The organism is Schaalia dentiphila ATCC 17982, from assembly GCF_000154225.1.
GTDB lineage: Bacteria > Actinomycetota > Actinomycetes > Actinomycetales > Actinomycetaceae > Pauljensenia > Pauljensenia dentiphila.
In genome coordinates, this window is the sequence record NZ_DS264586.1 from 434227 (window position 1) to 491897 (window position 57671).

The 57671-nt window shown below is 65.1% G+C and carries 49 protein-coding genes and 1 tRNA gene (2 of these 50 only partly in view); 20 read left to right on the top strand and 30 right to left on the bottom strand.

Going from position 1 to position 57671, the window contains the following annotated elements:
- Positions 1-287, top strand: the 3' portion of a protein-coding gene (locus ACTODO_RS01865) for a uracil-DNA glycosylase (RefSeq protein ID WP_003790746.1). 424 nt of this gene lie to the left of the window's left edge; 287 of the gene's 711 nt are visible here — the last part of the coding sequence; the start codon falls outside the window, past its left edge; the stop codon is at positions 285-287.
- Between the two features lie 70 nt (positions 288-357).
- Here ACTODO_RS01865 and ACTODO_RS01870 read toward each other — a convergent pair.
- From ACTODO_RS01870 to ACTODO_RS01880, 3 genes are all read right to left on the bottom strand, one after another.
- A tRNA-Thr gene (locus ACTODO_RS01870) sits at positions 358-433 on the bottom strand.
- 213 nt (positions 434-646) lie between these two features.
- Positions 647-1579: a thioredoxin domain-containing protein gene (locus ACTODO_RS01875; protein WP_003790748.1), complete on the bottom strand. Its 933-nt coding sequence runs from the start codon at positions 1577-1579 to the stop codon at positions 647-649.
- Between the two features lie 60 nt (positions 1580-1639).
- Positions 1640-3571 (bottom strand): serine/threonine-protein kinase, encoded by a 1932-nt coding sequence (locus tag ACTODO_RS01880; RefSeq protein ID WP_003790751.1) that lies wholly within the window; start codon positions 3569-3571, stop codon positions 1640-1642.
- Between the two features lie 261 nt (positions 3572-3832).
- On the opposite strand from ACTODO_RS01880, the gene ACTODO_RS01885 reads away from it, so the two are divergent.
- The 3 genes from ACTODO_RS01885 (at position 3833) to ACTODO_RS01895 (ending at position 7172) form a co-directional block, all read left to right on the top strand.
- Entirely contained in the window at positions 3833-4963 is a 1131-nt protein-coding gene (locus ACTODO_RS01885; protein ID WP_003790753.1) for an ABC transporter ATP-binding protein, read from the top strand.
- Positions 4964-5127: 164 nt separating this feature from the next.
- Positions 5128-6390 (top strand): DUF4032 domain-containing protein, encoded by a 1263-nt coding sequence (locus ACTODO_RS01890; protein WP_034512563.1) that lies wholly within the window; start codon positions 5128-5130, stop codon positions 6388-6390.
- A 38-nt stretch (positions 6391-6428) separates the two neighbouring features.
- On the top strand, positions 6429-7172 hold the full coding sequence (locus ACTODO_RS01895; RefSeq protein WP_003790757.1) for a glycerophosphoryl diester phosphodiesterase: 744 nt from the start codon (positions 6429-6431) through the stop codon (positions 7170-7172).
- A gap of 144 nt (positions 7173-7316) precedes the next feature.
- Here the strand turns inward: ACTODO_RS01895 and ACTODO_RS01900 are convergent, their stop codons facing one another.
- The 5 genes from ACTODO_RS01900 to ACTODO_RS01915 all read right to left on the bottom strand — a co-directional run bounded on the left by ACTODO_RS01900 (position 7317) and on the right by ACTODO_RS01915 (position 13288).
- Positions 7317-8522: a hypothetical protein gene (locus ACTODO_RS01900; protein ID WP_003790759.1), complete on the bottom strand. Its 1206-nt coding sequence runs from the start codon at positions 8520-8522 to the stop codon at positions 7317-7319.
- Between the two features lie 1013 nt (positions 8523-9535).
- Positions 9536-10561 carry a class II fructose-bisphosphate aldolase gene (fbaA, locus tag ACTODO_RS01905; RefSeq protein WP_034511832.1) on the bottom strand — a complete coding sequence of 342 codons (1026 nt, stop codon included), beginning with the start codon at positions 10559-10561 and terminating at the stop codon, positions 9536-9538.
- Positions 10562-10685: 124 nt separating this feature from the next.
- Positions 10686-10820, bottom strand: coding sequence for a hypothetical protein (locus ACTODO_RS11040; protein ID WP_003790765.1), 135 nt, complete (start codon positions 10818-10820; stop codon positions 10686-10688).
- Positions 10821-11054: 234 nt separating this feature from the next.
- On the bottom strand, positions 11055-12341 hold the full coding sequence (locus ACTODO_RS01910) for a glycoside hydrolase family 20 zincin-like fold domain-containing protein (RefSeq protein ID WP_003790767.1): 1287 nt from the start codon (positions 12339-12341) through the stop codon (positions 11055-11057).
- 215 nt (positions 12342-12556) lie between these two features.
- Positions 12557-13288 carry a TrmH family RNA methyltransferase gene (locus ACTODO_RS01915; RefSeq protein WP_003790769.1) on the bottom strand — a complete coding sequence of 244 codons (732 nt, stop codon included), beginning with the start codon at positions 13286-13288 and terminating at the stop codon, positions 12557-12559.
- On the opposite strand from ACTODO_RS01915, the gene ACTODO_RS01920 reads away from it, so the two are divergent.
- Together ACTODO_RS01920 and pyrE are read left to right on the top strand one after the other, a co-directional pair.
- Entirely contained in the window at positions 13287-14108 is an 822-nt protein-coding gene (locus ACTODO_RS01920) for an HAD-IIA family hydrolase (RefSeq protein WP_003790772.1), read from the top strand. The genes ACTODO_RS01915 and ACTODO_RS01920 overlap by 2 nt on opposite strands.
- A 26-nt stretch (positions 14109-14134) precedes the next feature.
- A complete protein-coding gene (gene pyrE, locus ACTODO_RS01925) occupies positions 14135-14704 on the top strand; it encodes an orotate phosphoribosyltransferase (RefSeq protein WP_003790773.1) in 570 nt (189 codons plus the stop codon).
- Between the two features lie 77 nt (positions 14705-14781).
- On the opposite strand, the gene ACTODO_RS01930 is transcribed toward pyrE, so the two are convergent.
- Positions 14782-15570 (bottom strand): SDR family NAD(P)-dependent oxidoreductase, encoded by a 789-nt coding sequence (locus ACTODO_RS01930; RefSeq protein ID WP_003790775.1) that lies wholly within the window; start codon positions 15568-15570, stop codon positions 14782-14784.
- Positions 15571-15651: 81 nt separating this feature from the next.
- A complete protein-coding gene (locus ACTODO_RS01935) occupies positions 15652-18621 on the bottom strand; it encodes a choice-of-anchor M domain-containing protein (RefSeq protein WP_003790777.1) in 2970 nt (989 codons plus the stop codon).
- A 139-nt stretch (positions 18622-18760) separates the two neighbouring features.
- On the opposite strand from ACTODO_RS01935, the gene ACTODO_RS01940 reads away from it, so the two are divergent.
- On the top strand, positions 18761-19576 hold the full coding sequence (locus tag ACTODO_RS01940) for an exodeoxyribonuclease III (RefSeq protein WP_003790779.1): 816 nt from the start codon (positions 18761-18763) through the stop codon (positions 19574-19576).
- Positions 19577-19654: 78 nt separating this feature from the next.
- Here the strand turns inward: ACTODO_RS01940 and ACTODO_RS01945 are convergent, their stop codons facing one another.
- From ACTODO_RS01945 to ACTODO_RS02010, 14 genes are all read right to left on the bottom strand, one after another.
- Positions 19655-20458, bottom strand: a complete 804-nt coding sequence (locus ACTODO_RS01945; RefSeq protein ID WP_003790781.1) for a serine hydrolase domain-containing protein — start codon at positions 20456-20458, stop codon at positions 19655-19657.
- On the bottom strand, positions 20455-21243 hold the full coding sequence (locus ACTODO_RS01950; RefSeq protein WP_003790783.1) for a TetR/AcrR family transcriptional regulator: 789 nt from the start codon (positions 21241-21243) through the stop codon (positions 20455-20457). The genes ACTODO_RS01945 and ACTODO_RS01950 overlap by 4 nt, the downstream gene beginning before the upstream one ends.
- Positions 21244-21318: 75 nt before the next feature.
- The gene (gene clpB / locus ACTODO_RS01955) at positions 21319-23931 is read right to left on the bottom strand and encodes an ATP-dependent chaperone ClpB (RefSeq protein ID WP_034511837.1); all 2613 of its coding nucleotides are present in this window, start codon (positions 23929-23931) and stop codon (positions 21319-21321) included.
- Between the two features lie 120 nt (positions 23932-24051).
- Positions 24052-24714 carry a type III secretion system chaperone family protein gene (locus ACTODO_RS01960; protein WP_050749174.1) on the bottom strand — a complete coding sequence of 221 codons (663 nt, stop codon included), beginning with the start codon at positions 24712-24714 and terminating at the stop codon, positions 24052-24054.
- A 359-nt stretch (positions 24715-25073) separates the two neighbouring features.
- Positions 25074-26486, bottom strand: a complete 1413-nt coding sequence (locus tag ACTODO_RS01965) for a DUF418 domain-containing protein (RefSeq protein ID WP_003790788.1) — start codon at positions 26484-26486, stop codon at positions 25074-25076.
- 88 nt (positions 26487-26574) lie between these two features.
- Complete coding sequence (locus ACTODO_RS01970) at positions 26575-27282, bottom strand: hypothetical protein (RefSeq protein ID WP_244262495.1); 708 nt, start codon at positions 27280-27282, stop codon at positions 26575-26577.
- A 202-nt stretch (positions 27283-27484) separates the two neighbouring features.
- Positions 27485-28141 (bottom strand): hypothetical protein, encoded by a 657-nt coding sequence (locus tag ACTODO_RS01975; RefSeq protein ID WP_244262496.1) that lies wholly within the window; start codon positions 28139-28141, stop codon positions 27485-27487.
- Between the two features lie 130 nt (positions 28142-28271).
- Positions 28272-29012, bottom strand: a complete 741-nt coding sequence (locus tag ACTODO_RS01980) for a type 1 glutamine amidotransferase (protein ID WP_003790793.1) — start codon at positions 29010-29012, stop codon at positions 28272-28274.
- Complete coding sequence (locus ACTODO_RS01985; protein WP_003790795.1) at positions 29009-30319, bottom strand: Mur ligase family protein; 1311 nt, start codon at positions 30317-30319, stop codon at positions 29009-29011. Before ACTODO_RS01985 ends, ACTODO_RS01980 begins: the two co-directional genes overlap by 4 nt.
- A gap of 565 nt (positions 30320-30884) precedes the next feature.
- Complete coding sequence (locus tag ACTODO_RS01990) at positions 30885-31439, bottom strand: heat shock protein transcriptional repressor HspR (RefSeq protein WP_003790796.1); 555 nt, start codon at positions 31437-31439, stop codon at positions 30885-30887.
- A gap of 3 nt (positions 31440-31442) precedes the next feature.
- On the bottom strand, positions 31443-32489 hold the full coding sequence (locus ACTODO_RS01995; RefSeq protein ID WP_003790798.1) for a DnaJ C-terminal domain-containing protein: 1047 nt from the start codon (positions 32487-32489) through the stop codon (positions 31443-31445).
- A 39-nt stretch (positions 32490-32528) separates the two neighbouring features.
- Entirely contained in the window at positions 32529-33185 is a 657-nt protein-coding gene (locus tag ACTODO_RS02000; RefSeq protein WP_003790801.1) for a nucleotide exchange factor GrpE, read from the bottom strand.
- Positions 33182-35017, bottom strand: coding sequence for a molecular chaperone DnaK (gene dnaK, locus ACTODO_RS02005; protein WP_003790803.1), 1836 nt, complete (start codon positions 35015-35017; stop codon positions 33182-33184). The genes ACTODO_RS02000 and dnaK overlap by 4 nt, the downstream gene beginning before the upstream one ends.
- A gap of 313 nt (positions 35018-35330) precedes the next feature.
- Positions 35331-38471 carry a DUF5979 domain-containing protein gene (locus ACTODO_RS02010; RefSeq protein WP_034511841.1) on the bottom strand — a complete coding sequence of 1047 codons (3141 nt, stop codon included), beginning with the start codon at positions 38469-38471 and terminating at the stop codon, positions 35331-35333.
- A 349-nt stretch (positions 38472-38820) separates the two neighbouring features.
- Here ACTODO_RS02010 and ACTODO_RS02015 point away from each other — a divergent pair, with 349 nt between their 5' ends.
- The 6 genes from ACTODO_RS02015 (at position 38821) to ACTODO_RS10715 (ending at position 44730) form a co-directional block, all read left to right on the top strand.
- Entirely contained in the window at positions 38821-41193 is a 2373-nt protein-coding gene (locus tag ACTODO_RS02015) for an alpha-L-fucosidase (RefSeq protein WP_003790808.1), read from the top strand.
- 79 nt (positions 41194-41272) lie between these two features.
- Positions 41273-42430, top strand: coding sequence for a class I SAM-dependent methyltransferase (locus tag ACTODO_RS02020; RefSeq protein WP_003790810.1), 1158 nt, complete (start codon positions 41273-41275; stop codon positions 42428-42430).
- 67 nt (positions 42431-42497) lie between these two features.
- Positions 42498-42953 (top strand): GNAT family N-acetyltransferase, encoded by a 456-nt coding sequence (locus ACTODO_RS02025; RefSeq protein WP_003790811.1) that lies wholly within the window; start codon positions 42498-42500, stop codon positions 42951-42953.
- A gap of 207 nt (positions 42954-43160) precedes the next feature.
- On the top strand, positions 43161-43550 hold the full coding sequence (locus ACTODO_RS10835) for a hypothetical protein (protein ID WP_165478139.1): 390 nt from the start codon (positions 43161-43163) through the stop codon (positions 43548-43550).
- A gap of 53 nt (positions 43551-43603) precedes the next feature.
- Positions 43604-43885, top strand: a complete 282-nt coding sequence (locus ACTODO_RS02030) for a transposase (RefSeq protein ID WP_016460308.1) — start codon at positions 43604-43606, stop codon at positions 43883-43885.
- Positions 43886-43917: 32 nt separating this feature from the next.
- A complete protein-coding gene (locus tag ACTODO_RS10715; RefSeq protein ID WP_131332746.1) occupies positions 43918-44730 on the top strand; it encodes an IS3 family transposase in 813 nt (270 codons plus the stop codon).
- Positions 44731-45811: 1081 nt separating this feature from the next.
- On the opposite strand, the gene ACTODO_RS02045 is transcribed toward ACTODO_RS10715, so the two are convergent.
- On the bottom strand, positions 45812-46651 hold the full coding sequence (locus ACTODO_RS02045; RefSeq protein ID WP_003790822.1) for an aldo/keto reductase: 840 nt from the start codon (positions 46649-46651) through the stop codon (positions 45812-45814).
- Between the two features lie 47 nt (positions 46652-46698).
- Here ACTODO_RS02045 and ACTODO_RS02050 point away from each other — a divergent pair, with 47 nt between their 5' ends.
- Positions 46699-48003, top strand: a complete 1305-nt coding sequence (locus ACTODO_RS02050; RefSeq protein ID WP_003790824.1) for a M18 family aminopeptidase — start codon at positions 46699-46701, stop codon at positions 48001-48003.
- A 158-nt stretch (positions 48004-48161) separates the two neighbouring features.
- Here ACTODO_RS02050 and ACTODO_RS02055 read toward each other — a convergent pair whose 3' ends face one another.
- From ACTODO_RS02055 to ACTODO_RS02065, 3 genes are all read right to left on the bottom strand, one after another.
- Positions 48162-48593, bottom strand: a complete 432-nt coding sequence (locus ACTODO_RS02055; RefSeq protein ID WP_003790826.1) for an Ohr family peroxiredoxin — start codon at positions 48591-48593, stop codon at positions 48162-48164.
- 110 nt (positions 48594-48703) lie between these two features.
- Positions 48704-49225: an NUDIX hydrolase gene (locus ACTODO_RS02060; protein ID WP_003790828.1), complete on the bottom strand. Its 522-nt coding sequence runs from the start codon at positions 49223-49225 to the stop codon at positions 48704-48706.
- Between the two features lie 18 nt (positions 49226-49243).
- Complete coding sequence (locus ACTODO_RS02065) at positions 49244-50818, bottom strand: aspartate:alanine exchanger family transporter (RefSeq protein WP_003790830.1); 1575 nt, start codon at positions 50816-50818, stop codon at positions 49244-49246.
- Positions 50819-50928: 110 nt separating this feature from the next.
- Here ACTODO_RS02065 and ACTODO_RS02070 point away from each other — a divergent pair, with 110 nt between their 5' ends.
- From ACTODO_RS02070 to ACTODO_RS02095, 6 genes are all read left to right on the top strand, one after another.
- Positions 50929-51417 (top strand): DUF2510 domain-containing protein, encoded by a 489-nt coding sequence (locus ACTODO_RS02070; RefSeq protein ID WP_081445756.1) that lies wholly within the window; start codon positions 50929-50931, stop codon positions 51415-51417.
- Positions 51414-52124, top strand: a complete 711-nt coding sequence (locus ACTODO_RS02075) for a hypothetical protein (protein WP_003790834.1) — start codon at positions 51414-51416, stop codon at positions 52122-52124. The genes ACTODO_RS02070 and ACTODO_RS02075 overlap by 4 nt, the downstream gene beginning before the upstream one ends.
- Before the next feature lie 45 nt (positions 52125-52169).
- Complete coding sequence (locus ACTODO_RS02080) at positions 52170-52733, top strand: DUF2510 domain-containing protein (RefSeq protein WP_003790836.1); 564 nt, start codon at positions 52170-52172, stop codon at positions 52731-52733.
- Positions 52730-53422, top strand: a complete 693-nt coding sequence (locus ACTODO_RS02085) for a hypothetical protein (RefSeq protein ID WP_003790838.1) — start codon at positions 52730-52732, stop codon at positions 53420-53422. Before ACTODO_RS02080 ends, ACTODO_RS02085 begins: the two co-directional genes overlap by 4 nt.
- A gap of 84 nt (positions 53423-53506) precedes the next feature.
- A complete protein-coding gene (locus ACTODO_RS02090) occupies positions 53507-53827 on the top strand; it encodes a small transmembrane and glycosylated protein (protein WP_244262497.1) in 321 nt (106 codons plus the stop codon).
- Positions 53824-54537, top strand: coding sequence for a hypothetical protein (locus tag ACTODO_RS02095; RefSeq protein WP_003790841.1), 714 nt, complete (start codon positions 53824-53826; stop codon positions 54535-54537). The genes ACTODO_RS02090 and ACTODO_RS02095 overlap by 4 nt, the downstream gene beginning before the upstream one ends.
- Positions 54538-54665: 128 nt before the next feature.
- On the opposite strand, the gene ACTODO_RS02100 is transcribed toward ACTODO_RS02095, so the two are convergent.
- Together ACTODO_RS02100 and ACTODO_RS02105 are read right to left on the bottom strand one after the other, a co-directional pair.
- Positions 54666-55088 carry an RNA-binding S4 domain-containing protein gene (locus tag ACTODO_RS02100; protein ID WP_003790844.1) on the bottom strand — a complete coding sequence of 141 codons (423 nt, stop codon included), beginning with the start codon at positions 55086-55088 and terminating at the stop codon, positions 54666-54668.
- Positions 55089-55097: 9 nt separating this feature from the next.
- Positions 55098-57671 carry the 3' portion of an ABC transporter permease family protein gene (locus ACTODO_RS02105; RefSeq protein ID WP_003790845.1) on the bottom strand. The gene runs 129 nt beyond the window's last position, so only the last 2574 of its 2703 coding nucleotides appear in the window; the start codon falls outside the window, past its right edge; it ends in the stop codon at positions 55098-55100.

Here is a 57671-nt window from a genome sequence, read left to right on the forward strand (position 1 = left end):
ATCGAGGCCGCGGCTGGGAGGAGGTGACGCAGTGCGCGATTGACGCCCTGGTGTCCCGGAAGCGTTCGGATGGCTCGCGCGCTCCCCTCGTGGCGATTTTGTGGGGCAAGGACGCGCAGTCGCTCACACCGCGTCTGGGTGACACGCCGACTATTGCGTCCGCCCACCCGTCGCCGCTCTCTGCGTATCGAGGGTTTTTCGGGTCGAAGCCGTTCTCGCGCGCAAATGAACTGTTGGAGGCACAGGGCGCGTCGGGCGTGGATTGGTCGCTGGGCGCTTCTCATTGACGAGGCCGGGGCACACCACCCGTTCGGGTGACGGTAGGGGGCGGCTGCGATGCCGCGGTGAGGGACTCCGTGGAGCCGGCTATCGGACTCGAACCGATGACCTGCTGTTTACAAGACAGCTGCTCTACCAACTGAGCTAAGCCGGCGGCGGACACTAGTGTGCCACAGGTAGGGGCTCGCGCGCGCGGGCGGGCCAGATCGGGGTCAATGAGCACGCAGCAACGCGATTCCCCATTGCGCAGTGTGGATAACTGGCGCGCGTCTCAAGGACCTCCAATGAGCCGCAGGGATGTGACGTTTGCGCCAAAGAAGTGAGGGGCGGGACCGCCGTGCGGTCCCGCCCCTCACTGATTGAAGGCTCAGTTGGAGCTGTTGGTCGTCTCGGCGCTCTGGGCCTCGTCGGCACCGCTCTGCGAGGGCTCGGTGGCCTCGGGAGCCGGGGTCTGTGAGGTGCCCTGGCTCGCGGAATCGGTGATGCCGTATTCCTGCGCGATGGTCTCGCGCAGCGCGGGCAGCTGGGTTCCGAGCGGGATGACAGTGGAGCGGTCCTTGATGAGCTCGGGAGTTCCGAGGCCGTCGCCACGACCGTTGTAGCCGGCGTTCTGCCAGGCGGTGGTCGATGCCTTGAGGTAGTCCTCGACGGCGTTGACAGGGAAGGTCTCGATAACGTCGGAGGGGACGCCGACCTCGGCTGCAATCACCTTGACCTGCTTCCAGGAGGCGTCGAGGTTCTGGACGACGGTGCCGTTGGAGGCCTGGTACTGGGTGCGGAAGTATGCGAGCAGTGCGTGGTGGAAGTCCACCCACTTATCGGGTGCCTTCTGCGCGACGACGAGCGATGCGCTGGCCGCGGGCTTCAGGTAGTCCATGTTAACGGTGATGACCGGCTGGAGCTCAACGTTGTAGTGACCTTCGGCGGCCCAGGTGGTGAGGTCCTTGCCCATGTATGCGTCGAGGTCAGCGCACGCGTGGCAGGAGTAGTCGAAGTACTCGGTGAGGGTGGGCATGTTCGGATCCGCCTCGGCGACGACGCCGTTTGCGTTGACGATGATCGGGCGTCCGTCGGCGTAGGCGCCGAGGACGTCCGAGGCGTCGACGTTGCGGGCGGCGTTGACCTGCGCCTGCTGCTTCCAGATCACGCCGCCGACGGCTGCGACGACCGCGAGGACGATGACAGCGACGGCGGAGATGACGATAATGCGGGTGCGGCGGTCAGCACGCTCCTGCGCCTGGCGCATCTGGGCGGCTTTCGCGCGCACGGGATCGACGGCCGGCTTCTTCTTCTGAGCCATGGACTCACCTTCCGAAAGTAGTTGAATGTTGCAAGAATATCGGGCGCAGCGCGGCTGCGCTTAGTGCGACAGCCCACCCGTAACGATCAGCCATGCACCTGCCAGGAACCCACCACAGCCTACCGTGAGGAGCGCACGTCCCCAGGCAGGACGCACGATCGCGCGCAGCGATGTCGCCGTTCCAACACGCAGATCTGCGGCGAACGGCATCAGCCAGGCCGCCCAGATGGTGGCCGCCGCAAGCGCCCACACGATGATCGTCCCATGGGGGTCACTGAGCCAGTAATCGCTGCGATCGAGGCCGCTTGACGTAGCTACGTCGACTGGCCAGGTCCACAGGACACGTCCCTCATAAGAATACGAAACGCCGGCCCACACGAGATAGGGGATAAGACCCCCCACAACGAGGCCGAGGGCGGTGGTCACGATCGAACGCGCGAGCAGGATCGGGGACATAGCGATAACGGCTGCCCCATCCGATGGCTTAGGGCCGCGCAGGATGCGCCGCCGCTCGACCCACCGACTCATCGCTCCAACCAACCCGAAGGCGGTCAGGGCGATGCCGACGATGAGGGTGCCGCTCATACCGAAGACGAAGGGCAGGGAGGCCAGGAGCGCGAGCACAGCGGCACCGGAGATCCAGGCATTTTTCTTTTCCGGAGACGAGGCCGTCTCGTCGTGCGCGCCGACGACACCTGCGGCAGGGCTCGGGTTCCACTGCGGAACCGCGCCCACCGGAGGTGTCACGAAGCCCGCTTGAGGGTACGGCTGCTGCGCGGGACCGGGGGCAACGCCAGGCCCGGGACCGTAGGCACCCTGCGGGTGCGCGTAGGGAGCTTGCGGATAGGGTGCCAACACCTCGGTGGGGTCCGCATCATCGACGGCCTGCCACGTGTCGGTCGCATCGTCATGCCAGGCGACCTCGGCGGATTCATCCTCCCAGTCACCGTAGCCTTCCGCCACTGAGGCGGTATTCACGACCTCCGTATGATCGTTTGCCGCGGTGAACTCCGAGGCGTCGCGGCGCGGGTGCTGCGGGTATGCGACGGCGCGTGCACCGGCGACACCCGGACGTTGCCCCGCATCCTCCCACTCGGGAGGCGCGGCGATCTCCTGGGGATCGGAATTGACCATCTGCGTACGCATGCCCGTATCGAGCAGCTGCGCCCAGTTCACGGTCACGTAGTCAAGCTCGCCGGGAGCCCACCCGACTGCGCTCATCAGGTCGGCGACGATCAGGGAGGGCGAGGGACGCTCATCGGGGTCGGGAGCAAGTCCACCCGCGAGCGCGTCGGCGACCATGGGGTGCAGTCCGGCGAGGTCGGGGTCTCCTCCGAGGACGCGCAGCATCGTGGCGGACACGTCGCCCTTGCCGAACGGCGGGCGCCCGGTGGCGCAGGACAGCAGGGTGGCACACCACGCCCACCAGTCCGACTCCTTCGTGGCACCGTGGCCCTGCAGGAGTTCAGGCGCGGTGTACCCGGCCGTCCCCGACACGAGGCCGGTGCTGGTCAGGTGCTGATCGGAGGTCGCCATCGCAATACCGAAGTCGATGAGGACCGGGCCGCGCGGCGAACAGATGATGTTAGACGGCTTGATGTCGCGGTGGATGATGTTGGCGTGATGAACGGCCGCGATCGTGGACGCCAAGTGGTAGGAGAGGGCGGCGACACCACGCAGCGGCACCGGCCCGGAGACGAGGATTTCCGCGAGCGTGGGACCCTCCACGTACTCCGAGACAACGAAAGGCTGGGAGGCCTCGGTTTCCGCATCGACGATGTGCGCGACGAACGGCGAGCGCACGGAGTTCACCGTGCGCGTCTCGCGCTCCAGCCGCTGGCGCGACTCCTCCGAGGCGGCCATCGCCGGATGCATAGCTTTGAGGGCGACACGCGTGCCGCCCCCGTCTTCGGCGAGCCAGACCGTCCCAGCCCCGCCCGTACCGAGCCGACGGATCAGCCTGTAGCCGCCCAGTTCCTCGCCTTCTTCCACGCCCTCAGCCTACCTGTCCCCTCCCCCATCTGCGGCCACCCGCGCGGGGTGGCCCCGGCCTCGTCCCTGAATCTGACGAGCAAACACACGCTGTCAATCCACCATGTGGCCCGAACTGTACAGCCGTGAGCAAGCATGCTAACTTCGCATTTAGTCGCGCGCGCGGAACGATCCGCGTTCGCACTCTGTGGGCGAAGACGCTCCACGGTCACCCCACTACGGATCGTCCGGCACGTACCTGCCGGTGGGAAGGAAAACTCCATGGCAACCGTTACCTTTGACAAGGCCACCCGCGTCTACCCGGGTTCCGACAAGCCCGCCGTCGACCAGCTCGACCTCGAGATCAAGGACGGCGAATTCCTCGTTCTCGTCGGCCCCTCCGGCTGCGGCAAGTCGACCTCGCTGCGTATGCTCGCCGGCCTGGAGGACGTGAACTCCGGCCGCATCCTCATCGGCGACAAGGACGTCACAGACGTTCCGCCGAAGAACCGCGACATCGCGATGGTCTTCCAGAACTACGCTCTCTACCCCCACATGTCGGTGCGCGAGAACATGGGCTTCGCCCTGAAGATCGCCGGCACCCCGAAGGAAGAGATCAACAAGCGCGTCGAAGAGGCCGCTAAGATCCTCGACCTGGAGCCCTACCTGGACCGCAAGCCCAAGGCTCTGTCCGGCGGCCAGCGTCAGCGTGTCGCCATGGGCCGCGCGATCGTCCGTAAGCCCCAGGTGTTCCTCATGGACGAACCCCTGTCGAACCTGGACGCGAAGCTGCGTGTCCAGACCCGTACGCAGATTGCCTCCCTGCAGCGTGAGCTCGGCGTCACCACCGTGTACGTCACCCACGACCAGACCGAGGCTCTGACGATGGGCGACCGCATCGCGGTTCTTGCCGGCGGCCTCCTCCAGCAGTGCGGCACCCCGCAGGAGATGTACGAGCGTCCCGCCAACGAGTTCGTCGCTGGCTTCATCGGCTCCCCCGCCATGAACCTGGGCACCTTCACGGTCGAGGGCGAGTGGGCCAAGCTCGGCCCCGCACGCGTGCGTGTCTCCGAGGCCGCCCGCGCCGCGATGACCGCTGAGGATGGCGGAAAGATCAAGATTGGCTTCCGTCCCGAGGGCCTGGATGTCGTTGCCGACGGCTCCGAGGGCTCCATCCCCGTCGAGGTTGACTTCGTCGAGGAACTCGGCTCGGACGCCTACGTGTACGGCCACCTGGCCGGCGCCGCCGAGGGCGAGACCCTGGGCTCCGGCTCTGAGGGCACCGGCAAGCAGCTGATCGTGCGCGTTCCCCCGCGTACCGCCCCCGCGCGCGGCGGTGTCCTGCACGTGCGCATCCGCGAGGGTCAGCAGCACAACTTCTCCGCTGCAACGGGCGTTCGCCTGCCCGAGTGACGCATAGCGCTCACGCACAGCGATAATCGGCCCCGGCCTCGTCCACTCGTACCTCCAGGACGAGGCCGGGGTTTCGCTATACCCGCATGTGTTCTTGGCCGCGACTAGCGCAGGTGCCGAGTCGGAACTATGCGCACGGCGCTCGAGATGAGATAATGGGAACCATGGCTCTGGACATTACGGCGGCCGCAATTGACCCCGCCCTTTTGGACCTCCCGTGGGACGTTCCCCTCGAGGAGTGGCCATCCAACTTACTCGCGGCACTTCCCCGCGGTATTTCCCGCCACATCGTGCGCTTCGTGAACCTGTCTGGCCGCGTGCTCGCGGTCAAGGAGATCGGTCCGACCGTCGCCCATCACGAATACGACTGCCTGCGTGACCTGACGCGCCTGGACGCCCCGTCCGTCCAACCGGTCGCCGTCATCACCGGACGCGAAAGCCCCGAGGGCGAAGAACTCAACGCCGTACTCATCACCGAGCACCTGCAGTTCTCCCTCCCCTACCGCGCACTCTTCTCCCTGTCGATGCGCGAGGACACCGCGACGCGCCTCATCGACGCGCTCGCCCTCCTCCTCGTTCGCCTCCACCTCTTGGGCTTCTACTGGGGCGACGTCTCCCTGTCGAACACGCTGTTCCGCCGCGACGCAGGCGAGTTCGCCGCCTACCTGGTCGACGCCGAAACCGGCGAACTGCACCCAAAGCTCACCCCCGGCCAGCGCGAGTACGACGTCGACCTGGCCCGCACGAACATCATCGGCGAACTCATGGATCTCCAGGCCGGCGGTTTCTTCCCCGAAGACGCCGACCCCATCGACGTCGGCGACCGCATCCGCACCCAGTACGACCTGCTGTGGAACGAAGTAACCGCCGAGGAGTCCATTCCCAACGAGCAGCGCCAGTACCTCGTCAGCGAGCGCATTCGCCGCCTCAACGACCTCGGGTTCGATGTCGCCGAGCTGCATATGGCATCGGATTCGTCGGGCGAGCATCTGGTCATCCAGCCCAAGGTGGTCGACGCCGGGCACCACAACCGTAAGTTCATGCGCCTGACCGGGATGGACGTCGGCGAACACCAGGCCGCCCGCCTCCTCGCAGACATTGACGTGTGGCGCGCGACAAGTGGGCTGCAGGACATTCCCCTTGAGCAGGCCGCCCACCAGTGGCTCACCGACGTGTTCGCCCCCGTCGTGCGCGCGATTCCGCGCGAGCTCGCCGGCAAGCTCGAGCCGGCTCAGCTGTATCACGAGTACCTCGAACACCGCTGGTACATGGCCCAGCAGGCCGGTCACGACATTCCCGGTGAGGAGGCCGTCGCCTCCTACATCGAGAACATCTTGCCGTCCAAGCGCGACGAGGCCGTCCTCATCGAACCCGGGCCTGGCCGCGCCTCTATGCTCAGCGCCGAGGCGAACCCCGACCTGTGGTGAGGGCACAACGCCCCGTCCCGTTCACGCTAGGAGCACCTATGTCTGAATTCCCCCGCATCTTTGCCCACAGAGGCGCTTCCTCGCTCGCGCCGGAGAACACGATTGCCGCGTTCTCCAAGGCGATGGAGGTCGGTGCCCGCTGGTTCGAGTTCGACGTGGATATCGCCGGCGACGGCTCTCTCATCGTCATCCACGACGACACGCTGGACCGTACGACGACGGGGTCCGGCTCCTACTACCAGCTCGGATTCGCGGATATCCGCCGACTCGACGCGGGCCGTTGGTTCTCGGACACGTACCGCTTCGAGCGCATTCCCGAGGCCGCGGATGCCCTCGCGTTCGCGCACGCCCAGCAGATGGGCGCGAACCTGGAGATCAAGCCCTGCGCGGGCGGGGATCGGCTGCGCGAACGCCTGATCGAAGCCCTGGCCGTCACGCTGGCAGGGGACAAGGTTCCCTCCCGACTCATCGTCTCCTCCTTCGACCACGACCTCCTCGCTTCCTTCCACGAGGCCTGCCCGACGGTTGCGCTCGGCTGGCTGATCGAGCGCGCCTCCGAGGAGTGGCGCGAGGGCGCGGCCGCCCTGGGTGCGACAGCGATTCATCCGGGCGTTGAGGGCCTCACCGAGTCTGACGTGCGCGCGATGCGCGACGCGGGCTTCGAGGTCAACGTGTGGACCGTCAACGACATCGAGCAGGCTCGCGAGCTGGCCTCGTGGGGCGTCACCGGCATCTTCACGGATCGTCCGCAGGACTTCCCCGCCGAGGCCCTGAAGGCCTGACGGGTGCGGGTGCTTCCGGGTCAGCACCCTGGATCCCTAACGAAACACGAGCGCGGCCTGCGCCCGCGCCAGCACCGACAGACAAGGCAGCCGGGGTCGCTCACGCGGCCCCGGCTGCCTCTTAGGTATGCGACGGAAGGCTCCTTACGCCTCGCCCGCGCGGCGCGTGAAGCGCTTGGAGACGTGCTTGGCCAGGGACAGCTCGGCGATCGAGTCGACAACCATCAGGCCGCCCACGATGCCCGCGAAGCGCATCCAACCCGAACGCGGCGAGGAGGCGCGCACCGCGGCCACAAGCATGCCGGTACCGACGATGGCCTCAGCGGCGACGGCGGCGTGGATGATCCACGGACGCTCAACGGCCACGGACTCGTAGGAGTTCCACAGGGGCTTCACGACCGACTGCGGCTGACCCATCATGATGTCGACGCTGCGACCAATCGCGTTGGAGATACCGCGAGCCAGGTGCACGGAGACGCCCTCAACGTCCTCGAGGTCAGTGGTGCCCAGGAGGAAGCCGGCGACGGAGCCGTGCAGGCCGAGGGCGCGCACGACCTTCCACACCGATTCCTCGCCGGTCGTGGCCACAGAGGCCCACAGGGCGTCGGCGTCGGAGCCCGGGACGGCCTCGGCGATCTCCAGGAGGTCGAGACGGTCGCCCACGAGATCGATGACCTCGCCAGGCAGTTCCGACGTGCGGTCGTGTCCACCGGGGACGATCGCAGCATCCATGCCCCAGTTGTGAGAGATGATGTGCTCGAGGTGATCGTCGGTGACCAGGAAGACCTGGAACTCACCGTCCGTCACGGAGAGAGTCACGAGCGGCAGATCACCGAAGTTCCAGCCCTCCTTCTCGGCGGGCAGCTCAGCGAGAAGTGCGCGGTTATCATCGGCGAGCTCGAGGTCTCCGAGATCCACACCCTCAAGGGCCGCGAGGAGCGGCACGGACGAGGCAGGGGTGCGGCCAATCTCGACGATGCGAGTCGGGGTAGGTTCGACGGCGGCGGCCTCCTCCTCATCGGAGGGCCAGACCTTGCCGAGCGGCGACTCACCCTCGGGCAGGTGATCGGCCGTCGCGTTACCGATGCGCACCTCTGCGTCGAACAGGATGGCGAGCTCGTTGGCCAGTTCCGCGGGAGTCGGGCCGGGAACAACCTCGGTCGAGCCGGCGGGGACAGTCGCAACGCGTTCGTTGTCGACGGCAACGTTCAGGCCAAACAGCTGGGGCGAGGAGGGGAACCACTCGAGCTGGGCGAGGATCGAACGCTCCTTCAGCTCGCCGGCGACCACGCTGGGATCCAGATCGTGGCCGATGATCATGCCTTCAATGCGAGTCCATTCCTGGGCCATGTCGCTACCTTCCTGTCCGTGGTGAGATGGTCTCACCACTCTATAGTTCCATTGTGTCGTGCGGATCGCATTTTCGCTCGGCCGCACGGTCAGTGACGAGAATTTGTATCACTGTGCCGGCACTTACCTGGTACGCAGCTCCTGCATGTTTTTGAGGTGTCTACTGCTAGCCTCTCGCGGTAAAGAATGAGACCACACCTGCGCGAAAACGAGTGAGCGGTAGGGGGCTCACTCCTCAATGCATCGGGCCTGTGTTCATTGCGCTTCCGCTTTCCCTGTCCTATGCCCGTCGTTGGGCGATGATCGCCGCGTATCCTTTCGCAGTTACCCCATCATACGGCCCCTCATCGCCATGTTTCAAGGGTCCACATTAGGCCAATGGGATGCGTGGTGGTCTACCAGCGGGCACCGGGGGGTGGCCGCCGGGCCTGGCCGACGCCCCGGTGGGCGGAAGAGGGCTCAGGACCGCGGTTTCGGTGGGCACAGTGTTGGTGGCGCGACACAACTCGCCCAGCACACCCCCTCCAACGCCATTTCCGCGAGATAATTCGCCCAGCACGCCATAAATAGCCGATTGTGCGCCATTTCGAGCGCACTGGGTGAGCTTTTTCGCGCTCGCGCCCACATCAGGCCGAGCAGGGCGGAAAGTATCGCGCACGGGGCGAAGCGACGTGGCGACTTTGAAAACGACAACACCAATGCTCACCACTGAACAGCAACCATTGAAACCAGCGACACCTTTGCACCCGATAACTGCACCAAAAACGCCCGTTTCTCGTCCGCAAAGGCGATCGCGGTTCCAATCCCACGCAGGCACGCACGAACAAAGGCAATGGCGGTATCAGACAACCATGCTGTCTGTCCTGCACGGCCAGTCTGCGGCACCCGTGGGCGGGCCGCCGCCCACCGGCACACACAGCGGCCCGGCCCAGCAAACACAACGAAGCCGCCCGACCCCACAGGGGGCCGGGCGGCTCACGCATCAGGCCGCTAGGCGGCTCTCAGCGATTGTTTCAGCGCATCTGCGTGCCGGCAGAACCCAGGCGCTCGCAGGCCTCGACGACGCGGGCGGCCATGCCGGCCTCGGCCGACTTGCCCCACGTGCGCGGGTCGTACTGCTTCTTCACGCCGACCTCGCCGTCGATCTTGAGGACACCGTCGTAGTTGCGCATCATGTGGTCGACGACCGGGCGGGTGAACGCGTACTGCGTGTCGGTGTCGACGTTCATCTTGATGACGCCGTTGGCGACAGCGGTGGCGATCTCCTCGGCGGTGGAGCCGGAGCCGCCGTGCATGACCAGGTCGAAGGGGCGGTGGTCGAGGCCGAAGTGCTCAGCGACCTCCTTCTGGATGGTGCCGAGCAGCTCGGGACGCAGCTTCACGTGGCCGGGCTTGTAGGCGCCGTGCACGTTGCCGAAGGTCAGGGCCGTGATGTAGCGGCCCTTCTCGCCCAGGCCCAGGGCCTCAACGGTCTTGATGCCGTCCGCGGTGGAAGTGTAGAGCTTCTCATTGATTTCACCAACGACGCCGTCTTCCTCGCCGCCGACCGCGCCGACCTCGATCTCGAGGATCGTGTTGGCCTTGACGGACAGGGCGAGCAGTTCCTTGGCGATCTCGAGGTTCTCGTCGAGCGGAATCGCGGAACCGTCCCACATGTGGGACTGGAAGGTGGGCAGCTTGCCTTCGGCGACCTGGCCGGCCTCGATCTCGAGGAGGGGGCGGACCCAGGAGTCGATGTTCTGCTTGGCGCAGTGGTCGGTGTGCAGAGCCACGGTGATGCCGTAGTTCTTGGCAACCTCGTAGGCGTAGGCGGCGAGGGCCAGCGAGCCGGTGACGCGGTTCTTGATGGTGGAGCCGGAGCCGTACTCGGCGCCGCCAACGGACACCTGGATGATGCCGTCAGACTCGGCCTCGGCGAAGCCCTGGAGGGCGGCGGTGATGGTCTGGGACGAGGTCACGTTGATCGCAGGGTAGGCGAACTTGCCATCCCGTGCGCGATTCAGCATCTCTGCGTAGACCTCAGGGGTTGCGATAGGCACTTGGAGCCTCCTAATCGAGTGACAGTTTTGTCGTGATAGATTCTCTCACATTTTGCACGAGCGGGGAGGGGAAGGAAGTCCCGTTTGGACGGTTTTCTTCCAACCCCTCCCCGACTGGTATGCGTCAGTTGGAGCGGCCGATGCGGACTCCGAGTTCGGCGACGGACATGACGTCCGTCAGGTCCTTAGCAACGTCGGCCTGGGTCGAAGTACCGCGGAATCGGAGGTAGGAGCCGTTGCCCGCAACCGGGATGTCCACGGTGCCGGGGACGTTCGCCAGGGAAGTCGCGAGGACGGGGTTGCCCTGTGCGCTCGGGTTGCCCTTGTTGTCGCCCTGTCCCTTGAGGCCGTCGGCGGAGCCGGCGAGGTAGATCTGGACGTCCTTGGCACGGCCCGAGGCCTTGGGGCCGTTGCCGGCACGCGGCGTGTAGGAGACGGCGCAGACGTCGTATCCAGTGGCGCCGTCGCCGATCGTCAGGTCGATCCAGTTGGGCTACTTGCGGGCGTTGTCGGCGCCGGGCAGCTTGGCCTTGTTGGCGTCGATGTACTGGGAGTGCCAGTAGGTCGCGGGGTCACCGTCGGTGGCCATGGATTCCTTGCCGCGCTCCCAGCGGGTTTCGACGGAGTCGGCTGCCGCGGCCTCGGCCTTGATGCGGGGGCCGCACACGCCGATCAGGCCTTCGCTGGCCACGGTCTTCTCACCACCGTTGGGGCGGCGCGACAGGTAGCCGGAGTCGATGACGCTCAGGTACTGGTTGGTCATGGCGTTGCGCAGGCGGAAGCCGTCGCCGGCGGTTTCCGCGACCCACTTCTGGGGGTTGCGCGTCGCGTAGTCGCCCTGGAACGTGGGGGTGAACTCCTGGCTCATGTCAGCGCACGCGTAGGCGGTTACCGGGTGTCCGGGGGTCGTCGACACGTGGGTCTCAGAGTTCGGTGTTTCCTCTGAGTAGACGGCGAGGCAACGGTTCGCGTTGACCGAGCAGATCTGGTAGTAGCCGTCGGGGGTGGCGGCCAGCTCCCAGTTATCGGAGGCGGTGCCCGCGGTCGGGGTGCCACCCGACACGCTGAGTGCTCGTCCGTCAGACAGCGCGATCGTGTACTGGCCGGGGGCGAGGGTCTCGCGCGTGGGGTCGACGTAGGTGGATGGTTCACCCAGGGCCTTGATGCGCGCCTTGAAAGCCTCAGCGTTTCCATCAGTCTTGGGGGTCTTGGTGTTCCAGAACATCTGGGCGCCGTAGTGACTGCGAATCTGTGCGAGGTACGTCTTGACGTCGCCGGGGCCCTGCTTGAAGATGAACTCGTCGGCGCCCATGTGCCATTCGGTGGACCCGAAGGCTTCCATGTACTCGTCGATGCGGTCGAAGGGGAACTGCTGGGCGACGGGGTACTTGTCGGACTTGATGCGCAGCTCGAGGGACAGGTAGTTCATCTTCAGGTCGGGCATGCGGTCGATCTGTCGGGTGATCCAGTCCGGGGTGATGTGGGTGCCGCAGGCGCACAGGGTGGCGCCACGGTCGGCGAAGCGCGGGATGTCGGTGATGCTACCGGCGGGCACGGTTCCCTGGCCGGTGCGCACCGCCTTTTCGATGGTGCGGGCACCCCACAGGAGGCCGGAGCGGTTGGCAGCCACGACCTGGGCTCCGTTTGCGTTGACGGTCAGCTGGTAGCCCTCATCACCGAGGTCGGTGCGGGACGCGTTGATCGTGAGGATGAGCGCGACTTTCGCTCGGGTGCGCGCAAGCCGCGGCGCCCGCGCATGGCTTGGCGATGACTGAGGCATTAGTTCTCCTGCTCAACGTTTTGCTTCCACGCAAACTGTCCAAAGCCCGAATGAAAAAGGATGCTCATTGTCCATTCCGACTACTTTTTGGCTTGCAAATAGCATCAAAGATCGGAGGATGAAAACAATAGAAACGGTAAAAGATCGGTGGGTCAGCGAGAATATCGGCCAACCGGGTTAATTAAGGGATTTCAGTTTGATACTTCGCCTACAAGTCAGGAGGTTTCCGCGCCCTCCAGACGCGACGCGTGCGCCCACATAACGATCGCGGCAGCATGACCAACATTCATGGACCGAGTCGAACCGCGCTGAGTAATGGCGACGACACTATCGCACGCCCGGATCATCTCCTCGCTTAATCCGGAAGCCTCGGATCCAAAAACGAGGCACGCGCGCTCCGGCAGCACCGCGCCTTCGAGCGCGACGGACCCCTCAACATTGTCGACGCCGACGAGTGTCAAGCCTTCCTTCGAGCAATGCTCCACGAGTTCACGCACTTCGGGACGGTGATCCACCGGCAGGTAGCGGTCGGTGACCATCGCGCCGCGTCGGTTCCACCGCTTGCGCCCCACGACGTGCACGCGGCGCGCACCCATGGCATTCGCCGTTCGCACAATCGACCCGATGTTGAAGTCGTGATCGAGATTCTCCACTGCCACCTCGAAGGGCAGCGAGCGGGCAGCAATGTCCGCTCGAATCGCGTCCATCGTCCAGTAGCGGTAGCGGTCTTCGACGTTGCGCCGATCCCCCGCCTTCAGGAGCTCCCGATCGTAGTACTCGCCGACCGGCCAGGCGGCCTCCCCACCCGGCCACGGACCGACCCCGACCTGCCCGGACTGCGCAGCCCAGGCCTCGTCGTTCCCGCACGCGCCATCACGCGCGATGTCACACCCGTTTTCGAACTCGTTCACGGATCCCACCCTAGCGGCACCGTAGAATGGAGGCATGACTGCCCTGACGCACGAACCGACACCCCTAACCGATCTGCCTCCCGTCACCGCGTGGCTCTCCGACATGGACGGCGTCCTGGTCAAGGAGAATCGGGCGCTTCCGGGCGCGAACGAGTTCCTCGCCGCTCTGCGCGGGAAGAATATCCCCTTCCTGGTCCTCACCAACAATTCGGTGTTCACGAACCGCGACCTGTCCGCACGCCTGGCGAACTCCGGCCTGGACATCCCCGAAGAGAACATCTGGACCTCCGCGAACGCGACGGCCGCGTTCCTGCACCAGCAGTCGCCCGGCTCAACCGCGTACGTCATCGGAGAGGCCGGCCTGACCACCGCGATCCACTCCGCGGGATACGTCATGACTGAGATCGATCCCGAGTTCGTGGTGCTCGGCGAGGTGCGTTCCTACGACTTCCATGCGCTGACTCACGCGATCCGCCTCATTGAGGGCGGCGCGAAGTTCATCGCGACCAACCCCGACGTGTCTGGCCCCTCCGACGAGGGCACCCTCCCCGCCTGCGGCGCCATCGCGGCGATGATCACGGCGGCGACCGGGCAGAAACCCTACTTCGTCGGCAAGCCGAACCCCGTCATGATCCGCGCTGGCCTGAACAAGATCGGCGCGCACTCCGAGAGCGCCGCAATGGTCGGCGACCGCATGGACACGGACGTGCGCGCTGGCGTCGAGGCCGGCCTGCGCACCCACCTGGTCCTGTCAGGTTCCACGGCCCGCGAGGACATCAACATTTTCCCGTTCCGCCCCTTCGGCATCCACGAGGGCATCGGCGATCTCATCGAGCTCGTCGAGGCGGCGCACTGACTCACACCGATCCGGAAGGAACACCCATGACCAACGATTCCCACAAGGCGCGCCTGGCCACCCTCGTCCAGGAACTCTCCGTCATCCACGAGAAGGTCACCCTGGCGTCGGGGCGCGAGTCCGACTTCTACGTCGACATGCGCCGATCGACCCTCCACCACGAGGCGGCCCCCCTCATCGGCCACGTCATGCTGGACCTCCTGGAGGAGTCCGGCTTCGCGGTCGGCGAGGAGTACGTGGCCGTCGGCGGTCTGACGATGGGCGCTGACCCCGTTGCGACCGCGATGATGCACGCCGCCGCGTCGCGCGGCCTGGACCTGGACGCATTCGTCGTGCGTAAGGCCGCGAAGGATCACGGCATGAAGCGCCGCATCGAGGGCCCGGACGTCGTGGGTAAGAACGTCGTCGTCCTCGAGGACACGTCCACGACCGGCGGCTCCCCGCTGGAGGCCGCGCTCACACTGCGCGAGGCCGGCGCGAACGTCGTCGCCGTCGCCGTCATCGTCGACCGCGCGACGGGCGCGAAGGAGCGTATCGAGGCCGAGGGCTTCCCGTACTTCTACGCGCTGGGCCTGGAGGACATCGGCCTGGCCTGATTCTCCGCATGCATTGACGAGGTCGGGGCCGGGTTCTGCGTGAACCCGGCCCCGGCCTCGTATCTGTGCGAGCGCCCTCACATGTGGGGGACGGAGCGCATGGCGCACGCGGTCACCCAACGCGGGGCCAGCTTCATGGCGCCCATCGCGACCTTGTAGGGGATGGTGGGGGTGACCTGAACGCGGCCCGCACGCACGGCGTCGAGGGCCTCCGTGACGACCTGCTCGGGGCTGGCCATGAGCCAGGAGGGGGTTGCACGCATGTCGACGCCCGCGCGCTCGAAGAACGGTGTGTCGACAGGGCCGGGGCACACGACTGTGGCCGTGATTCCAGATCCCTTGAGCTCGGCGGCGAGGCCCTCGGTGAAGGCGACGACCCAGGCCTTGTGGGCGGAGTAGGTGCCCGCGCCCGTGCGCGAGGCGACAGAGCCGACGTTGAGGATGGCGCCGCGTCCGCGCGAGCGCATGGAGATGCCGGCGTGGTGGGCCAGGGTCATGACGGCGCGGACCATGACGTTCAGGCCCTTGATTTCGTTCTCAAGGCTGTTGTCCAGGAACTCTGTTCCCAATCCAAAGCCGGCGTTATTGACGAGGAGGTCCACGGGAGCCAGGTCAGGCTTGTCGCGGTCTTCGGGTCCTCCCACGTCAAGGCGGGCGGCGACGCGTCCGCAGCCGGAGTCGGTGGACAGGTCGGCGGCGATCACCTCGGCGCGCACGCCGGCGACATTCGCGAGCGAGTCCGCGAGCGCGCACAGGGCGTCTTCGCTGCGCGCGACGAGCACCAGGTCGTGGCCCGCGGCGGCCAGTTGCCAACAGAATTCTTCACCAATGCCGGAGGTTGCTCCGGTGACCAGCGCTGTTCCCATGGGGGAAGTCTAGCGCCGCATGGTGCGCGCAGCACGAAGCCGGGGCGGGAACGCGCGTGCGTCCCACCCCGGCTTACTGTGTCATCGGGTCCGGATCAGGTATCCGGCTCCACCGCCGGCGAGGGCCGCCGGAATGACGAGCAGGACGAGCCAGTAGGGGCTCCATCCACCCGATCGGCCGGTCTCGGCGGCCGCAGCGATCGGTACGGCGCCCGATGCGTCGGCCGTCCCGTTCTCGGGGGCAGCCACGCCACCGCTCTGCGCGACTTCACCGCTCTGCGCACCGCCCTGGGGCGCAGCCGAGGGGCTCGCGGACGGGGTGGCCGCGGGAGCCGCCTTCGGGGCGGTCACGGGTGCCGAGCTGGCCGCACCGGTCGTTCCACTTGCCGCTCCGTTGCTGCGAGCAGCCGGAGCGCCGGTCGCGCTACCACCGGTCGCAGCGGGGGCTGCGGTACGGGTCGCGCCGGACGAGGCCGGGGTTCCTGCGTTTGTCGCGGACGCTGCGGGCACTCGAACCGGGCCGCCAGTGGGAGCGGGAGACGGGAAGGGGTGCGGCATCGGTGCAGGATCCGCGGTCGGCGCCGGAGCCGGGTCCATCGTCGGTGCGGGAGCCGGAGCCGGGTCCGTCGTCGGTGCGGGAGCCGGAGCCGGGTCCGTCGTCGGTGCGGGAGCCGGAGCCGGGTCCATCGTCGGGGCCGGAACCGGAGCGGGGTCCACGCTCGGAGCCGGAGCGGGTGCAGGATCTGCGGTCGGCGCGGGGGCGGGCGTCGGCTTGGGTGCCGGGGTGGGGACCGGCTCAGGCACCGGGGAGGGCCCGGGCGACGGCGTCGGAACGGGCTCTTCCTCGACCGGTGCGGGCCGCTCATTGTGGTGTCCGGATCGGACGATCACCGTGAAGGACTGGGGCTCGACGAGGCTGCGTTCGCCGCTGCGTGCGCCCACCTCGATGCGGTAGGTGCCGGGCGCACTGAAGACCCAGTTGCCGTGCATGTGCGTCGCTTCGGTCGTGTGGACGAGGCCGTCGCCCTTGGACGAGTCGAAGTGGACCTTCGCGCCCGCACCGAAGGTGCCGCCCTGGAAGAATGCGACGCGGGCGCCTTCGGGGGCCTGCGCGAGGTGCAGGGTCAGGTCGGCTCCCTCGGGCAGGGCCGCGTAGTCGATGCCCTCAGTGGACAGGCCGGGCCACACGATGTCGCTGTTCTGCGTCTCGGGCAGCACGTACGTGGCGGTGCCCACCGGTCCGAGCACGTCGTAGCTCGCATCCGACAGGGAGGCGGGGCGCACGAAGCGCGCGTTGGGTGCGACCGTGAGGGTCGTGGAGCCGACAGTGCGCAGCACGGAGGTGCGCGCGTTGGTCAGGGAGTCATCCTTGACGGCCAGGCCGTAGGTGAGTCCGCCCTCGCCGCTCGCCTGGGTGAGGCGCACGTCCAGGTGTCCACGCGCGATCTCCACGGGGTCGCTCAGCAGGGACGAGGCCGGGTCCGGTGTTGCGTCGTTTCCGCCGTTATCGGGGGCGGGAGCAGGGGCGGGCGTCGGGTTCGGAGCGGGTTCGGGCTCTTCGGGGGCGGCGATACCGTCGCGCATCTTGAGCATCGCGGTGAGTCCGACGTGCGGGCCGACGGTGACGTCGGCGGCGTCAGCGACGGTCATGACCGCGTCGGAGAGGGGGTGGGGGCGCAGGATGACGCGCATGTACATGGGGTCGGACTGGCACACACCGAGGTCCTGGGTCTTCGTGTCCATGCCGCCCGCACCCAGGGTGCCTTCCATGGAGCACCAGGGGCTGAAATCCCACTTGGATTCGAGGAACTCGATCTTGTAGGTGGCGCGCAGGGTCGGGTCGTTGGCGCGCACCGTGGCGGTGTACTGGTCGGTCGAGCCGGGAATGAGGTCGTAGGAGACCTCGACGCGGCGCGAGGAGATCGGCAGGTGGTCGGGGTTCCAGACGGGTGCAGGGTCCGGGTTGGAGGGGCCGAGGATCGTGTCGGTGCCACCGACGGTAACGGGTTCGGTGTCCTTCTGGGAGTACTGAACGGTCTGCGAGATCCAGCGAGCCGAGGCAGAGTCGCCGGGAATGTAAATCGCCTGGACGGCAGCAGCATCGGCGCCCAGCAGCTCGGAGACCGTCGCTCGGCCACCGTCAACGGGAACCTCGGTCAGGAAGTAGCCATTGACGGTGATCCACGCGCGGCCCTTGTCGGTGGTGACACCCGTGTCGATCGTAATGTCGGTCAGGTGATTGTCGCCGGGGTGCTCGCGTTCGGCGTGGTGGGACAGGGTGAGCGTCGGGGTAGCCGCGTTGCCGTCGGTGCGTTCAGCGCGCGCCGCGTTGTACGCGGATTCGATGTCCTTGATAGTGCCTTCGGTGGGGTTCGCGCCGCCGACCTGCCAGACCAGAGGCGTGATCGGCGAGGAGTAGATAGCGGTGCCGTCGGCACTGCGAGCGGTCATCTTATAGTTCGCGACGTAGCGACCCGGCTGCGTGAAGGTCGTGTACAGGTGCGTGTGGCGCGGGTTGTAGACGCTTCGGTATGCGGTGTCGTGACTGGAGAGGAAGCGGTTCACGCTGTCGCCGTTGTCGATGAACATCTCCATGCGACCCGGGCCGTCGACGCTGATGAGGTCGAGCGTGTAGGTCTCGCCCTCGAACTTGTCGGTGTCTCCGATTTCGCCGGCTCCGAGGCCTGCCCAGATGGGCGTGTTACCGGGGCCAGGATTCTGGGGCGCAGCGTTCAGGACGGTACCCTCGGCACCCAGGAAGGCCAGGTCGGGGCGCTTCGCCGGGATGACGAGCTGCGACTTCGCCTCGTCTTTTTCGCCGGTGCCGGTCCACGCCTTGGGGATCCACAGAGCGGTCTTCTCCATCGGCATGTTGATGGTGTTCAGGGAGAAGCTGTTGGTGTCGTCATGCCAGACGGGGATGGGTGCATCAACGTGCTGTCCGGTAACGATCCATTCCTTGTCCTGGTCGGGACCGGCCCACGCGGCGGCGGGGGTCAATGCCAGGAAGAGGGCGAGCGCAGCCGTGCTGATGCGTCGCAGGTGTGACATTCGAGTGCCTTTTCTAGCTATGTTGTAGGTGAGAATCATTATCACTCTAAATAAGCTCACACACAACTCACACCGATCAGGCTTGTTTCACGCGTGTTTCACGCGGCCTCCTCTCTTCCCCGCAGATAGGCTCGACCCCATGAGATTTGCGACCTGGAATGTCAACTCCATCCGCACGCGCGTCGACCGCGTTATTGCTTTCCTCGAGCGCTCTGGTACGGACGTGCTGGCCATGCAGGAAATTAAGTGCCGCCCCGACCAGTTCCCGACGGAAGCCTTTGAGGAGGCCGGTTACCACGTCGCCATCCACGGTCTCAACCAGTGGAACGGCGTCGCTGTCGCTTCCCGTCTGCCCATCCTGGATGTGCAGGACCACTTCCCCACCCAGCCCGCCTTTGGCGAACCGCCCGTGGTCGAAGCTCGCGCGCTCGGCGTCACCATCGACACGACTGACACACTCCCCTCCGAGGATAGGCAGGCCTCGTCGATGACGATCTGGAGCCTGTACGTGCCCAACGGCCGCGAGCTCACGCACGCGCACTACGCCTACAAGCTGGAGTGGCTCGCGAACCTCGCCGAGCAGGGCCGCGGCTGGCTCACCGACCCGAGCGCCCTGATTGCCCTCGTCGGCGACTGGAACGTCGCCCCCATGGACGAGGACGTATGGGACATGAGCGCCTTCGAGGGAGCCACGCACGTGTCGGCGCCCGAGCGCGAGGCCTTCGCCGCTTTCGCCGCGGACGGCTGGGTTGAGGTCACGCGCGAGCGCGTCACAAACTACACCTACTGGGACTACCAGAAGCTGCGCTTCCCCAAGAACGAGGGCATGCGCATCGACTTCGCCTACTGCTCGCCGGCCCTCGCTGCGCGCGTGAGCGGCGCACAGATCGACCGCGACGAGCGCAAGGGCAAGGGTGCGTCCGACCACGTGCCCGTCATCGTCGACGTCGACTAAGAGGCGAACGAGGCCGGAACTCAGCCGGCCGATATGGGTCGAGGCCTGGGCGCGCGCCCAGGCCTCGTTCCGTATCGATTAGGCGTGCTCGCGCGCGAGGCGCAGCAACTCTGCATTGAGGGCTGACCAGTTGTCGTGATGCCACAGCCCGAAATGCTCCGCGCCAACAAAGGCGGCGCTGGCACGAAGGTCACGGTCCGCCCACACGAACGAGCCGGATTGTCCGAAGTGCCCGATCGTGCGCGGGGAGGCGTCGGGCGCGGTCCAGTGCGGCGACTTCTCACCGCGAATCTCGAGGCCGAGGCCCCACGGGCAGGGATTGAAACGCCCGTAGCCAGGCACAACGCCAGCGAGCGCAGGAAACTGCGACAGAGCGGCAAGCGCAGCCAACGGTCCACTCAGCAACGTTGGGCGTGCGAGCTCGGCACCGAAGAGGCTGACGTCGGACGCACTGGCGACCCCCGCATGAGCGGGGCTACCGGGAATATCGGCCGTCGCCATGCCGAGCGGCTCAAAGACCGTCTCGCGCACCCACTGCGCAATGCCGACGCCGGTCGCAGCCTCGATCACCTCGCCGAGGACGTCGAAGCCCTCGTTCGAGTAGATCCGTCGCTTCTCCGGAGCAGCGACGGGGCGACGCCCCTCGAACGGCAGGCCCGAGGCGTGAGCCAGCAGGTGCCGGACCGTCGAACCCTCAGGACCCGCGGGATCATCGAGGGAAACCAGGCCTCGTTCGACCGCGACCAACACCGACCACGCGACGATCGGCTTGGTTACCGACGCGAGCGGGAAAACACGATCGACGTCTCCGTACGTATAGACGACGTCGCCCCCGACACGAAGGACGAGGGCGACATCAAAGGATGGCAGTGGGCCGATCACGCGGTGGCCTCCGGAGCCGGAGCCACACCTGCCTCGGCGGCTGCTGTGGTCTTTTCACTGATCTTACGCAGGGTGCGCGCGTAAACTTCTGCGACCTCCTCGGGGACCGAGGCCCCGAGCTGCAGCACGTAGTGCGCAGGCAGACGCAGGAGCTGCACACACACAGCGAGGAAGTCCGCGACGAACTCACGAGCGTCGATCGGCTCGTCGTTGTAACGAGCCGAGACGACGGAGCCGTACCAGTAGCGAATGAGGATCCTCGCAAGCGTACGAGGAGTCGTACCAATTGCGGCACCCTCCTCGTCCACGAAGGTCTGGATCATCGCAGTGAGGGTTTCCTCCATCTGCTGGGTGCGGTACTTGTAGTGTGCGTGTGCAGGGTGCGCCTCAGAGGAGGACTCCGCCCACAGGACACAGTCCAGTGCGATGGCCGCATCGGCGCCGGGCTTTATGGCGAAGCGCATTTCCCCGACTGCCCAGTCAACAAACGAGCCCACGGTGATACCGCCCTCGTCGAACCCGCCTTCGGTCTCATCGTTAATGGAAACGTCGAAGAGTGCGTTCATCTCCTCGTGACGCTGAATCGCGCTGCGCAGGATGGCTTCCTTCGAGGGGAAGTGATAGACCACCGCGGGGTGCGAAATGCCGACTCGGCGACCAAGGTCACGCAGGGAAAAGCCGTTATAGCCTCGCTCTGCAATCAGAACCATCGCTGCTGAGAGGATGGATTCACGCGTCGCCTGTCCTACGGAGTAGGCGCCACGGGCCTTCCTCTGGGTTGTCATATCATCTCCTGCTGTTGCGGGCACCACATACCGAGCGCCCGAAATACACACTGGTAGTCAGTGTACCGCGCAATCTCAGGGTTTATCAACATTCATGACAAGCCCGTCAATGGAATCGTTGATGTCAACTGTCACATTCTGACCATCTTGAACGTCTCCACTGAGCAGCAGCTTGGCCAGTCGATCGCCAATCTCGCGCTGAATCAAGCGGCGCAGCGGGCGCGCTCCGAAGGCCGGATCATAGCCGACTCGAGCGAGCCATCCACGGGCCGGTTCGGTTACTGTCAATCCGATACGACGCTCGCGCAGACGAGACTCCAGCGACGCGACGAGCAAATCGACGATCTCGCCCAGATTTTCACGGGTAAGAGCGTCAAACATGACCGTCTCATCCAGCCTATTGAGAAACTCCGGACGGAAGGCCGCCGATACGACAGACATGACAGACTCCCGCTTTTCTTCGGGTGTCAAGTCCGGGTCCGCCAGGAACTGCGATCCGAGGTTCGAGGTGAGGATCAGAATGGTGTTGCGGAAGTCGACCGTCCGCCCCTGTCCGTCAGTGAGACGTCCATCATCCAGAACCTGCAAAAGAATGTCGAAAATCTCAGGATCGGCCTTCTCGACTTCGTCCAGCAGAATCACGGAATAGGGACGACGGCGCACCGCCTCGGTCAGTTGACCGCCCTGCTCGTAGCCCACGTACCCCGGAGGGGCGCCGACGAGGCGCGCCACCGAGTGCTTTTCGGAGTACTCGGACATGTCGATACGCACCATCGCACGCTCGTCGTCGAAGAGGAACTCCGCGAGCGCCTTGGCCAGCTCCGTCTTACCCACGCCCGTCGGGCCGAGGAAAAGGAACGAACCGGTCGGACGATTCGGGTCGGACAGGCCTGCGCGGGAGCGACGGACCGCATCGGACACCGCACGCACGGCATCTTTCTGACCGATCAGGCGCTTTCCGAGCTCATCCTCCATGTGCAGGAGCTTGTCCGTCTCCGTTTGCAGGAGCTTACCCGTCGGAATTCCGGTCCACGCCTCGATGACATCGGCGATCTCTGCAGGGCCGACCTTCTCGGCGATCATCGGCTCGTCGTCGCTACGGGCATCCTGCTCCTCAGCCTGCGCTTCAGCCTCGGCGATCTGACGCTCGACTGCCGGGATTTCACCGTTCTGCAGGCGCCCGGCTTCCTCCCAACGCCCCTCGCGCACGGCCAGGTCCAGCTGGGTACGCAGCGAGTCGAGCTGGACGCGCAGCTCACCAACACGGTTGTGACCAGCCTTCTCAGCCTCCCAGCGAGCCGTCAGAGCACGCAGGCTCTCCTCGCGGTCAGCGAGGTCAGCGCGCAGCTTGCTCAGCCGCTCCTGGGTAGCCTCATCCAGGCCCTCCGGATCGGATTCGGTCAGGTAGGACTCCTCCATGCGGAGGCGATCCACACTGCGGCGCAGCTCGTCGATCTCGACGGGCGAGGAGTCCAGCTCCATGCGCAGGCGCGAGGCCGCCTCATCGATCAGGTCGATCGCCTTGTCGGGCAGCTGGCGCCCCGTGATGTAGCGGTTCGACAGGGTCGCCGCAGCAACGAGCGCACCATCGGAGATGGTCACCTTGTGGTGAGCCTCGTACTTCGGCGCGATACCGCGCAGGATCGCAACGGTGTCCTCAACCGAGGGCTCGCCGACGAACACCTGCTGGAAACGACGCTCCAGCGCCGGATCCTTTTCGATGTTCTCGCGGTACTCATCGAGAGTCGTCGCGCCGACCATGCGCAGCTCGCCGCGGGCGAGCATGGGCTTGAGCATATTGCCCGCGTCCATCGCACCCTCGGAGCCGCCGCCCGCACCAACGACGGTGTGCAGCTCGTCGATGAAGGTGATGATCTGCCCGTCTGAGCGAGAAATCTCGGACAGAACCGCCTTCAGGCGCTCCTCGAACTCACCGCGGTACTTCGCGCCGGCGACCATCGACGCAACGTCGAGGGAGACGAGGCGCTTGTCGCGCAGGGACTCCGGGACGTCGCCCGCGACGATGCGCTGGGCGAGGCCTTCAACGACGGCCGTCTTGCCGACGCCGGGCTCGCCGATCAGAACAGGATTGTTCTTAGTACGACGGGACAGGACCTGCACGACGCGGCGAATCTCGTTGTCACGGCCGATAACCGGATCGAGCTTGCCTTCGCGCGCCACCTCCGTGAGGTCACGCCCGTACTTGGACAGGGCCTCGAAGGACCCCTCGGGGTCCGCCGAGGTGATCGGATCGGGGCGCAGCTGCGCGAGAGCCTGAGTCAGCGCGTCGGCCTCGACGCCGCCCTGGGCGAGGATGCGACCGGCCTCGGTCTGCGACGCAGCCAGCGCGATGAGCAGATGCTCGGTCGAGATGTACTGGTCGCCGCCAGCCTCGGCCCGCTCGCCGGCGTCGCGAACGACCGCGAGCAGAGCGTTCGAGGGCTGGGCACTTCCGGCGGATGCGCCCTGCGCACTCGGGAGCGCCACGAGGGCATTGCGAGTGCGTGCGCCGATCGCGCGAACGTCGGCCCCAACGGCCTCGAGCAGGGAGAGCGCGATGCCTTCGCGCTGTTCGATCAGTGCTTCCAGCAGGTGGATGGGCTCCACCTGCGGGTTGCCGGCTGCACCGGCAGCCTGAAGCGCAGAGGAGACGGCCTCCTGCGCCTTTGTCGTCATTTCACGTGCCATGAAATCACTCCTCCAAATGGTTTGTCTGGTGGCGTCGAGACAGTCAACGCCTTCTGACAGACACAACGAAGCTGAAATTGAGTCTATTCCACTCAACTTCAATTTTGAGGGGGATGTGAGTCAGCTCTCGGGAAGCCAGGCAGGGCCATCAAACCCGCGCTGATGACCGCCGGCAGGACCGTGCCCTTCATCATCATCGAGGCCATAGCGCTCCTCGAGCGCGCGGAAAAGCTGAAGGGTTGTCGCCAGCGCACACATCACCTGCTGCACGAGCTGCGCATCCGTCGCGCCATACTCGTAATCGGCATTCACCTCGGCGACGACACGGTCTCCCTCGTCCTGATCAGCAACGTAGGCCTTGGGCCACAGGAACTCGCCGTGCCACGCCTGCAGGAAGTCCCGCAGATCCTCACCACATTCAATGGGAACGAGGCTCTTCATGAAGGCAACGATCGACAGCACCTCGCGCGAGTCTCCGAGGAAGCGGAAGCAGAACAGATGCCCCTCCCAAAAACCGCAGAGGTCTCCATCGCTATCGATACGCCACGCCCACCCCTCGGAATCAAAAAGGAGACCTAAGCGCTCCTGCGTGATGGGACGAACCATATCGAAACGATTGGCTTCAAACTCCGAATTACCCGTGACAATTCCTTCCGGAGGTGCTGCATTGCTACCTCCCCATTGTTCCATATCAGGGGCGATATCGTCCGGCAGTTCGCGGCGGCGAGGAGTCTCCTCACCATCGGTCCCCCCGTCGACATCCGCCCGCCATAGCCAGCCCATGATGCACCCCTAGTCGTGCCGATAATTGGTGACGCGCCACTGCGTCGCTACCAATGGGGCGAGAGCGCGCCGATCACCCCTGACAGCGGTCTTCACATGCATACCCATTGGCGCCTCCCCAGCTCACCTCATCGTGTTACCAGCACGTGTCTTGGTAACTTCACAGTAGCGCAGAAACCGCGAAAAACCAACGCCCCTGACAGATTCAGCCCCGCGGAGGGAATGCACAATACGACGGCGCATCACCGTCGTCGCAGCTCATCCGGCAGAGCTCACATCCCCCCATGCCAAATGTGCAGTCTCTCACATTTTTACATAGCCCTTGCACGCAGAGCTCATTTCTATTAAATAGGAAAATTTCACTCGCTGTCGCACGTACTCCCCTGCACACTCCCATTGGGCTCGACACCCGATGCGGGGACCGGAGTCACTGGGAGCGACGAGGCCTGCGCGACTCCTGTGGACACGTCCGAGCGAACGACGGGAACGGGAACGAAGACCGGCATCGGCCTCTTCTTGGCACTCTTCGCGACCAGCCAGCGCAGCACCCACTCAGCGGGACCGCGCGAAGATCCCATTGCCTCGGCAATGACACAGACCAGGCCGATCAGCGCCCACACGACGAGCGCAATCAGGCCGGACACGGCGACGCCCAGCGAGCGCACACCGAAGGAGATTGACAACCCGCAGATGAGGATGAAGAGCAGCGTCTGGGACAGGTAGGCGGTCATCGAACGGCGACCGATCGCGCTGAGGAAGGCGCACGCGGTGCCCAGCTTTTCGCGTGGGCCGCCGCCCACGAGGGCCAGAAGCGCCAGCCAGCCGCACGCACCCGCGACCCCCGAGGCGTGGAACAGCGGGTAAGACCAGGCGGCCGAGCCGGCGAATGCCCAATCCAGCTGCATGAGCGCGAAAGGCAATCCTCCGAGCGCGCCGATCCCCAGGCCGCACGCCGCAATTTCGGACAGCAAAGCACCACGCCCCCGCGGGTCCTGGAGGAGGCCCCAGCGCGCCACGCCCACGCCGATCATGACGCAGGGAACCACCAGAGCCGTGAGGACAGTCATCGGCGTCGCGATGAGCCAGGAGGCAACAGACACCAGCGGATACCCCGCGTCCAGCGATGTGGGATCGTGGAATTCCAACATCATCGGTTCTCGGCCCACGAACGCCGCCATCGACCAGATTCCCAGCAGGCTCAAGGAGCCAATGAGTACGCCAACCAGCACCCGCAACCATGCGCGCGTCATGACGATCACCTCAGCAAAAATCACCGCAACCAGGCCGTACGCCCCGATGATGTCACCCGCGAAGAAGACAGCATGCACCAGGCCGAAGGCCAGCATCCACCAGCCGCGGCGGCGAATCAGACGCGAGGCCATGCGGCGAACGTGACGCTCGACGTTCTCCTCGAGAATCTGTCGTTGGACGGGATGCCAGCCGGCAACCTCCTCGGCAGTGAAGGTCTCCATGACGGCCCGGCGCTCACGCTCCATCGTGCGCGAGGCCATGATCGCCATGCCGAAACCGAACAGGATCGAGAAGAGTGGGTAGGCCCTGCGGTCAACGAACAGGGTCCGCGCCAGGTACCACCACTGGTCGGCGCTCCCCATCGCCGCAAGCGCCGCACGCCCGGCGTGAGGCGCCTCCGGGAAGTATCTGAGCCAAAAGGGGACGTTTGCCAGCGCAATGAGCGCGAGCATAAAGCCGCGCGCGACGTCGGGGGCCGGGTATCGAAGCTGGCGTTCTCCCGTGAAAGACAGGGTATGCATGGCGTCCTTCCTCGTGGTGCTGTCGGTGCGGCAAAGGGGCGAGGCCGGAGAGTCTGTCCGGGCCTCGCCCCTGATCGCGTTACATGGGTCAGTACATCGCTGACATCATGGCCTGCTGCTGAAGCTCTTTGGTCTTACTGCCGGCTCGAACCACGAGGACGATACCGACGATCAGCAGGACGACGCCGGTGACGCCAACCGCGGTGCTCCACAGGAATGCGAAGCCGACCGTGTTCGTAAAGTCATTGGGGCTCACGCTCATGCCCGTCATGGACGCCTTCTGGTCGACACCTTCGCAGCGGACCGTGTAGGTGCCATTGTTCAGGCCGTCGATGTAGTAGAGCGACTTGTCGCTCTGGAACGGGGACATGTCGTACACGTTGTTGCCCGAGTCAATCATCTTGCACGTAGTTGCCTCGCCGCCCGAGATCTGGAGCATGTAGCTGCCGGCTCCGCCGACCTCAACGGTGCCGCCATTCGAGAAGGTGGCACCTTGAGCCAGAGCGCCAGCCATATCCGTGACGCCCTGGAACCACAGGACAAAGAAAAGGATGGGAGCGGCGACAAAAGACGCGAGGACGCCCAGGACGATGAGAATGGTGCCGGGGGCCTTGCTGGGGCCCTTCACGATCGGCATCGGGGCCGGACCACCGTAACCCTGGAAGTTCTGAGGCCCTCCCTGCATCGGCATACCCTGCATCGGCATACCCTGCATCGGAGCTCCCGCTCCGTTGTCACCGTACTGGGGCCAGGGTGTGCCCTGATCGCCGGGGACACCGTAGGGGGGATTCGACATGTGCGTGCCTTCCTGAAGAAAACTTTGCTTAAGCATAACAATGCGGCAGGCAGACTGAACAGTGCGCCGACGCGATTGGAACGCTCAGATAACCCTCGATCGTACGCTGTTTCCTGCCGTGGAGGAAAACGCCAGAGGGAACCACAAAGGGGACGGGGCCCGGGATAAACCCCCAGCCTCGCCCCCTTTCGCGGAGCTTGAGTCAGCGCACGGCGCTCAGCATGGATTCCTGCGTAATGCGGCGGCGCTTGCCGTTCACCTTCACCAGGAGAACGATGCCGACGATCAGGAGAATCAGGCCGACAACACCGACGACGGTGCCCCACACGAAGGGCATGGCGAAGACCTTTGTCACGACCTCAGGCGATGCGTTGAATGCGGTGATGTTCGCGCCGCTGGCGATGCCGTCACACTGCAGCACGTACGAGCCCGCGGGCAGGTTCTCTGCCAGGTACACGTCCTCGCTGCCAGCGTAGGGTTCCAGCTCGTAGCTCTTGTCATCTGCGCCAATCAGCGAGCAGGAGGGATCCTTGTGCGCGTCGGCCCGCACCATGAAGATGCCATCCGCGGTCACAGTGACGACGCTGCCGTTGGCGGTGGTGCCACCCTTGACCGCGTTGCCATCGGTGCCAGCCACACCGGCGATCATCGTGGCAAAGAAGACAATCGGCGCGATGAAAACCATGAGTACCACGCCGAGAACGAGCGTGGTGATGGCGCCGCCTCGACCGGGCAGCTTCGACATGACCACGGGCGCGGGAGCACCGTAGCCCTGCGGGGCTGCGGCACCCGGGTAGGAAGTGCCGTTCATAGGCACCGCGTTCTGCTGGTCCGCGGGGCCGTAGGAGGGATTCGACATGTCTATGCCTTTCTGATGGAAGATCGAGCTCAGAATACTAGAGTCCCGCAACCAGAGCGCGACAGAACCAGATTGTGCGTCGCCGATCCCCGCCGGGAATCGGCGACGGATGAATGAGGCTGAGGCGAGGTCAGGACAGCTGAATGCCGGCCAGCCGTTCCTTGCGTAGCTCGTCGACACCCGGCACGTCGAGTGGTTCCAGCGTTGCGCCCGTGGCACGCTCCAGCAGCAGGTCCGCCAGCTCGGGGTTACGGGCGAGAGCGGGGCCATGCATGTAGGTGGCGATGACGGACCCCTGAACGGCGCCGTCATAGCGCACCTCGGGCGCTTCCTCTCCCTGGGGTGTGCCGTTTCCGACGCCCGAGATGACGCGTCCCAGCGGGGAGGCGTCGGGGCCGAGAACGGTGCCGCCCCCGTGATTTTCAAAGCCCGTCAGAGTCTGCGTAAGGCCGTCGAGAACGGGCTCACAGACGAGCTCACCGATCGCTCGGTGCCCCTGTGGGCGCGTCGTAATATCGAGGACGCCCATACCGGGAACGCGCACGCCCCGCGCATCCTCGTACCAGTGGCCGAGAACCTGCAGGGAGGCGCAGATCGCGAGGAGCGGGCGCCCCGCGTGGAGGGCGCGGGCGAGACCGGAGGTGCCGCGGAACTTGTCGGCCGCGAGCGCCTGGGCGGTATCCTCGCCACCTCCGAGAGTGTAAATGTCTAGGCTGTCCGGGATCTCCTCGGTCAAGCCGACGTGGACGACCTCGGCGTCGATGCCGCGCCTGCGGGCGCGCTCGGCGAGGATCACCGCATTACCGCTGTCGCCGTAGGTGCCCAGGACCTCGGGCATGAGGACGCCGATTCGCAGCGTGGAGACACTCATCGCGTGCCTTCCTTTCGATCAAGCAGGACCTTGAAGTCGCGCATGGCCGTGTAGTTGAGGAGCATCTCAACGCGGCCGGGCTCGCACGCGGCGAGGGCGTCGATGGGCAGCGGAACGAGGTCACAGTGGACGCCCGCATATTCGAGGCGCACGGCCAGGTCGGCGCCGCGCTCACCGCAGGCCACAACGCGGCGGCCGGGCTGCTTGACGGCGGAAAAGTCGACGTCCCACAGCCAGGAGAGGTCCTGGCCGTCGGGCACCTGGCCGTTGACGCCGATGACAACTTGGTCGACGCGCGGGTCGATCATCGTCATGGCTTCCTGCCATCCGGCGGGGTTCTTGGCGAGCATGAGGCGCGCACTGCGTCCGTTGACATCGTGGACGGAGTAGCGTCCCGCGACTTCGGTGACGCTGCTGACGGCCGCGGCGGCAGCAGCGGGGTCAATGCCCATCGCGACGGCGGCGGCGACAGCCTGCGCGGCATTGCCAAGGTTGGCGCGCCCGGGAAGCTTCAGCTTGAGGGGGACGCTGACGCCGTCGGGTCCACGCAGCGTCGCGCGCGGCCCCTCGGGGGCCAGCTCGATGTCCTCGAGCCACCACTGAGGCTGAGGACGGCTGCTGAGCTCAGGGAGTTCCTCGCCGTCGAAGGCGGGGATCAGGTGCCAGTCCTCACCGGAGCGGACGACGCGGCCACCGCGCGGGTATGCGGCGGAGTCTCCTCCCCAACCGGCGCCTGCGGCCACCCACACGACGTTCGGATTGTCGGCGGCGGCGGACACGATCAACGGGTCGTCGCAGTTGGCGACGACGACGGCGCCCGGGTGGGCCGAGGCCCCGTCACGCAGGCGACGCTCGACGGAGCCAATTTCGCCGACGCGGTCAAGCTGATCACGCGAGAGATTCAGGTACACGAAGACCGCCGGCTTCACGTCGGCGGCGACGGCGGGCACGTGCATCTCGTCGACCTCGAGGGCCGCTCGCGTCGCCCCCTTACCCTGCATGAGGGCCGTAATCACGCCCGAGGTCATGTTGTCACCATTGATGTTCGAAGCGACGGGTCCGGCGCTTTCGAGGGCCGCCCGCACCATACGCGTCGTCGTCGACTTTCCGTTCGTACCGGTCACGATGACGGAAGAGTAGGGGGCTGCCAGCTCCGAAAGGAACGTCGGCGAGATGCGCATGGCAACCTCACCGCCAATCATGCCGCCGGAGCCGCGCCCGAGGGCCCGGGAGGCGAAGCGGGCGGCACCGCCGGCCGCTTTGGCCACGCGCGAGCGCACCGACAGGTGATGCGAAGATTTCGTCATGCGTCCACGTTAACGCATGCGGGGCATCGGTCGCACCGCTGACGCATCTCGATCCTTTCTATCAGGACACAGACGAGGGACACCTCTCAGACCGCCTTCCTCGCGCAACACGCTGATACTCATCTGACCTGCACAGATAGTTACATATTGCATACCGACGTTATCCACGCCATCTCTGTGTGATGGCATCGATATTTCCTAACGGTCAATACCGACCGATGAGCCACCCACGAGCATCGTCCTACCGGCCCACAACATGAGCATTTTCAAGGAAAAGGCGTACCCACCAACAAACTTGCAGGTCAGAGGACATTTCCAAAAAATAGTAGCGAATCTGACGCACACATTTCACGCAGCCCCTGCACGTTTGCGCCAAGCGGTCCACACCCCAACAATCAACTATCGAAACAGGTCGTGACCTGGTAAAACTATGTTCAGCAGGTGCAAGCCTGTTGCCTGTTCCAGGCTTCGGTCGAGGATCCTGTGTGCCCCCGGATCTTCGATCGAATTACGCTGCGGGACCCATCCACTGGATGGGTCCCGCAGTCCTTTATGTCCCGATGTCCTAGTGGCGAGGGACGATCGTCCCCTCAATCACCGCGCGTGCCTTCGATCGCGGCGCAGCCGGAAGGGCCGAACGCGCCGGGGCCTGGGAGGAGGCGAGCGCCGCGAGCGCCCGCACCGGATTCCACACGGTGAGAGAGCCGCCGGAGCGGCCCTCAGACCTCGAGGAGCTATCCCACGGGCGCTGGCCTCGTCGCATCGGCATGACCTGACCGTCCGCAGACGCAGCGAACACACGGTTGCGCTTAGCTTCGGCCGCGGCGACCGCCCCACGCAGAGCGTCCCGTTCCTCTTCCAAGGCCTCGACGCGGCGCTCGAGCTCGAGGATGCGTCGGATGCCCGCCAGGTTGATACCCTCTTCCTGGCTCATCCGCTGCACGTCGCGCAGACGCTGCACGTCCCGCTTCGTATAGCGGCGACCCCGCCCCTTAGTACGGGCGGGGGTCACCAGGCCGAGACGGTCGTACTGGCGCAGGGTCTGCGGATGCATGCCCGCCAGCTCAGCCGCAACCGAGATGACAAACGTGATCGCATCGTCCGATCCCGTCTTCGCCATGGCTTACTCCTCCACGGCCTCGAACAGGGAGGCGCGGACGTCGAGGTCACCCTCGGCCTTCGCCATCTCCTTCGCGAGCTTCTTGAGGTCGCGGCTCGGCTTGGCGGGAACCTGGATGGCCACGCGGGCAATCAGGTCACCCGTCGCCTTGGAGGTCTTCACTCCCCCGCCGCGCACGCGGATCTCGGAGCCCGAGGAGGAACCTGCAGGCACCTTGACCGTGGCCGTGTTGCCGTCGATCATCGGCACGTCAACGACGGTGCCAAGGATGGCCTCGGACACGGTCACGGGCAGGGTGAGAACCAGGTCGTCACCCTCGCGCGAGAACACGGGATGCGGCTTGACCGTCACAACAACCTCAAGGTCGCCCGCGGGACCGCCATGCGTACCGGGCTTGCCGTGGCCCTTGACGCGGACCTTCTGGCCGTCCTTAATGCCCGCGGGGATGCGAACCTTGATCGGAGAGCCGCCGACCTTGATGGTCAGGGTCGCACCATTCAGGGCCTGACGGAAGGAAATGGCCAGCTTTGCGCGCACGGTCCCGCCCTTTTCAGGGGTGGGTGCCGCCTGCTGGGCGTGACCAGCGGCGCCGAAGGGCGAACCGTAGGGGTCGCCCCCAAAACGCGCGCCACCGCCGCCACCACCGAAGAGGCCGGAGAGGATGTCTTCGAAGCCACCACCGCCGGGCATGCCGGAGGTCTGGAAGCGCACGTTATGACCGCCGCCTCCGAAGCCGCCGGCACCGCCGAAAGCACCGAAGAGGTCCTCGAAGCCGCCCGCGCCGCCCGATCCGGCGGAGAAGCGTGCCCCGCCGCTAGCCATCGCGCGGATCGCGTCATAGCGCTTGCGATCCTCGTCATTGGACAGGACGGCGTAGGCCTCGCCGATTTCCTTGAACTTAGCCTCAGCGGCCTTGTCGCCCGGGTTCTGATCCGGGTGCCACTGCCGAGCCAGCTTGCGGTAGGCCTTGGTGATGGCCTTCTTATCCGCTGTCTTGTCAACTCCGAGGACCTTGTAGAAGTCCTTGGAGAACCATTCCTGTTCACTCACGCGCGTGTCACCTCTCTTTCAGTTGCGAGCGTGTCGATGTCATTCAGGGTTGTTCACCAGCACCTTCGCGGCGCGCACGACGCGTTCGCCACGGCGATAGCCGCTCGTGAGGACCTGCCCGATGACGGGATGGTCGACGTCCGGGCTGGTGGTCGCCATAAGGGCGTCGTGCAGGGCGGGATCGAAGTCGTCGCCCGGGGCGCCGTAGCGCTCCAGCTCGAAACGCGTCTTGAGCGTCTCCTCGAGCTTCGTGGCGATCGACGCGAAGGGGCCATCCTCCAGGTCGCCATGCGCGCGGGCGGCGGCGATGTCGTCGAGGACGCTGATGAGCGACTCGATGACCTCGTCCTGGCCCGCGGTCTTGTAGCCGGGGATGGCTTCCTTGGAGCGGCGCACATAGTTGGCGTACTCCTGGCCCTGGTTATACAGCTCCGCGTTGGCGCGGGCCAGCTGGTCCTCGACGCTCGCGATGCGCTCGAGGGCCTTGGCGAGGTCGGAGTCCTCGATCTGCTCCTCGAAGGCGCTCATGTCGTCGGCCGAGCCCTCGGACGAGGCCTGGGCAGCGTCATCCGCGCCGAGTGCGGTCTCGTTGTTCTCGGCCGCCTGGCCGGCCGGGGCCGACTCGAAGGAGTCGGCCCCGGCGACGTTGGCGTCTTCGTTGGGCGCCGAGAAACCGTTGGTTTCTTCGGTGCTCACTTGTTGTCCTCGTCAACGATCTCGGCGTCCACGACGTCGTCCTGCGCGGGCGCGGACTGGGCGCCGGCCTCGTCGGCCTGCTGCTTGGCGTAGATCTCCTGGCCGATCTTCATACCGGACTCGGACAGGGTCGCCGTGGCGGTCTTCACGGCCTCGATGTCGTCACCCTTGAGGGCTTCCTTGACGGCGTCGACGTCCTTCTGGACGGCCTCGCGAGTCTCCTCAGAGATCTTGTCGGCCTCGTCCTTGAGCAGCTTCTCCGTCGCGTAGACGGCCTGCTCAGCCTGGTTGCGGATGTCGGCCTCTTCGCGGCGCTTCTTATCCTCGGCGGCGTGCTCCTCGGCCTCGCTCACCATGCGGTCGATCTCCTCCTTGGACAGGGACGAACCACCGGTGATCGTCACCGACTGCTCCTTGCCGGTGCCACGATCCTTCGCGGAGACGTGAACGATGCCGTTCGCGTCGATGTCGAAGGTGACCTCGATCTGCGGCACGCCACGGGGGGCCGGGGCGATGCCGGACAGCTCGAAGGTGCCGAGCAGCTTGTTGTCACGGGCGAACTCACGCTCGCCCTGGTAGACCTGGATAAGCACGGAGGGCTGGCCGTCCTCGGCGGTGGAGAAGATCTCCGAGGCCTTGGTCGGGATGGCCGTGTTGCGATCGATGAGCTTGGTCATGACGCCACCCTTGGTCTCGATACCGAGCGACAGCGGGGTCACGTCGATGAGCAGGACATCCTTACGGTCACCCTGGATGACACCGGCCTGCAGGGCGGCGCCCACGGCGACGACCTCATCGGGGTTGACGCCCTTGTTGGGCTCGCGACCACCGGTCAGCTCCTTGACGACCTCGGTGACGGCGGGCATACGGGTGGAGCCGCCGACGAGCACGACGTGGTCGATTTCGGAGACGGTCACGCCAGCCTCAGCCATGACATCGCGGAAGGGCTTCTTGGTGCGCTCAAGCAGGTCGGAGGTGAGCTCCTCGAACTTGGCGCGCGTGAGGGACTCATCCAGGTGGATGGGGCCATCGGCGGTCATGGACAGGTACTGCAGCGAGATGTTCGTGGAGGTCGCGGAGGACAGCTCCTTCTTCGCCTGCTCAGCGGCTTCCTTGAGGCGCTGGAGAGCAACGGGATCCTTCGACAGGTCGGCGCCGGTCTTCGCCTTGACCTGGCCGATCAGCCAGTCGACGATGCGCTGATCCCAGTCGTCGCCGCCCAGGTGGTTGTCGCCGGAGGTGGCGCGCACCTGAATGGTGGAGAAGCCGTCATCGTCCTTACCCACCTCGAGGAGGGACACGTCGAACGTGCCACCACCGAGGTCGAAGACCAGGATGAGTTCGTCTTCCTTGCCCTTTTCGAGGCCGTAGGCCAGGGCCGCGGCGGTGGGCTCGTTGACGATGCGCTCGACCTTCAGGCCGGCGATCTGACCGGCGTCCTTGGTGGCCTGGCGCTGAGCGTCGTTGAAGTAGGCAGGGACGGTGATGACAGCCTCGGTGACAGGCTCGCCCAGGTAGGCCTCGGCGTCAGCCTTCAGCTTCATGAGGATGCGCGCGGAGATTTCCTGCGCGGTGTACTTCTTACCGTCGATCTCCGTGGTCCAGTCGGTGCCCATGTGGCGCTTGACGGAGGAGATGGTGCGATCAACGTTCGTGACCGCCTGACGCTTGGCGATCTCACCGACGAGAACCTCGCCGGTCTTGGAGAAGGCGACGACCGAGGGGGTCGTGCGAGCGCCTTCAGCGTTCGGAATGATGGTGGGTTCGCCGCCTTCGAGGACGGCGATAGCGGAGTTGGTGGTGCCGAGGTCGATGCCGACTGCACGTGCCATAGTGTGTGTTCCTTTCATCGGCGAGGCCGACTCCGTCTCACCGGAGCGGCTCGCATTGCTGTCTCGTGCCGGGATGATCCCGACAGACCCTTGAGTCTGATGTACTCAACTTTACGAGCAGACCTTTTATTCCGCAACCTGAAGAGACAGAACTTGAGTCACATATGCTCAGGTTTCACAATGGGCGTTATTTGCCCAGCTATGGCCGAACAACTCTCCCGGATGATACGGCGAACCCCCGGGCCCAACGGGCCCGGGGGTTCGGAGCTCGGCGCTCAGAGCGCTCAGAGCGCTCACTCAATCATTGAGCGCATCAGCGACGCGCGCGGCGCAGGGCGAGGAGTCCTCCACCCACTCCCAGCAGGGTCAGGGTCGCGAGGGACCCACCGAGCACGTCGGCACCGGTCCTGGCAAGGCTGGGACGGTCCCCACCGCCGTTGCCACCGGGGGTCTCACTCGGCGTCGGGGTCGGCGACGGAACCGGGGTGTAGGTGTTGGTCACCTCAAGAGTGGCAACCTCGCCCGCCTTGATCACGACGGGATCAATTGCGGAGGTCTGGAGAGTGAAACCATCAACCGAGGCGTCCTTCTCCGTCACCGTGCAGGTCGCACCGGCAGGAATATCGCGGGAAACCTTCGTGTCACCGGCAGCGACATCCGTAATCGAACCGGAGGTCTTGGCCGGATCGTCACAGACGTAGTCGAAGGAGAACGTCTTGTCGGCAGGAATGTCACCAACAACCTTCTTGGTCACGGCAATATTGCCGGGAGCCGGGGTGTAGGTGTTGGTAATCAGAACCGCAGCAACCTCTCCAGCCTTGACAGGAACCGGATCAACCGCAGAGCACTCGAGGATGAAACCGTCAACGGCGGCCTCAGCCTCACGCTCGGTCACGAGACACTCGGCACCATCCGGAATGTCACCCGATTCCTTGGTCTCGCCAGCGGCGACATTCAGGATCGAACCGGAGGTCTTCGCCGGATCGTTGCACACGTAGTCGAAGGAGAAGGTCTTGCCAGCAGGAATGTCGCCAACAACTTCCTTCGTCACCGAGATCTTGCCGACCTTGGGGGTGTAGGTGTTGGTCACCTCAAGGGCAGCAACCTCACCGGACTTAACCATCACAGGATCAATCGTGGAGGTCTGGAGGGTGAAGCCATCAACCGACGCATCACGCTCAGTCACGGTGCAAGTCGCACCAGCGGGAATCTCAGCAGACTCCTTCGCCTGACCGGCAACAACATCCGTGATCGAACCGGAGGTCTTCGCAGCATCGTCACACACGTAATCGAAAGCGAAGGTCTTACCCGCCGGAATATCACCAACAACCTTCTTGGTCACAGCAATCTTGCCCGGAACCGGGGTGTAGGTGTTGGTCACCTCGAAGGAGGCCACCTCACCGGACTTAACCATCACAGGATCAATCGTGGAGGTCTGGAGGGTGAAGCCATCAACCGACGCATCACGCTCAGTCACGGTGCAAGTCGCACCAGCGGGAATCTCAGCAGACTCCTTCGCCTGACCGGCAACAACATCCGTGATCGAACCGGAGGTCTTCGCAGCATCGTCACACACGTAATCGAAAGCGAAGGTCTTACCCGCCGGAATGTCACCAACAACCTTCTTGGTCACAGCAATCTTGCCCGGAACCGGGGTGTAGGTGTTGGTCACCTCGAGGGCAGCGACCTCGCCAGCCTTGACCGTCACAGGATCAATCGTGGAGGTCACCAGAGTATTTCCGTCGACGGAGGCATCGCGCTCGGTCACGGTGCAAGTCGCACCAGCGGGAATCTCAGCAGACTCCTTCGCCTGACCGGCAACAACATCCGTGATCGAACCAGAGGTCTTCGCAGCATCGTCACACACGTAATCGAAAGCGAAGGTCTTACCCGCCGGAATGTCACCAACAACCTTCTTGGTCACAGCAATCTTGCCGGGAGCCGGGGCTGCGGTGTTGGTCAGCGTGACCGCAGAGACGTTGTTCTCAGCGATGGTGAAGGAGACCTCGTTCACGGCGCTCGTGGATCCGACGGAGAAGGAGGGCTCCCCCTGCCAACGCAGTGCAGCAGGCAGCTGTGCGGAGTCGAGGGACTCCGTGAGCGTCACCTTGGTGCCCTTGGGGAAGGCCACACCGGCCACACCCTGCTCAACGGGAACCTTCATCGTGTAGGGGTTGGCTCCACCCTCGGGAGCGGTCCACTCGGGGTGGAGAGCCGGGTCCCAGCCAGCGGGGAGTTCGTACTTGACGTTAACCGTGACGGCCGTGGCGGCGGGGATCTGTCCCGCGTCGGCACCGACCTGCGCTCCGAGGACGTACTTCTTCACGCCGAAGGCACCGTAGCCGGGCTTCATCTCAATGGTGTAGGTGATCGGGTCGCGGTAGCTGATCGCCGAGGTGATCGGGCCTTCCTTGTCACCCACCAGCGTTGCGCTGTTCGTGTACTGCTTCTCAGGGATGACGTTACCGTCGATCTTCGAGGAGTAGACGATCTCGTAGTTGATCGACGGGTCAAAGTTGCCGTCGGTACGAGTAAGCGTCACCGTCGCAGACTTGCCGTCTGCGGAGATCGTACGCTCCAGCGTGTAGTTGCCGTAGGTCGTGTTGATGCCGGGCTGCCCGACTCGCGCGACCGTCGGGTACTGGTTCGGCGCACTCTTGGGGTCCACTCGAACGTACCAGGTGGAATCATCAGGCAGCAGCGTCTGACCGTCAGCACCGAGGACATCGTTGAAGACGACCTTGTTCGCATAGGTTCCCGCAGGCATTCCAGAACGCTCCGAGAGGCGGCGGCCGGAACCAGTAATGTGCCAGTTGATCTGGGTCGAGTCGCGCTTCAGGGAGTTCGCGTACTTGCCGACGTTCTTCTCGGTCCACAGGCGCTGGGTGATGGGCTCATCGTTCGGGTTGGGAACCTGAGTCTCAACACCGTTGGCATTGAAAGGAAGCTTGGTCAGAGGAGTTTCCTTCTGAGCCATGAGCATCTGATTCATCTTGCCCTTGACGTTGCTTTGGGCCGCGACAGCTTGATTGAAGGTACAGGTCATGACATCGGCGGCGGTCACACACTCGCCGACCTGCAGGCCGTCAAACATCAGCGGATCGCTACGCCCAACCTCGCGGAAACGGTAGTAGTGCGTAATGTCAGGCAGTGCGGCCCCAGTGGTCGGCAGCCCAACCGTGAAAGAGTCGCCCGGCTGCGGATTGGCATCGCTGGCATCCCACTCAACGTACATCCTCACCGGATCCTCAACCTGGGCACCCGCCCCGGGGATCTCCACTCCGTCCTGGTCAGACAGAACGAGGGGCTTGATCGCAACCTTGATGTTGGGGTTGACGGCAGCCTCGGCGGGCGCGGCCGAGAAGACGCCAAAGATGCCTATCCCGGTTGCGGCAAGAACAAGCGCCGAGGCGCTAGCTGCCACCCGCGCCCACTTAGCGCGGAACATCGTCATCAATTCATCCTCCGTAGGGTTCATTTCAATCCGTGCGGCCTGGACATAGTGGTGACCACGACGGTTACCAGACATACTACGTGTGATCGGAATGACCCATAAGCCCCAAAGCTCAACAAACCCTGACCACCCTCTGGAAATTAGCTCAACCACCAGGTTCCACGCACCCACAGAGCCAACAGCAGACGCCGGCAACAACTTTCCAACCAGTCAGCATTTCAAATATGCACTTGATCACAACCGGCACGACACGCCGTAGCAATGTGGCAGCAAATGGCGTTCATCACTTTCCTTCGCTAGACTGTGACCGCCTCCAAACCGGAGTTTCTCATCAATCAACGGAGACTTGATGCACATCACGAAACGAGTGGCTGGTACCCTCCTCGCCGGCCTCCTAACACTAGGAATGGCAGGTCCCGCCTTGGCCGACACGCCGACAGCCGACGGTACCCAGTCCGGCACCCCCGTCCCTCAGGCCACCTACGACGCGCGCTACGCGATCCCCGCAGCCATCGCAGCCTCGAGCGAGGCGAAGGTATCCGAGTGGCAGGACATGAAGTACGCCATGTTCATCCACTGGGGCGTCTACTCCTCCTACGCAGGCTGGTACAAGGGCCAGAAGCAGGAAGTGGGCTACCCCGAGCAGATCAAGGCATGGGGCCACCAGCAGACCTGGGATTCCCGTATCCCGCTGCAGGGCATCCCGCGCGAAGAGTACCTGGCCACCGCCCAAACATTCGAGGCCCCCAACTTCGATGCCACCGCGTGGTGCCAGCAGGCCAAAGACACCGGCATGAAGATGCTGCTCATCACCTCCAAACACCACGACGGCTTCGCCATGTGGGACACGGCAACAACCGACTACAACTTCACCAAGCAGTCGCCATCCCACCGCGACCCGCTCCTCGAGCTGTCCCAGGCCTGCAAGCAGGTCGGCATTAAGTTCGGCCTCTACTTCTCCAACATCGACTGGGAGAAGCAGCCCGAGAACCCCTGGCAAAACGCCAACACGCTCGACGAAGAGGGCTACATGGAATACATCCATGCCCAACTCAAGGAACTCCTCGGCGGTAAGTACGGCGAGATCGCCGAGCTCTGGTACGACATGGGAAAACCCAACCCTGCCCAGTCTGACCAGCTGCGCCAGTGGGCGCACGAACTCCAGCCGAACATCATGATCAACTCGCGCGTGGGCAACGACCGCGCGGACTTTGAAGTCGGCTGGGACAACGAGATGCAGTCCGAGCAGACCCAGGGCCCCTGGGAGTCGGCCGTCTCGATCTTCCACAAGACCTGGGGCTACGCGAACTGGGACGATGCAGCTCCCAAGTACAAGGACACCGGCTACCCGGACTACTCCGAGGAAGACTGGGACCACATGAGAGACGTGGACAACACGACGGCGCTGCGTAAAGCGCCCGGCGGCGCCCACAAGAAGACCACCGAGATCGTGGGCAACATGTTCTCGACCGTCGCCCTGGGAGGCCAGTTCCTCTTCAACGTCGGCCCGAAGTTCGACGGCTCCTACGACCCGTGGGATGCCTCCGTCCTCAAGGGAATCGGCGACTGGAACCGCGCACACCCCGGCATCCTCAACAACTCGCGCCCGACCCACTTCCCGATCGAAGCCTGGGGCAAGACCATGGTCGATGACTCCCACATCTACATGGGCATCGAGAAGTGGCCCGCTGACGGCGTGATTACCCTACGCGGTGCCGGCGCCAACGACATCTCCTCGGTGAAGCTGGACGGCTCCGACGCGGCTCTGACCTACAAGGTCGAGGGCAACGACCTCGTCATCACGCTGCCCGCGCAGCCCGACGAGATCCTCCCCGTCGTCACGGTCACCACGAACGGCGCACCCAACTACGTGCCCACCGGCCTGACCACCATCGGCACCGAGGCGACCACAATCCCCGCCTCCGGCCTCGAAAAGTTCAAGGCCCCCACCCCCAAGACCGGCGAAACCAGCTTCACGGCCTCCATCACCTCCGGAGACAAGGTCGCCTCGGGCGTGAGCGTCTCCTTCGACACCGAGGGCTTCACGGACGCCTACGCGAAGTACAAGGTCAGCGTCGACGGACAGGTCATCAAGGGCCTGACAGTCGCCGAGCTCAAGGAAGGCGTCGGCCCCTTCGCGATCGGAGCAAACCAGACCGCTCGCGTGACCCTGGAATACGACAACCCGGCGTACGCCCTCAAGGGCTTCGGCAAGGACACGACCGTCAAGTCGGTCACCGTCAAGGCCGAGAATCTCTCCACCCCCACCGTGACCGTCGATCCCTCGACCGTCGAGGCAGGAAAGACGATCACTGTGAAGGGCACGGGCTTCGCTCCCGAGTCCGCCGTGACCCTCACGCTGCACTCCGAGCCCGTTGAGGTCGGCACCGCCACCGCTGACGAGAACGGGGCTTTCTCCGCAGAGGTAACGGTTCCCGCCAACACCGAGGCCGGGGACCACACGGTCGTCGCGGAGTCCACTTCGCCAGCAGTTACGGCATCCGCACCGCTGACGGTGACCGCGCCAGCCGTTCCCTCCGCGGAGCCGAGCGCATCTCCGAGCGTCCAGCCCTCCGCAGCCCCGGCACCCGCCCCCGAGCAGGGCGGCAAGGGAGGCCTGGCCCGAACCGGTACCAACGCGCTGATCGTCGTCGCTGGCGCACTGATCGCCGCCGGTGTCGGCACCGCGTTCATCCGCCGCTCGCGCCTGGCCAAGGCCTAAGCGCCGCGTGGGCATAACCACCACTCAAGTGGGCGGGGCGTACCTGACGGTACGCCCCGCCCACACTTACACTTAACAGATGCGCTGCGACCACTTTGACGCCGGCACCTGCCACTCCTGTTCGCTCCTCCCCCAGCCCTACGAGCGACAGCTCGCGGAGAAGGTCGACGCAGTCGTGGCAGCTTTGGCCCACGTCCCGGGATCCCAGGAGATCCGGTGGCTAAGCCCAGCCTCGTCCCCCGAAGAGGGATTCCGCACGAGCGTCAAGCTCGTGGTCGGAGGCAGTCGCCGCCGCCCCACCCTCGGCATCCTGGGGCCCGACCGGCGCGGCGTCGACCTACCCGGCTGCCCCATCCAGCACCCCGCGATCAATCGCGCGACGCCCGGCCTCAAGCGCTTCATCCGCGCACTGGACCTCACCCCCTACGACGTGCCCACCAAGCGCGGAGAACTCAAGAACATCCTCGTCACCGTGGGGGCGGAGGAGCGCCTCATGATTCGCTTCGTGCTACGCACGCGCGAGCGAGTCTCTGACATCCGCTCGGCACTGCCGCTCCTACGCGATCTCGTGCCCGCCGCGCACGTCGTCACAGCGAACATTCACCCCACGCACGAGGCCATCGTGGAGGGGCCCGACGAGATCATCCTGACGCGGACCCGCACGCTACCGCTCAGCGTCGAGGGCCTCGAGTTGGGGCCTCGCTCTTTCGCACAGACCAACGCACACGTCGCTTCCACCCTGTACGAGCAGGCCTCGGTGTGGGCGTCGCGGCCCTTCACCGACGGGCGGCTGCCCGAAAGCCTGTGGGATCTGTACTGCGGAGTCGGCGGCTTCGCGCTGGCGTGCGCTCGCTCCGGGTTTCCGCGCGTCACCGGCGTCGAAGTCTCCCCCGGCGCGATTTCTTCTGCGATCAGTGCCGCCCGACACGCGGGTCTGTCCCGAGGCGCCGCCACCTTCATCGCAGACGACGCGACCGCGTGGGCTCGCGCCCAGTCGCCCGAGGATGTGCCCGACGTGATCGTCATCAACCCTCCACGTCGAGGCATCGGTGCCGACCTGGCCGCCTACCTGAACGAGTGCGACGCGCCCCGCGTCATCTACTCCTCGTGCAATCCCGCGTCGCTTGCCAAGGATCTGACGTCGATGCCCACGCTGTTCCCCGTCGAAGGCAGGGTCTTCGACATGTTCCCACACACGCCCCACGTGGAGGCCGCCCTCCTCCTCGAGCGCGCGTAAGTAGCTCCGATCGCGCGGCCCACCCCGGCCTCGGACCGTTACAATTGGACCTAACGTTAGGAGAAACATGACCGTCGAACTTATCACCGCCGCCACACCCGAAATCCACGAGGCCATGGGCCGCCTGATCCCCCAGCTGTCCCGCTCCGCCGCGCCGATGAGCGAAGCCGACGTGCAACGCTTCCTCTCCCAGTCCAGCGTGCATCTCTTCGTGTTCCGCCCCGACGCAGCTGACGCGGAGGGCAACCACCCGATCCTCGGCATGCTGTCGCTGGCCACCTTCGAGATTCCCACGGGCGTGCGCGCGTGGATTGAAGACGTCGTCGTTGACGAGGCCGCCCGCGGTCAGGGCGCCGGCCAGTCCCTCGTGGTCGCCGCGATCGAGCACGCCCAGAAGATCGGCGCCCGTACCGTCGACCTCACCTCGCGCCCCTCGCGCGAGGCCGCGAACCGCCTGTACCAGCGCGCCGGCTTCCAGCTGCGCGAGACCAACGTGTACCGCGTGACGCTCGAGAAGAAGTGAGGACGCGACGCTTGAGTTGCTTGCGGCCGTAGTGCTGTTTGCACTGCTTGTGGCTACGTACCTTCCACACGTTGCGTGCAGCGCTTGAGCTCCAAGCAGTCTTTGCCTTGCCGCCCGCCCGCGCATGATGCGTGGGCGGGCGCTTCGTTTGGGCCCTGAGGGCGTAACCGGCCTGGGCCAAACAGGGCGAACTCTTTCGCGCACAGGATGCTGCGACATGGCGACGTTGAAACCAATGACGCCTCTGCAGCCACTGATGCAGGCCAGCATGAAACCACCATCACCAATGCTCACCCCAGAACAGCAACCATTGAAACCACCATCACCTCTGCAACCGAAAAACACGCCAAAAACGCCCGTTTCTCACCCGCAAAGGCGCTGGCGGTTTCAACCCCAGGCACATACGAGCGAGCAAAGGCGATGGCGGTTTCACGCGAGAGTTTTCCGATACTCGAGGGCCATGACGGGGCCGGACAACACACATTCGCATGCAATTCCCCCGAAGAGACTTCATGTGTCAGCCTGTCATCGTTGAAATTCCAGGCTTTGCTTGGAGTCGCGTGGAGGGGTCTGGGTTTTTCGGACCGTTTGTTTTGAGAGGGTTGTTCTGAGTAGTCCCGGCTGCTTGTGGCCGGGCAGAATGGATGACCATGAGGAAGTTCTCGAAGCACACGCCTGAGCAGATTGTCGTGAAGCTGGAGAAGGCCGAAGCATTGCGAGGTGAGGGCATGAGTACGGCCCAGGCCTGCCGCGTGCTGGGTATCAGCGAGGCGACGTTGTGCCGGTGGCGCCAGCGTTATGGGTCAATGAATCGTAGTGAGGCCAAGGAACTGCGTGAGTTGCGCGAGCAAAACGCGCGCCTCAAACAGTTGCTGGGCCAAGCAGAGCTGGAGAAGGCAGCACTGCGAGAGTTGGCGGAGGGAAACTTCTAAGCCCGGCGCGCAGGCACGACGCTGTCAGCCACCTGGTTGGTCAGGGGTTTTCTCAGCGTCTTGCATGCCGCGTTGCCGGGCTGTCGCGGTCAGCGTATTGCCGGACCCGCGCGGCGGGCGGGGCGAAAACGCTGCGTGATCATGGGCCTGTGCGCCAGTGGATGAACGATTTTGCCACCACGCATCGACGCTGGGGCTATAAACGCGCCTGGGCGCGGGCCAAGAGCGAGGGCATCATCGTGGGGCGTGATACGTTCCGGCGCTTGTGGCGCGCCGAAGGGCTGCGCGTGCGCCCGCGCAAAGCCCACAAGCCCCGCACTGCGCCGCGCCTACAGCGCCTGGTCAAGGCCAGCGCCCCTGGGCAGGTGTGGGCCATTGATTTCCAGTTCGATTCGGACTGGAAGGGACGCGTGTTCAAGGTCTGTAACCTCATCGATGAGTTCACGCGCCAGCACCTGGCTTTCCGCGTCGAGCGGCGCATGGGAGCGGCCGACGTGATCGAAATGCTTGACCTGGCTGCCCTAACCCATGGAGCACCCCAGGTGCTGCGCGCCGATAACGGGCCTGAATTCATCGCCGCAGCCATGGGGCGCTGGGCCAGCGAGCACGACACGCTCCAAGCATTCATCCCACCGGGCCAGCCGTGGCATAACGGGTTCGTAGAGTCCTTACACAACCGCATGCGCGATGAACTCCTGGAAGACAACATGTTCGAAGACCTCAACCACGCGCGCGCCCTCATCGGCGCCTGGTCCCACCGCTACAATGAAGAACACCCCCACAGTGCGCTGGGCTGGCTCTCACCCAACCAATACGTGCACCAATGGGCACAACACCACCAATAACAACCAACAACCCTCAAAACACCCGGCCCACAAAACCAGACCAGGCCACATCGGTAACGTTCAACCTGATCGGAAAGATTCAACCCGATCAGAAGGGGTTGAATCTTCCCGATCGGGTGCACACCTCAGGGCAACAAGCACTTTCGCGCATACGGAGGCGCAGAAGGCGCTCGTAACGCCCACAGGCAGCGGCAAAGCCAAGCCAGACAAAAATCGCACGTCATTTCCCACGGTCACTTTTGGAGACCATCCACAAACGTTGCAATTGCAACGACGTGAACTCATAGTTTGAAGTAGCCGCCAGGGAATTACGTGCGAAATTACTGAGGGCAAGCACTCACTAGCAACCGAACGCGGCTGGCGTGGAGGTCGCCGCATGGTCTGCGAGCCTAGCTGCGGCACGCGTGGGCGAGACATTCTTCGCCCAGCACGAGGCCGCTGTGGCCTTGTGCGAGACAAGATTCGCCCTGCTGACACAAAAGCGCCTGATTTGGGGTGTTTTGCGCTCGCTGGGCGATTTTTCTCTCGCGCACGCGATAAACCAGCTGCGCCGGGCGAGTTTTGTCTCGCCGTAACGATGCACAGCGGCCGCCCAGCAACGGTCCCACCGACGCGGAGGCCAACGGACGTTAGGAAGACCTCGGACTCACAAATTTCGCATGCAATTCCCCCAGTGCAAGAATCAACACCCGCCCAAAAACCGCAGAATCTCAACGATTCGATTACAGGATCTGAAATACAGTCCGGGGAATTGCATGCGACATTGATTGTGGACCCAGAAATGAGGGGACGGACCCCAGCATCGATACGCGGGGCCTGGCCGGGCCTCGAGACGGCGCATCACCGCACAGCACTGCAGGCGCCGCCGGTGTGGAGGGCGCCGGAGGGTCCGGAGGGCACGGGCAAGCCACGCACAGCGACAAGCCCCGCCCGATTGGAGGCCGCCGCGGGGCCTGCGGGGCCTGGCCGGGCTTCGAGGCGCGGCGCCGAACGAAGTGAGGTCGCCTAGCCTCGCGGGCGGGCAGGCCACGCGGCGGCCGGAGATCTGGCGGGGCCACAAGCACCGCCGAACGGAGAAGCCTCAGAACTCCTCGTAGTACTCCGGGTTCTGGTCGGCCTGGCGGCCGTCGGGGCGGCCAAGCGCACTGATCGCCGCCATCTGCTCGGATGACAAAGAGAATGAGAAGATATCGAGGTTTTCGCGCTGGCGCTCAGGGTTACCGGACTTGGGCAGGGGCATCGTGCCGAGCTGGTAGTGCCAGCGCAGGATGAGACGCGACGGGGACACACCTACCCCGGATGCCAGGGCGACGATCGCGGGGTCTTCGACGATACGCCACTTGCGGCCCAGGGGACTCCATGATTCGGTGAGCACGCCGACCTGCGCGTGATACTCCAGCGCGGCGGCCTGCGGGAAGTAGGGGTGCAGCTCGATCTGGTTGACGCTCGGGTATTCGCCGGTCTCGGCGTGCACGCGCTCAAGGTGCTCGGGCAGGAAGTTGCAGACGCCGACGGATCGAATGAGGCCGCGGTCGCGGGCCTCCAGCAGGGCCTGGAAGGCCTCGACGTAGAGGCCGTGCTTGGGGTTGGGCCAGTGGATCAGGTACATGTCCCAATAGTCCAGGCCCGCGCGCATGAGGGATTCTTCGAGCGTGTAGACGGCCTCGTCGTAGCGCTGGTGGCGTCCGGGGAGTTTGGAGACCAGGCGCAGTTCCTCGCGGGGGATGCCGCAGCGGCGCACGGCAGCACCGAGGGCGCCCTCGTTCTCATAGTTGAAGGCGCTATCGAGCATGCGATACCCGGCCTCGATGCCCGAGACCATTGAGGACACGCCCGAGGCACCACGTAGGTTGTAGGTCCCCAGCGCGATCGCGGGAACGTCCAGGCCATCGTTCAGGGTGTATGCGGGGATCTCACTCATGTGTCAATCGTAGGCCTCGCCCCGCGCGGCGTTCTACCATGGGAGGTATGGCACAGCTTGAACTGGACGAGGTCCACGCGAACGCGGTGGACTATCAGCATTTCCTCCTTGATTCTCCTTCTCCCTATCACGCGGCCGAGGTCGTGGCACAGCGCCTGGTGGACGCCGGCTTTACGCGCGTCGACGAGAAGGGCGCGTGGGACGCGTCCCCGGGCGGTCATGTGATGGTACGCGGTGGCGCGGTCGCCGCGTGGTTCGTGCCCGAGACAGTTGACGACGACGCGGGCTTTCGCATCGTGGGCGCGCACACGGATTCACCGGCGTTCTCGGTGAAGCCATCGGTACAGTCGACGACGCCGGACGGCTGGGGCCAGATTGACGTCGAGGTGTACGGCGGCATGATGTGGAACTCGTGGCTGGATCGTGAGCTGACGCTGGCGGGCCGCCTGGTGTTGAATAGCGGCGAGGTCGTCTTGGCTCGCACGGGCCCGATTGCGCGCATCCCGCAGCTGGCGATTCACCTGGATCGCGACGTAAATCCGGGCGGGCTGAAGCTGGATCCGCAGAAGCACCTGCACCCGGTATGGACGGTGGATAACCCGTACGGCAACGTGCTGGAGTACGTGGCGCGCACGGCAGGCCTGGATGACGCGTCGCAGGTTGCGGCGTTCGACCTGATCCTCACGCCCAGCCAGGGACCGGGTTTCTTTGGTGATAAGGGCCAGTTCATCGCGGCCTCGCGCCAGGACAACCTGTCGAGCGTGCACCCGGGTCTGGTGGCCTTGGAGCGCCTGGCCGCGCAGGGTACACCCGCGGGCGGCGATGTCACGGTGTTCATGTGCTTCGATCACGAGGAGGTGGGCTCGGAGTCTCGCACGGGTGCGGCTGGCCCGATCCTGGAGACGGTGTTGCGCCGCACGGCGAAGGCGCTGGGCCGCGACGAGGACGGTTTCGAGCGGATGCTCGCGGCCTCGTCGTGCGTGAGCGCGGACGCGGCGCATTCGGTGCACCCGAACTATGCGGGGCACCACGATCCGGATAACCGTCCGATGATGGGCCGCGGCCCGGTCATCAAGATCAACTCGAAGCAGCGTTACGCGACGGACGCGGAGGGCATCGCCCTGTGGAATCGTGCGTGCGCGGCGGCGGGTGTTTCTTCGCAGAACTTCGTGGGTAACAACGCGATGCCGTGCGGGACGACGATCGGCCCGATCACGGCGACCCGTCTAGGGATCCTGACGGTGGACGTGGGCGTGGGCCTGCTGTCGATGCACTCGGCGCGCGAGATGAGCCATGTAGATGATCTCCTCGACCTCGCCCGGGTCCTCGAGGCGTACTGGCAGGGCGCCTGACGCCCGCGCGCGGCGAGCCCGAAGGGTGAAGCCGTGCGCGCGGCACCCGCAGCAGGGCGCCTGACGCCCGGGGTGCCTGAGCGCACGAAGTATCCCCGGCCTCGTCGGTCATGGACGAGGCCGGGGATACTAATGACGAGCGAGTGGCTCGGGCGCGCTCAGAGAGCGGCGACCGCGGTGACGGTGACGGGCACGTTGCCGCGCGTGGCCTTGGAGTAGGGGCACAGCTGGTGGGCGCGGTCGACGAGGGCCTGGGCACGGTCGAGCTCGACGCCGGGGATGAAGACCTTGATGTCGGCGGTGAGGGCGAAGGAGTCGCCCTCGGGGCCGAGGCCGATCGTGGTGCGCACGACGGAGTCCTTGGTGTCGATGCCGAGTTCTTTGGCGGCCAGGCCCATGGCGCCCTGGAAGCAGGCGCCGTAGCCCATGGCGAAGAGGGCTTCGGGGTTGGGGCCGTCGCCGGGGCCGCCCAGTTCCTTGGGGGCGCGCATAACGTGGCTGATGCCGAGCGCGGGGACGGAGGAGGTGCCGGCGCGACCACCGGTGGAGTCGGCGGTGACGGCGTAAACGATCTCGTTAGGTGTATCCATGACCCTATTTCACCACTAGGACTTCAGTCCCGCAAGGGGTTTGACAAAAATACAAGCGTTATCGCGCTCACCTCGACGAGGCAGGGACGTGCCCCTCCACTCACGCGAGGTCAGGCGGTGAGGAAGTCCGCGTCGGGGCGGGCGCTCAGCGCCTTGGCGACGGCGCGGCGGAAGCGGTCGTTCATGGGAGGGAGCTGGTCGCCGCGGAAGAACGTGGTCTCGCTGTTTTCGCCGTCGGCGGGGCTCGGCTCGCCGCTCACCCACTGCGCGGCGAAAGCGACGTCCAGGTAGGTGGTGACGTCTCCGTTGTAGTAGGTGACGGGACCGACGACCTCGACGGAGAGAAGGCGGCGCACCTCAATGCGAACGTCGGCTTCCTCCAAGGCCTCGCGCGCGGCGGCGATCGCGGGCTCCTCACCCGGGTCGACGATGCCGGTCACGGGGGTCCAGGCGCCGTTATCTGAGCGGCGCACGCACAGGATCTCGACCGCCTCGGGAGCAAGGGGGTGCTCCCAGTCGATCGCCGCCCGACCGGGGGCGGGACGCAGGATAACGACGGTCGTGCCGGGCATCCACAGGGGCGCATGACCGACATGACGGCGCAGTTCGAGGACGAAGTCAGGGGTAGCCATAGCCCCAGTCTACGGCGCTCACAGGAAGGAGGTGATGAGCGGCAGGAGCAGGATCTTGACGATAATCGCGAAGGCGAAGAGGGTCGCGTAGGCGGCCTCAATGCGCTCGTCGGTGACGCGGGCATTGGCAGCCTGCAGGACTGCCGGCTGGCCAAGGAATCCCGCGATGCCGCCGGCGGCGCGCGCGGAGGACAGGCCGATGAACTTCGCGCCGAGAGCCTGGATAACGCAGCAGACGACGACCATGACGGCGGCGAGGAGTGCGGCGCGCCAGCCCTCAGGGCTGCCGAGCAGGCTCGCGAACTGCGGGCCGGCATTCAGGCCGAGGGCGGCAAGGAAGAGCATGAGGCCGATCTGTCGGATCGTCAGGTTTGCGGCGGCGGGCAGGGTCCACACGAGGGGTCCGGTGCGACGCAGTGCGCCGAGCAGCATACCGACGATCAGGGGGCCGGCTGCGGCGCCCAGCTGGAAGCCCTGGCCGCCGGGCAGCGGGAAGGAGACGATACCCAGGAGCAGGCCGAGGACGAGGCCGATACCGAAAGCCATGCCATCAACCTCGGCGACGCGGCGCTCGGAGTCGCCGAGCCACTCGGCGATGTCGTCGAGCTCGTCCGTGGGAACGACGACGGCAACGTGATCGCCAAGCTGCAGGTCAAGGTCGTCGCGAGCCAGAAGGTCCAGGTCGCCTCGGCGCACGCGCGTGATGACAGCACCGAAGCGCTTGGTCACGTTCAGCTCGGAGACGCTGCGGCCGGCGACGTCGGGGTTGGACACAACGATGCGCTCGAAGGCGAGGTCGGAACGGTCGTCCTCGAGATTGTGGTCGAGGATCTCGCCGACGAGGGGTGCCGCCTCCTTGATCGACGCGGGATCACCGACCATGACGACGTGATCGCCGGGCAGCAGATCCTCGCCGGGAGCGGTGACGCGAGTGCGCCCGTCACGACGCAGGTAGGACAGGCGCACGCGCTGGTCGCGCCACGCCTCGATGTCGCGCGTGTTGATGTGCTTGGAGACATGAATACTGACGGCTTCCAGGGACGACCCCGCGAGGGAAGGCGTGTCCTTGGGGCCGACCCACTTCCTCGTCACGGTGATCGTCACAATGAGAATGCCGCCGATGACGCCCACCGGATAGCCGAAGGCATAGCCGACCGCAGCATTGGGATCTCCCGTGAGGCGGGTAGCTGTATCGAGGGCGGGCGCAGCCGTCAGAGCACCCGTAAACAGGCCCGAGGTAAGGCCCGAAGACAGGCCGAGGAGGCGACCACCGACGAGGGCGATGAGCGCGCCCACGACACACACGATTATCGTGAGAGCGAGGAGGTTCGTCTGCTTACGCAGATCCTGGAAGAACGTGGCGCCAGCGGAAATACCGACGCAATAGACGAAGAACGCCAAGCCCATCGGCTGGACGATCGACATGTGGGTGCTGACAACCTCGGGATGCAGGGCCGAAACGGTCAGTCCCACGAAGAGGGCGCCGGCCGCTCCGAAGCGCAGCGGGCCGATCCGGATGGCCCCAATCGCCGCACCCAACGCAACGACGACAAACAGTGCGAGCAGGGGTGAAGACGCGAAAAGAGAGGCCATAGCTTTCAGAGTACCTGTCGCGCGTCCGACGTTCCCCACGACTGTCATATTGCCTGCGTTATGGACCTCACGGATTGGTTACACTGGTGCCAGAAACTGAAAGGACGATCATGTCTCAACCAGCACCCGGATGGTACCCCGACCCCGCAGGAAGCCAGCGCCTTCGCTGGTGGAGTGGCGGCGAGTGGACCGAACAATTCCACGATATGCCGCAGCTGGGAGCGCCTGTCGCGCAGCAAATGCCCGCAGACCAGACGGCGGGGCAGTACATGCCCGTCCAGTCGCAGGCCCCGACCGTTTCCTCCGCCCCCTACAATCCTTCGGGCGTCGCCCCGCAGCTGGGCACCGCTGGAATGGGCCCGCAGGCGGGAGACGCCGCTCCGAAGACCGGTCGCGGATGGGTCATCGGCGCTATTGTCTCCGTCCTCCTCATGGTCGTTTTCTTCGGCACGATGGTGTACGCGGGCATACAGCTGCGCGCTCAGAACGTCGAGTGGCGCGACGTGCAGGACCAGCGCAACTCCACAAAGATCAGCCTCGACCACAAGCAGGATGAACTCGACAAGGTGAAGAAAGAACTCGAGGAGGCACAGAAGTGAGCTACGGAGTCCAGCCCCCGGCGAAGAAGCCCTCCAGCCTTCCTAGGATCCTGACGATCATCTGCTCGGTTCTTGCCGTCATCTTCCTCCTTGTCAGCGCCACCATGTACGTCAGCGCTCGCTCGAAGGCGCAGGAGATTGAGGATATGCGGGCCGAGATCCAGTCCGCGGACGCTAAGACCGTGGAAATCGACAGCGAGATCACGTCCACTAACGAGCAGATCGCCGCGGCCAAGGCGAAGAAGGATGGTCAGGAGTGGTGCGATGACGTCACCCGCGAGAATGCCGAGCTCGACAAGCTCCGCTCGCAAGGTAACGCTCTCAAGTCGATGAAGCAGCCCACGCGCGAAGCTGTCCAAAAACTGTGCCCCGAAAAGAAGTCCTTCGCTGAAGCTTTCGCAAAAGACGCCAAAAAAGGAATGATCGGTCCCGAGAGCATGCAGTGCCTGATCGACGGCAATACCATGACGTTTAACGCGACCATCAAGATTGATGCACCCTCGGTCCTCGCGCTTGGCGACATGGATGTTACCGTTGAGGCTTTTGCCGCTGATCACCCAATCACTGATTCCGACACATCGATCGGCTCGACAGTCGTGTCTGTGTCCTCGAGCGGAACAGGGCCCCTGTCCGTGACCCTACCGGGCTCCGGCAATGAGACCGACTGCGCCCTCAAGCCGGTACGCATCTGGCCCACCGGTCTGTGAGCGCCGTATTCACAGCTGTCTCCTGACACGAGAGAAGGAATCACGATGAGTGAGCCTGCGGAAGGCTGGTACGCCGACCCCAGCGGCACAAACCAGCTGCGCTGGTGGGACGGCCACGCGTGGACAGACTACGTCGAGCCGTACGAGGCACCGGCGCCCTCTCCTGAGGACGTTGAGGTCGCAGTTCCGGCGGTGGACGAGGCCTTCCCGGCTTCGTCCCCCGAGGAGCGGGCCGTCACTTCCGCCGGTACACCCATCCCCATGCCCGAGGCCTCCCTCCCGCAGGAGGTCACCCCGGCCTCGTCGGTAGCGGAGGCACCGGTCGCACCGATTCCGATGCCCGGCTCCCCCGTCGATGAAAAAGACAGCAACGAGACGGATGCACCCGAGAAGAGCGGAACGCTCAAGTGGGTTCTCGCATGCGCAGCATCGTGGGTGCTCGTCGCGGTGTTCATTACCGTGCTCGTCATCGTCTGGTCGCACCTGGGGGCCAGCGGCCGCATCCAGGAGAACGCAAAGAGCCGCGCCGAGACCGCCCAGAGTGAGCTCGACACGGCCCGCTCCACGCTCGAGTCCATCAACCAGCAGCTCCAGGAGGCCACCAAGTGAGCGCTCCCGCACCCCTGCGTGCCGCGACCGTCGCGGGGGCCATCCTCGCCACGGCGTTCATCGTCCTCTCCGCCATTGTCGGGGGCATCAACGCGTGGCGCACACATTCTGCATCCACGTACGAGGCACAGGCTGAGCAGGCCCAGTCCGACAAGGCCGCGGTCGATCAGCAGATCACGGAGGCAAAGGCCGCGCTGGATGCCGCCACCGTGCGCAAGGATGCTGAGAGCTGGTGTGACTCGATCACGCGCGAATCCGCCGCGTCGATCCGAGACTCGCTCAAGACCTACGATTCGGCGACCCAGGCCACCAAGGACGCGATCCACGAACAGTGCGCGGCCAAGGAGACTCTCGCACAGGTCTACCGCACCAACAAGGACGCTGATTTCACCATCGCGGTGGGCGAATGCACAACCGACCAGGTGACAACCACGGTCAATGGCACGCTCACGCTCAAGGACTCTTCCCTGATCGCGTCGCTGGGCACACTCGATGTGGAGATCAACGGGTTTACCGCGGACAAGGGGAAGAACCCCAGCCCCGGCTCACCGTACCAGGGCACGACGACGATCACTCTGACGCCCGGCTCGCCCGCCACTTTCACGCTGTCGGTTCCCTACGATCCCGCGATGACCGATAAAACCGAGTGCGGCGCGACGATGACCAGCTGGTGGCCCTCCAACCTGTGATGCACGGTGAATCCCGTCACCGCACCAAATCCAATTTTTTCGACTCCCATAGAATTGGGGGGACACAGTGAAAGGAGTTTCCCCGTGAGCACCCCACCCCCCAGCCTGCCTCAAGAACCGACCGGCATCCCCGTTCCCCCCGCCGGTCAGGTGCCGACTGCGCCGAGCCCCGCGGTCGCGGCCCCCACGCCGACGTTCACCCCGCTGACTGCCCCGCGCCCGCGCGCGACTGGCGGGCAGATCGCGATTGCCATCATCACGTCGGTCCTCGTCGTCCTCTTCGCCATTACGACCCTCATGGCCGCTGGCATCTACTCCATGAAGAGCAAGGACCTCACCGAGACCCAGGAAGAGCTCAGCACCGTCCAGCAGGAGCTTCAGGAAGCGCAGGAGGCCGCCAAGTGAGTGACAACAACATCCCCACGCCCGCGGCAACCACCCCGGCTCCCGTGACAGTCGCAACCAAGGCCCCTAAGAGCAAGGGACTGTCGATCTACAACCGCGTCGCGCTCGTCCTCCTCCTCGTCCTTGTCATCGCGACGACTACCCTGTTCACCTTCGCCGTCCAGAAGACGAAGGCACAGAAGGATATGCAGGATGAGATCCAGACGCTCACTGAGCAGAAGGATGCCCTCGCTGCCCCGGCCTGGTGCGCGCAGGTGACCCCGGACAACACCGACAAGGTCGACGAGCTGTACTCCAAGTACGACAGGATGTCCTCGGCCGCTCAGGAAGCGGTGAAGAAGGAATGCAAGGATCGGGTTGACGCCGTCCAGTTGCTGAAGTTCAACGACGCGGAAAACGCGTTCACGATTGATTCTACCTGCGAGCTGGACGACGCTCAGACGACTCTGCACTGCTCCGTGGACGTCTCCCCCGCCAGCGACACGATGAAGACCAAGCTTGAAGCTTTCCAGACGACCGACCTGACGCTGAAGATCTGGTTTGACGAGTCGCAGTTTGTTCTCGGCACCCCGAATCACGTCGTCGACGACGTCGCGACTGCGACGATGACGAAGGGCGAGAAGGTGAGCGTCGAATTCACGCTTCCCTTCGACACGAGCTGGGGCTCCCACTACAAGGTCGAGGTCGCGAAGTACTTCCCGAACATGTGAGCCAGGCACTCTCATCGAACGCACAGGTCCCGTCGCCCCATTCCGGGCGGCGGGACCACGCGTATTCACCAGAGGCAGGCGCGCGGTCCACATCGCGACGTACGCCTACCTCGGACTCGCTCGGGTGCTTAGTAGTGCTCGTGTGAGTCGTATCCGCGCAGCCGATCCAGCTCTCGCCGTTCCTTCTTGGTGGGGCGCCCGCTCCCCTTCTCGCGCATGGCGACGGGAATGTGCACGCGCGGGCGCTCAGGCGTGCGATCGTCGTAGGCTATGCGCGCCTGCGGGTAGGAAACGCGCTTGTTCAGCAGCAGATTGACCCCCAGGATGCGGTCGAAGCCCTCAATGCGCAGGCGCACCTCGTCGCCGACGCGCACCTTGTAGGCGGCCTTGACGGGCTCGCCGTTGACGCGCACATGCCCGGCGCGCACGGCGGCCGTCGCCTGCGATCGGGACTTCAGTTGGCGGGTCGCCCACAGCCACGTATCGACGCGCACGGCCGACGAGGCGAGGGCACCCGCGGGGATAACGACTTCTTCGGGGATCTCACTCATCGCAACCGCCTAGTTGATGCGGCGGATGCGCTTCTGGTGGCGGGGCGTCAAGACAATTGCAACGAGGGCGCACAGGATCGGCATGCCGATCAGCATGCCCAGCAGGGCTCCCCAAGGAACGATGGGGCGCAGCGTCGTCGTCAGCGTCGGGAATATCCCCGAATTCGCGAAGGTGATGACGGCCAGCACGCCCACAACGAGGCCGGAGAGCACAGCCGTCGGAATCGCGTTGAGCGCAAGCACCACACCCTGCCACGTGGTGACGTGGCGGCGCATCGAGGGAACAGCACCGATCGCATCGAGGGTGTCGAGGTCCGGGCGCATATCCGAGGAAGACAGTGCCACCACGAGGGCAACCGTTGCCGCAGCCGCGACGACAGCAATCAGGGCGGCAACGTACGGCAGAACCAGCGACCGCATCGTCGGGGCGATCACCTGGGCGGAGGCACCGGGGACCTGGCGTGCAATCGTCGTCTGGAAGGTAGGCGCGTCCACCGGATTCACCGGCTTCTCGACGGTGAGGAGCTCACCGAGCGGCACGGCGCGCAGGCCGAGGGCCTCGGAGGCCTGCGGGGATAGGACCATGACGTTGATACGCGTGAGGGGCGAGGCCGGGAAGGTCATCGTCCTTTGCACGAGAGCGTCCGGCAGGTCATCATCGGAGGCGCCGGCGGCCTTGGCGGCAGCAATCGCCGACATGTCGAGGCTGCGTAGGTCGGCCTGGCCGGCGCCGTTAATCAGCTTCGGGTCGGGCACGAGGACGCCCCCGGCGTTCAGGGTTGCGATCGCTCGGACCATGTCGTCCTCGTTCAGGTAGCCGGCCTCGCGCAGGTAGGTGCCGTCATCGACGATGTAGGCGACATCGATCTCCGCCATCGTTCCCATGTCGTTGCGCATCGTGAGCGTCGACTTGTCGATGGGGTTCACGGCCTCGACCATGGTCTCCGGGCCGCCCGGGCCGCTGTTCCACGCCATGCCGTTCATGATGGCGCTCGAGGTGACCGTGCGCTCCGCATCGACGACCTGCTGGGCCGACTGAAGCAGGTGACGGGTGCGCGTCACCGAGTCAGTCTTATCGACCGTCGAGAGGAAGACCTGCCCACGCTGTCCGGCATGCGGGCGCGAGTTCCAGCCGGCCTCGTTCGACGAGGACAGGGTGATGAGCAGGCCGCAGGCGACGAACACGGTCGTCAGGATCGAGGCCATGGCGGGGAACGTGCGGTGGCCGTTACGCACGGCGTCGCGAAGCGCCAGGCGCATGCTCATCGACGCGCGACGATTGGGCACTCGCCAGCGGGTGAAGATGTAGGGGATCGACCCGATGAGGCCGGCCTCGAGCAGACCGACACCAACGACGAGGGCGAGCACCCACCCGCGCCAGGCGGCGATACCCAGCAGCGGGAGTCCGGCCAGCAGCGCCAGGGGGTAGATCATGCGACGACGCACGAGGCGGGAGGGCTCCCACACGCGCCCGCCGATGACCGCGGACGTGTTGATGTGCGACGAGGTGTGCGCCGGCGACACGGACGCCATGAGGGACAGCAGGATCGGCAGGAGCACCGACAGGGCCAGCGGCCACCACGGCACGATGCCGATGCCGAGGCCCGACCAGATACCGATACCCACCATGCCGCACGCGGACAGCGCGACGGAGACAAGCCCCGAATACAGGCCGATGACGAGGCCATGGGCGATCGTCAGGCGACGACCGTCGGACTGGTCGCCGCCGTTGGCGACGATCATGGCTGCCGTGCGCATGACCGATCGCTGTGCGACGGTGTAGAGCGGCGAGATGAGCAGGATCATCTCGGTGAGGATGAGGAGGATGCTTGCGACCAGCAGAAGGTACTGCCAGGGATTAGTAGCCCGATTGTTTTGGTCGACCTCGTACTGAGCGAACTGGGCAGGCAGAGCCGAAGCGTCCGGCGGATCGGCGAGTACCTGTCGCGACACGACAGAGAATCCCGACTGGTTGATCTGGCGGACATTATCCCAGGTCACCGGAGTCGCGCCGGTGACAAACCACGCCGTCTGCGTGCGTCCTGCCACCGCAAGACGGTCAATCTCGAGCGTGCCCTCACCGATGATCGCCCGATTCGTACCGGGAATGATCTCGTCAATGACGATGCTTCCCGTGAGGTCCTGAGTGGTGCGATCCTTGGCGACAGTCAGCGACAGCGTGAGCGTATCGCCCACCTCGGCCTTGAGTGCCCGCGCGACGTCATCCGAAATGACGGCGTGGTTCGCAGCGAGCGCACCGCTCTTTCCACTCGCATTCACGCGTGGGGCATCCAGCGTTGCCGTCTGGGTACCTGAGTCAACCGTGTACCCTGTTCCGTCCTGCGTCGTGAGGTGGAGCTGGTAGAGGGTGTCGACGGCGATCAGTTGGTCCCCAGCCGGTACCCAGTTGGTGAGGGTGCTCTGAGTGACCGTCACTTCCTCATCAGAGGCCGTCTTCGACAGGAAGTCAGCGGTGATGTCTTGCTCGATGGCTGTCGACGAGCGGCGCAAAGTGACCGCCTGAACGTCGGAACGGTGGCCGAGCCACGACGCTGCCTGGTAGCGCTGAGAGGTCGTCACGTC

Bases quoted from the DNA above. Each gene is read 5' to 3' on its own strand.
- ACTODO_RS02030 (WP_016460308.1), top strand. From the start codon at position 43,604: ATGAGGAAGTTCTCGAAGCACACGCCTGAGCAGATTGTCGTGAAGCTG.
- ACTODO_RS01980 (WP_003790793.1), bottom strand. From the start codon at position 29,012: ATGAGTGTCTCCACGCTGCGAATCGGCGTCCTCATGCCCGAGGTCCTG.
- ACTODO_RS01900 (WP_003790759.1), bottom strand. From the start codon at position 8,522: ATGGCCCAGGAATGGACTCGCATTGAAGGCATGATCATCGGCCACGAT.
- clpB (WP_034511837.1), bottom strand. From the start codon at position 23,931: ATGGCACGTGAAATGACGACAAAGGCGCAGGAGGCCGTCTCCTCTGCG.
- ACTODO_RS01920 (WP_003790772.1), top strand. From the start codon at position 13,287: ATGACTGCCCTGACGCACGAACCGACACCCCTAACCGATCTGCCTCCC.
- ACTODO_RS02050 (WP_003790824.1), top strand. From the start codon at position 46,699: ATGGCACAGCTTGAACTGGACGAGGTCCACGCGAACGCGGTGGACTAT.
- ACTODO_RS01975 (WP_244262496.1), bottom strand. From the start codon at position 28,141: ATGTCGAATCCCTCCTACGGCCCCGCGGACCAGCAGAACGCGGTGCCT.
- ACTODO_RS01915 (WP_003790769.1), bottom strand. From the start codon at position 13,288: ATGCCTCCATTCTACGGTGCCGCTAGGGTGGGATCCGTGAACGAGTTC.
- ACTODO_RS02045 (WP_003790822.1), bottom strand. From the start codon at position 46,651: ATGAGTGAGATCCCCGCATACACCCTGAACGATGGCCTGGACGTTCCC.
- ACTODO_RS01970 (WP_244262495.1), bottom strand. From the start codon at position 27,282: ATGTCGAATCCCCCCTACGGTGTCCCCGGCGATCAGGGCACACCCTGG.
- ACTODO_RS01985 (WP_003790795.1), bottom strand. From the start codon at position 30,319: ATGACGAAATCTTCGCATCACCTGTCGGTGCGCTCGCGCGTGGCCAAA.
- ACTODO_RS01910 (WP_003790767.1), bottom strand. From the start codon at position 12,341: ATGCCTCAGTCATCGCCAAGCCATGCGCGGGCGCCGCGGCTTGCGCGC.
- ACTODO_RS02070 (WP_081445756.1), top strand. From the start codon at position 50,929: ATGTCTCAACCAGCACCCGGATGGTACCCCGACCCCGCAGGAAGCCAG.
- ACTODO_RS02010 (WP_034511841.1), bottom strand. From the start codon at position 38,471: ATGACGATGTTCCGCGCTAAGTGGGCGCGGGTGGCAGCTAGCGCCTCG.
- ACTODO_RS02055 (WP_003790826.1), bottom strand. From the start codon at position 48,593: ATGGATACACCTAACGAGATCGTTTACGCCGTCACCGCCGACTCCACC.
- ACTODO_RS02060 (WP_003790828.1), bottom strand. From the start codon at position 49,225: ATGGCTACCCCTGACTTCGTCCTCGAACTGCGCCGTCATGTCGGTCAT.
- ACTODO_RS01965 (WP_003790788.1), bottom strand. From the start codon at position 26,486: ATGCATACCCTGTCTTTCACGGGAGAACGCCAGCTTCGATACCCGGCC.
- ACTODO_RS02015 (WP_003790808.1), top strand. From the start codon at position 38,821: ATGCACATCACGAAACGAGTGGCTGGTACCCTCCTCGCCGGCCTCCTA.
- ACTODO_RS02025 (WP_003790811.1), top strand. From the start codon at position 42,498: ATGACCGTCGAACTTATCACCGCCGCCACACCCGAAATCCACGAGGCC.
- ACTODO_RS01990 (WP_003790796.1), bottom strand. From the start codon at position 31,439: ATGGCGAAGACGGGATCGGACGATGCGATCACGTTTGTCATCTCGGTT.
- ACTODO_RS02080 (WP_003790836.1), top strand. From the start codon at position 52,170: ATGAGTGAGCCTGCGGAAGGCTGGTACGCCGACCCCAGCGGCACAAAC.
- ACTODO_RS01935 (WP_003790777.1), bottom strand. From the start codon at position 18,621: ATGTCACACCTGCGACGCATCAGCACGGCTGCGCTCGCCCTCTTCCTG.
- ACTODO_RS01950 (WP_003790783.1), bottom strand. From the start codon at position 21,243: ATGACAACCCAGAGGAAGGCCCGTGGCGCCTACTCCGTAGGACAGGCG.
- ACTODO_RS02065 (WP_003790830.1), bottom strand. From the start codon at position 50,818: ATGGCCTCTCTTTTCGCGTCTTCACCCCTGCTCGCACTGTTTGTCGTC.
- ACTODO_RS10835 (WP_165478139.1), top strand. From the start codon at position 43,161: ATGCTGCGACATGGCGACGTTGAAACCAATGACGCCTCTGCAGCCACT.
- ACTODO_RS01930 (WP_003790775.1), bottom strand. From the start codon at position 15,570: ATGGGAACAGCGCTGGTCACCGGAGCAACCTCCGGCATTGGTGAAGAA.
- ACTODO_RS01890 (WP_034512563.1), top strand. From the start codon at position 5,128: ATGGCTCTGGACATTACGGCGGCCGCAATTGACCCCGCCCTTTTGGAC.
- dnaK (WP_003790803.1), bottom strand. From the start codon at position 35,017: ATGGCACGTGCAGTCGGCATCGACCTCGGCACCACCAACTCCGCTATC.
- ACTODO_RS01895 (WP_003790757.1), top strand. From the start codon at position 6,429: ATGTCTGAATTCCCCCGCATCTTTGCCCACAGAGGCGCTTCCTCGCTC.
- ACTODO_RS01960 (WP_050749174.1), bottom strand. From the start codon at position 24,714: ATGGGCTGGCTATGGCGGGCGGATGTCGACGGGGGGACCGATGGTGAG.
- ACTODO_RS02100 (WP_003790844.1), bottom strand. From the start codon at position 55,088: ATGAGTGAGATCCCCGAAGAAGTCGTTATCCCCGCGGGTGCCCTCGCC.
- pyrE (WP_003790773.1), top strand. From the start codon at position 14,135: ATGACCAACGATTCCCACAAGGCGCGCCTGGCCACCCTCGTCCAGGAA.
- ACTODO_RS01875 (WP_003790748.1), bottom strand. From the start codon at position 1,579: ATGGCTCAGAAGAAGAAGCCGGCCGTCGATCCCGTGCGCGCGAAAGCC.
- ACTODO_RS02020 (WP_003790810.1), top strand. From the start codon at position 41,273: ATGCGCTGCGACCACTTTGACGCCGGCACCTGCCACTCCTGTTCGCTC.
- ACTODO_RS01940 (WP_003790779.1), top strand. From the start codon at position 18,761: ATGAGATTTGCGACCTGGAATGTCAACTCCATCCGCACGCGCGTCGAC.
- ACTODO_RS01885 (WP_003790753.1), top strand. From the start codon at position 3,833: ATGGCAACCGTTACCTTTGACAAGGCCACCCGCGTCTACCCGGGTTCC.